We start from the raw sequence: 57,145 nt of genomic DNA on the forward strand, positions 1-57,145 counted from the left end.
TTCTCGACCTTCGATCCCTCCTATTTTGTGGATATGACGTACAAAGACAAAACCGCGCTGCACCTTCCGCCGGATCTGGAAAAACGCTGCACGCTGGCGTTGTTTACCCCGAAACCAGACGCCTCGCTACAAAGCTATGCGTTGTCGCTTGATAAGGCCGATGCGCCGCCGGAAGACATGGATCTAGGTCAGCAATTTGCCCAGAAGGTCACACTCGAATGTCATTAATTTCAACGCCATCGAAAACCTTTTCCTGGCGGGATTTATGGCCGCTGGCGGTATTTCTGATCCTGCTGGCGGGCGGGGCGTTTGCGCTGTTCCACTTCTGGCCGCGAATTCTGCTCAGCAGCATTATCTGGCAGCGGGATTTGCATCAGGAACTGGCCGGGCTTTTGCGGCAGGTGAAAGGAAATCCGTTACAGGCAGGCATGACGCTGGCGGGTTTCAGTCTGATTTATGGTGTGGTTCACGCCATCGGGCCGGGGCACGGGAAAATCGTTATCACGACCTATCTGGCGACGCATCCGTCACGCCTGAAAAACAGCCTGAAACTGACGTTTGCCTCCGCCATTGTGCAGGGGCTGGTGGCGATTTTGCTGGTCAGCGTTGTGCTTGGCGTTTTACAGCTTTCTTCACGCCAGCTGCATCAGAGCAGTTTCTGGATGGAGCGGGGCAGTTTCATTCTGGTGATTATGCTTGGATTATTACTGTGCTGGCGGGCGCTCAAACGGGTCTGGCAGACGATCAAAAGTTTGCAGCCAGCACCGGCCATGCGCATCCAAAGCCTTTCTCCGCTGGGCGCTCAGCCGCACGTTCATGACGAACACTGTGGCTGCGGGCATCAGCATGTCCCGAGCGATCAGCAGCTTCAGGCGGGTGGTGATTTACGTACGCAAATCGCGATTGTGCTGGCGATGGGCCTGCGCCCGTGCTCCGGCGCGATCATGGTTCTGCTGTTCTCCAAAGTGATCGGCGTTTACAGCTGGGGCGTGATTTCTGCCATCACGATGGCCATCGGCACGTCGCTGACCGTGTCGCTCATCGGCGTACTGGTATTTTACAGCCGTTCGCTGGCAGTTAAACTGAGCGCAAGCCGGACGCCTGCCGCGTGGCAGCGCATCGCCTGGTCTTTGCTGGCACTCACCGGCGGGATTGTATTGCTGGTGGTGGGCATTTTGCTCTACAGCACTGGCGGCGGTGATGTTTCTCCGATCACCGGCGGGCCTTTCGGGCGTTAATCTTCTCGCTGACAATCCTGAACCGCAGACATAAAAAAACGGACGCCCAATCAATGGACGTCCGTTTTTTCTGGGTCTCAGACCCGAAACCGGCGAAATTAACGCTTCAGCGCTTCGCTCAGTTCATCACGCATGGTCATCAGAATACCTTTAACGACGCGTGGGTTACCGGCAACGATGTTACCGGAAGAGAAATGGTTATGGCCGCCAACGAAGTCAGTCACAACGCCACCTGATTCACGAACCAGCAGCTCGCCACCGGCGAAATCCCAGGGCTTCAGGGCGATTTCGAAGAAGCCGTCAACGCGACCAGCAGCTACGTAAGCCAGATCCAGCGCAGCAGAACCGGTGCGACGGAAATCGGCACATTCGGTGAATAGTTTGCCCACGACGTTCATGTAGCTTTTTGCGTGTTGTTTGGCTTTGAACGGGAAACCGGTCGCCAGAATGGTGCCGTCGAGATCTTTCGCGTTAGTGCCGCGCAGACGGTAACCGTTCAGCTGTGCGCCCTGGCCACGAGTCGCGGTGAACAGTTCGTTGCGCATTGGATCGTAAACTACCGCGACTTCTGTGCGGCCTTTGATGCGCACAGCGATAGAAACAGCGAAATGTGGGAAGCGTTTAACGAAGTTGGTGGTGCCATCCAGCGGGTCGATAATCCATTGTACGTCTTTGTCTTCGCCTTCCAGCTCGCCACACTCTTCACTGATGATGGTGTGTTTTGGGTAGGATTTGCGAATCACATCGATAATCATGTGTTCTGCATCACGATCTACGTTGGTAACAAAATCGTTGGTACCTTTTTGAGTAGATTCTACAGAGTCTGGCGTTTCGTAATGTTTGGCAATCAGGTTACCGGCCTTGCGCGCAGCGCGCACGGCGATGGTGAGCATCGGATGCATGGATATCTTCCAACTAGGATGTTAAAGAACGGGAATACGGGAAACGGCGCGCATTATAGCAGGGGTTCTGAAAATTAACTACCGTTGTGTTAGGCTGTTGTGATTTTCCGTCTGCCCAGAGTCTGTATGCTGCCTAATATCCGCATTGTTTTAGTTGAAACGTCCCACACCGGTAACATGGGGTCTACTGCCCGTGCCATGAAAACCATGGGGTTATCAAGCCTTTATCTGGTGAATCCGCTGGTAAAACCTGATTCTCAGGCCATCTCTTTATCCGCCGGTGCCAGCGATGTGATCGGCAACGCCACCATCGTTGATACGCTGGATGAAGCCCTTTCCGGTTGTAGTCTGGTGATCGGCACCAGTGCGCGTTCCCGCACGCTGCCGTGGCCGATGCTTGAGCCGCGTGAATGCGGTGAGTACAGCGCCAAAGCGGCACAAACCGCGCCGGTTGCGCTGGTCTTCGGGCGTGAACGCGTCGGGCTGACCAATGAAGAGCTGCAAAAATGTAATTACCACGTCTGCATTCCGGCGAATCCGGAATACAGCTCACTGAATCTGGCGATGGCCGTGCAGATTATTGCGTATGAAGTTCGTGTCGCGCATCTGGCTTTACTCGAAGCCGCAAAACCGAAGGTGGAATACGAAGAATCGCCGTATCCGCTGGTCGACGATCTGGAGCGTTTTTATCAGCATCTGGAACAGACGCTGCTGGAAACCGGCTTCATTCGTCAGGCTCATCCGGGTCAGGTCATGAGCAAATTACGCCGTTTATTCACCCGTGCGCGACCTGAATCTCAGGAATTAAACATCCTGCGCGGCATTCTGACGTCGATTGAAAAGACTCATAACAACAAAGAATAAGCCTGTTTTTTGGGTTATTAATGCGCTTTTTTGTTATGTGAATCATTGTGTTGTGGTGCCATCAGTCGTGGAGGAAAAAACGCCTGTTTTTCCTCAGTGTAATACTTGAGTAAATTACTCGGTTAAATAGTTGACTGATTTACTCGGGAATGTCAGACTCATTTGCATCAACCGCATCCGTGCGTTTTTAAAAGACATTTAAAACAGGTAACCATGCTATGAGACTGACATCCAAAGGCCGTTATGCCGTGACCGCTATGCTCGACGTTGCACTGCATTCACAGGAAGGACCAGTACCACTGGCTGATATTTCTGAGCGTCAGGGTATTTCTCTTTCTTATCTGGAGCAGTTGTTCTCGCGTTTACGTAAAAATGGTTTGGTTGCCAGTGTTCGTGGTCCGGGCGGTGGTTATCTGCTGGGTAAAGATTCCGGTGATATCGCAGTTGGCGCGGTGATTACTGCCGTTGACGAATCCGTCGATGCGACCCGTTGCCAGGGCAAAGAAGGCTGCCAGAACGGCGAACGTTGCCTGACGCACACCTTGTGGCGTGATCTGAGCGAACGCATCAGTGGTTTCCTCAACAACATTACACTGGCAGAACTGGTCAACAATCAGGAAATCCTGGAAGTTGCCGACCGCCAGAACGGCGAAATCCGTCGTCAGCCGAATGGCCGCCAGATAGAAACGATCAACGTAAACCTGCGAGCTTAATTCCCGCCACACTTCGCGCCGCCTTGAGGCGACACGAATTATTTAAGGAACGCGGCGATTTATGTTTTAAGAAGCCCGTGGAAATTCACATTTCCGCGGGTTTTTGCATTTTCAGACGTCAATACTTACCGTTTAGTGCCCGCAAAACGTCATTTCCCATTTAAGAATCCGCGAAGCCGTTTTAAACTGGGTGTCGTTTTTTTAATTCTTTCGTTCGCAACAGAACGCGCAGTCCGGAGCTTGCCTGCCATGAAATTACCTATTTACCTCGATTACTCTGCCACTACGCCGGTTGATCCGCGCGTCGCCGAGAAAATGATGCAGTGTCTGACACTGGACGGTACTTTCGGCAATCCGGCTTCCCGTTCTCACCGTTTTGGCTGGCAGGCCGAAGAGGCGGTGGATGTGGCGCGTAACCAGATTGCCGAGCTGATTAATGCCGATCCGCGTGAAATCGTATTCACTTCCGGCGCGACAGAATCCGATAATTTGGCGATCAAAGGTGCCGCGCACGCGCAGCGCGAGAAAGGCAAACACATCATCACCAGCCAGACTGAACATAAAGCGGTGCTCGATACCTGCCATCAGCTGGAAACCGAAGGTTTTGACGTCACGTATCTCGCGCCACAGACTGACGGTTTTATTACGCCAGCAGCCATTGAAGCCGCGATGCGCCCGGATACGATCCTGGTATCCATCATGCAGGTGAATAATGAAATCGGCGTGGTGCAGGATATCGCGACGATTGGCGAACTCTGCCGCAGCCGTGGCGTGTTGTTCCACGTGGATGCGACCCAGAGCGTGGGGAAAATTGATATTGATCTCAGCGAGTTGCCGGTCGATTTGATGTCGTTTTCCGCGCACAAGATTTATGGCCCGAAAGGCATCGGCGCGCTGTATGTGCGTCGCAAACCGAAAGTCCGCATTGAAGCGCAAATGCACGGCGGCGGGCATGAACGCGGCATGCGTTCCGGGACGCTGCCGGTGCATCAGATTGTCGGGATGGGTGAAGCTTATCGCATCGCCGGAGAAGAAAGGGTGACGGAAGTTGAACGTCTGACTATGCTTCGTGACCGTCTGTGGAAAGGTATTCAGGCGCTGGACGGCGTATTTATGAACGGTTCCGCCAAACATGTTGCGCCGAATATTCTGAACGTCAGTTTCGCCGGCATTGAAGGGGAATCCCTGATTATGGCGCTGAAGGATCTGGCGGTTTCTTCCGGATCTGCCTGTACTTCCGCCAGCCTTGAGCCTTCTTACGTTCTGCGTGCTTTGGGGATTAACGAAGAACTGGCACATGCCTCTTTACGTTTCTCTCTTGGACGCTGGACAACGGAAGAAGAAATTGATTATGCGATTGCGCTGGTGGTGAAATCTGTTCGCCGCCTGCGTGAATTGCCACCGGTTTATACGGCGAAAGCCTGATATTCACCGTGAAGTGCCACCCTATTGAAAGGGCGATTTACCTGTCATTGAAGAAAAGACGTTCATTGAAGATAAAATTTGTCTTTGAAAATAATAAATCAGGAGTGCAGTTATGAGTTCCGACGTAAACACCAATGAAGCCATGTCCGTGTTCCTTTCCTCTCAGCCTGCAGACGCCCGTTGGGGTGAAAAAGCCACGCTGAGCACTGGTGCTGAAGGCATGACCATCCATCTGAAAGAGGGCGAGGCGCTGACTGCGGTTGCCCGTGCGGCACGCCGTATTGATGGTCAGGGCGTGAAAAACGTCAAACTGGCAGGCGAAGGTTGGGATCTCGAAAACAGCTGGGCATTCTGGCAAGGGTTCCGTGGCCCGAAAGGCACGCGCAATGTGGAATGGGCTGATTTATGTGAAGAAGACACCACCACGCTGAAACAACGTCTGAAAATCATCGACTGGGTGCGCAACACTATCAATACTCCGGCGGAAGATTTGTCACCGGAACAACTGGCGACCCGCGCTGTCGATCTGATGTGTGAATTTGGCAACGAAAAAGTCAGCTACCGCATCACTAAAGGTGAAGATTTGCGTCAGCAAAGCTACATGGGTATCCACACCGTGGGCCGTGGTTCTGACCGTCCGCCGGTTCTGCTGGCGCTTGATTACAACCCGTCCGGCGACGCTGAAGCGCCGGTTTACGCCTGTCTGGTCGGCAAAGGGATTACTTTTGACACCGGCGGCTACAGCCTGAAACCGAGCGCTTCCATGGATTCCATGAAAGCTGACATGGGCGGCGCGGCTACCCTGACCGGCGCACTGGCGCTGGCGGCGGCAAACGGCCTGAACAAACGTGTGAAACTGTATCTGTGCTGCGCGGACAACATGGTCAGCGGCAATGCGCTGAAACTGGGCGATATCATCCGCTACCGTAACGGCAAAACGGTTGAAGTGATGAACACCGACGCCGAAGGCCGTCTGGTCCTGGCTGATGGCCTGATCGATGCTTCTGCGCAAAACCCGGAACTGATCATTGATGCGGCAACGCTGACCGGTGCGGCGAAAACTGCATTGGGCAACGATTACCATGCGCTGTTCAGCTTTGATGATGCGCTGGTAGCCGAGCTGCTGGAAAGTGCGAAAGAAGAACACGAACCGTTCTGGCGTCTGCCGCTGGAAGAGTTCCACCGTTCGCATCTGCCTTCCAATTTTGCGGAACTGAACAACATCGCCGGTCCTGCACACACAGCGGGCGCAAGCACGGCTGCGGCTTTCCTGTCTCATTTCGTCACTGAATATAAGAAAGGCTGGCTGCATATCGACTGTTCGGCAACCTACCGTAAAAGCGCGGCTGACCAGTGGTCTGCCGGTGCGACCGGTCTGGGTGTGCGTACCGTAGCGAACTTATTGTTAGCTAAGTCTAAATAATATAATCATTTGATTAAGTAAGAATAACGGGGCGCTGATCAGCGCCCCGTTTTATACCATTACCGGAGTCAGTATTATGAGTGTCCCACACGATCATCTCCCTGCGGGTGCCGCAGCGGTAAACGGGGAAAATGAGCTGGAGCGTCTGCTTCGCCTGTCCGTTACCGCACCAGCCTGGCGTCCGGCGTTTTACCAGACTTTGCTGGATTCCACCGTTTTTGTACTGGGTGATGCAGGTCAGGATGACGCGGAAAAGCAGGGCAGTGTGGCGATTACCGCCGGTAGCGAGCTTAATATCCTGCACTGGGAAAAACAGGACGGCAGCTCAGTCATTCCTTTCTTCTCTTCAGTTGATGTGCTGGAAAAAGCCAGCGCGGGCGAAAGCCCCGACGAACAGGCGTTTGTTGCGCTGCCTGCCCGCGTGTTGTTTGAAATGACGCAGGGCGATGAGCTGTTTCTAAATCCCAAGTCTGAATACGGAAAGGAATTCACGCCAAACGAAGTCACGCTGCTGCTGAGCAACGGCGGATTGCATGCGCCGTCAGAGCTGGTGCTGGACAAAGAAAGTCAGTTGCTGATTGGTCAGCCGGAAGAATACCCTTCAGCCATGATTGATGCGCTAACGACGCTTTTTACCCAGAAAAAGCCGGTGCGCCGTGCTTTTATGGCGCTGATCCACGATAAAGCGGTGGATGACCAGCCAAACCTGTTGATTGGCGTTGAAGCCGACGGCGATGAGCAGGAGATCGACGCGCTGATCCGCGAAGCCGGGAATGTGGCGAGTGAAACGTCGCCGGACGATCGCCCGGTAGATTTCTGTATCGTTTCCGAAAAAGAGCGGGGTATCAGCCATTATCTGATCAGCCATACCCAGCCTTTCTATCAGCGCAAGTGGGGCAGCTGGCTGCGCAACATTATTCCTTCATCCGGTCAGGCGTAATGGCCGCGCGGAAGAGGCTGAAGAATGCTGTTCTCTTCCGCTTTGTTTGCGAAAAATGGGCGGTTTGGGTGTGATAGTGAATCAATGACACATTTTTTTAATTAAATGTTGTGATTCAGGTAGGCAATCGTAACTTCGCTCCCTATAATCACCGCCATTTTACGGCAGGTATAACATTAAATTAACCGGCCCTACCTATAAAAGTCAGACAGAGGTTTTTCATGACTATCCAACGTACTTTCTCCATCATCAAGCCAAACTCCGTAGCTAACAACGACATCGGCGCTATCTACGCACGTTTCGAACGCGCTGGTTTCACCATCATCGCGTCTAAAATGCTGAAACTGACTAAAGAGCAGGCTGAAGGCTTCTACGCTGAACATAAAGGCCGTCCTTTCTTTGATGGTCTGGTTGAGTTCATGACGTCTGGCCCGATCATGGTTCAGGTTCTTGAAGGCGAAAACGCTGTTCAGCGTAACCGCGATATCATGGGCGCAACTAACCCTGAGAACGCGCTGGCCGGCACTCTGCGTGCAGACTTCGCTGACAGCTTCACCGCTAACGCTGTTCACGGTTCTGACGCTGTAGAATCTGCACAACGCGAAATCGCTTACTTCTTCACCGAAAGCGAAATCTGCCCGCGTTAAGATTTTTGGCGCTGGTTGCTGGAAGACAGGCCGCAAATTCGTAAGAATTTTGTAACAGGTGCCTTCCAAACATGGCAACACTGCCCTAAAATTTGTACAATGTTGCGCCCCGAATGAGCCAGCCTCGTCGGGGCGCAATTTATTTGCAGGCCGCCAGTTTCTGAAAAAGTGCCGGCTCTGCACTTCCAATACGCCATAACGTGTAACAACGAGGCCATTTTTCATCATGTTAGAATCAAACACGCCCGAGCATACCTTGTCTGAGAACACTCCCGTTTCCGCAGAAGTCGTGAACACTGTCGTGCCGCCTGCTGCCGCAAAAATTAACCTTCTTGATCTTAACCGCAAACAAATGCGCGAGTTCTTCCTCAACATGGGTGAGAAACCGTTCCGTGCTGATCAGGTCATGAAGTGGATGTACCACTATTGCAGTGATGATTTCGAGCAAATGACCGATATCAATAAGCCGCTGCGTGAAAAACTGGCCCGCGTTGCAGAAATCCGTGCGCCGGAAGTGGCGTCCGAACAACGTTCAACCGATGGCACCATCAAATGGGCGATCCAGGTTGGCGGCCAGCTGGTCGAAACCGTGTATATTCCGGACGGCGACCGTGCGACGCTTTGCGTTTCTTCTCAGGTAGGTTGCGCGCTGGAATGTACCTTCTGCTCAACTGCCCAACAGGGCTTCAACCGTAACCTGCGCGTGTCCGAAATCATCGGTCAGGTGTGGCGTGCGGCAAAAATTATCGGTGCTGCGAAAGTGGCCGGTACGCGTCCTATCACCAACGTGGTGATGATGGGGATGGGCGAGCCTTTGCTGAACCTGAACAACGTGGTTCCGGCAATGGAAATCATGCTGGACGACTTCGGTTTTGGTCTGTCAAAACGTCGCGTCACGCTCTCCACTTCAGGTGTTGTGCCTGCGCTGGATAAACTCGGCGACATGATTGACGTGGCACTGGCCATTTCCCTGCACGCCCCAAATGACACTATCCGCGACGAAATCGTCCCGATTAACCGCAAATACAATATCGATACTTTCCTTGCCGCCGTTGAGCGTTATATCGGTAAATCCAACGCCAATCAGGGCCGCGTGACCATCGAATACGTCATGCTCGACCACATCAACGATGGCACTGAACATGCACATGAACTGGCCGAGCGTTTGAAAAATACGCCGTGCAAAATCAACTTGATCCCATGGAACCCGTTCCCGGCCGCACCGTATGGCCGCAGCTCCAACAGCCGTATTGACCGCTTCTCGAAAGTGCTGATGGATTACGGTTTCACGGTGATTGTGCGTAAAACCCGTGGCGACGACATTGATGCCGCCTGTGGTCAGCTGGCAGGCGATGTGATCGACCGTACCAAACGTACGTTGAAGAAAAAAATGGCCGGCGAGCAGCAGATTTCCGTAAAAGCCGTGTAGTCACCATAAGCCGTAAGGTGTGCGAGGGGTTTATTATGTAGTGCGGGTAAGCCCCCGTTTTGTTGTCGATGGCAAGATAAAGGGAATTAAGCATGACAATGAAGGGCAGTGTGAAGTTACTAATTGCAGCGGGAATTTCCGTTGGACTGCTGGCGGGATGTTCCGGTACGCCGAAAGAAACGCAACAGGCCTCGGGCGCATCGCAAACGCGTCTGGAACTGGGGATGGAATATCTGTCTCAGGGCAATATGAGCGCGGCGAAGCAAAACTTACAGAAAGCCGTGGATGGCGCACCGGATGATTATCGCACCCAGCTCGGAATGGCACTATACGAGCAAAAAAACGGCGATCAGAATGCTGCGCAAAGCCGCTACCAGCAAGCGCTGAAGCTGGCACCGCAAAATGGCACTGTGATGAATAATTACGGTGCGTTTTTGTGTAGTTTAGGGCAGTATGTACCCGCACAACAGCAGTTTAGCGCCGCAGCTAATGCACCTGATTACGGTCAGGTAGCTGACAGTCTGGAAAATGCAGGCTACTGTTTTCTGAAGGCCAATCAGAATGAGGAAGCGCGAGTGTTACTAAGCCGGGCATTAAAAGTTGATCCCGATAAAGGCGCACCCTTGCTGACTGAGGCAACCAAAGAATTTGGGAAAGGGAACCGCGCTCAGGCGAAACTATTACTGGATGTATATCAACATGTTCTGCCAGCTACGGCTGATAGCATCATGTTACAAATTCGATTCGCTGCGTTAGCGGGCAATCCGGATAGCGTTCAACGCTACGGTAAGCAGCTTGCGCGTAGTTATCCACAATCTAAACAGTACCAGCAGTTCTTAGCTAATGAATACTGAAGCCTCCCAAGAAAATAATGCAAAACTGACCACAGGCGAACGTCTGCGTCAGGCTCGTGAACAGTTAGGTCTCAGTCATCAGGCCGTTGCAGAACGCCTGTGTCTGAAAGTCTCAACTATTCGACAGATCGAAGAAGAAACGACGCCGGCCGATCTTGCGCCGACTTTCCTGCGTGGTTATCTGCGCTCTTACGCCAAGCTGGTGCACGTTCCTGAAGAGGAACTGTTAGGTTTGATTGGTAAACAAGCTCCCATTAAAGTGCCGAAAGTCGCTTCAATGCAGGGTTTTTCTCTCGGTAAGTCTCGCAAGAAACGCGATGGTTGGCTGATGGGCTTTACCTGGTTGGTGGTGTTTGTAGTTATCGGTCTGACCGGTGCGTGGTGGTGGCAAAACCATCAGGTGCAGCAGCAGGAAATCGCCACTATGGCTGACCAGTCTTCTGCGCAACTTAATCAGGATAATGGTCAGGGACAAGCGGTTCCACTGGGTGATAATGCGAACTCTGCGCCGACTACTGAAGATACTTCTTCTGCGACGTCGACCGAGCCGCAGCCACAAAACAGTATTCCGCTGAATACCACACCGGCACCTGCCACTACCGCAGGCACTCCACCGGCTGCAACGGGTTCACAGGAACCAGCAGCGGTTTCTACCAGCCAGCCAGCAACAACGGCTGAGAATGGTCTGCCGACGGGTGATGCACAAACTGCCGCGGCAGCAGGTACAGATCCACAAGCGGTTGCTTTAACTTTCAAAGCTGACTGCTGGTTACAAATCGATGACGCATCAGGTAAAACCCTGTTCAGCGGCATCAAAAAAGGCGGCGAGTCTCTCAGCGTTAAGGGCACTGCGCCGTATAAGCTGAAAATCGGTGCTCCGGGTGCGGTGGATATCCAATTCCAGGGCAAACCGGTTGATTTAAGTCGTTTTGTAAAATCAAGCCGTGTTGCACGCCTGACGTTAGCTGCCGAGTAATCGGCAGTTTGTCAGACGCTTGTAACGATGGAGAGTGAAGTAATGCATAACCAAGCACCCATTACCCGTCGCAAATCAACCCGGATTTATGTCGGCAAGGTGCCTGTAGGTGACGGAGCGCCGATTGCTGTGCAATCGATGACCAACACCCGCACCACAGACGTAGCGGCGACAGTCGCACAGATCAAATCACTGGAACGCGTGGGTGTCGATATTGTCCGCGTTTCCGTGCCCACGATGGATGCCGCAGAGGCGTTCAGACTCATCAAGCAGCAGGTTAATGTCCCGCTGGTCGCTGATATCCATTTTGATTACCGCATCGCACTGCAAGTTGCAGAATACGGCGTGGATTGTCTGCGTATTAACCCGGGCAATATCGGTAACGAATCCCGCATCCGCTCCGTAGTGGATTGCGCCCGCGACAAAAACATTCCTATCCGTATCGGTGTGAACGGCGGTTCCCTGGAAAAAGATATCCAGGAAAAGTACGGCGAACCTACGCCGCAAGCGCTGCTGGAATCAGCGATGCGTCACGTCGATATTCTCGACCGCCTCAACTTTGACCAGTTTAAAGTCAGCGTGAAAGCTTCTGACGTTTTCCTGGCCGTTGAGTCTTATCGCCTGCTGGCTAAACAAATCGTACAGCCATTGCACCTCGGGATCACGGAAGCGGGCGGTTTACGCGCCGGTTCAGTCAAATCGGCGATCGGTCTGGGTTTACTGCTGTCAGAAGGTATCGGCGACACGCTGCGTATCTCACTGGCGGCCGATCCTGTCGAAGAAGTGAAAGTCGGTTTTGATATCCTGAAGTCACTGCGTATCCGGTCCCGTGGGATTAACTTCATTGCCTGCCCGACCTGTTCGCGTCAGGAGTTTGATGTCATCGGTACCGTGAACGCACTGGAACAGCGTCTGGAAGATCTTATTACGCCAATGGATGTTTCGATCATCGGTTGTGTAGTGAATGGTCCGGGAGAAGCGCTGGTCTCCACGATTGGTGTGACGGGCGGTCATAATAAAAGTGGTTTCTACGAAGACGGTGTCCGTCAGAGAGAGCGCTTTGATAACACAGATATGATTGACCAGTTGGAAGCAAAAATTCGCGCCAAAGCGGCGATTATGGATGAGAGTAAACGTATCGTTATCAATCATCTTGAAAAGTAACATCGGTTGCGGGTCATCGTTATCCCCTACATAATTCAGGTTGCAGGAAGGCGGCAAGTGAACGAGTCCCGCTGAGCTTATTCAGGTAAGTGATTCGGGTGAGTGAGCGCCGTTAACGCATCGGCAATCTGAAGAATGACGGGTATAGGCCTGCATTATATTGAACCCGGTAGGGATTGTGTCTGCGCGTTGAACCGCAGGGCACAAAACCCCTATAATCGGGTTCATTTTTTATAAAACGATAGAGAACTGACGTGGCAAAGAATATCCAGGCCATTCGCGGCATGAACGACTATCTGCCTGAAGACACGGCATTATGGCAGCGTATAGAAGGTACGTTGAAACAAGTGCTCGGCGGTTACGGCTACAGTGAAATCCGTATGCCGATTGTAGAGCAGACCCCATTGTTTAAACGCGCTATCGGCGAAGTGACTGATGTCGTGGAAAAAGAAATGTATACCTTTGAAGACCGCAACGGTGAAAGCCTGACGCTGCGTCCGGAAGGTACTGCTGGCTGCGTCCGCGCCGGTATTGAACATGGTCTGCTGTACAATCAGGAACAACGTCTGTGGTACATCGGCCCGATGTTCCGTTACGAGCGTCCGCAAAAAGGGCGATATCGCCAGTTCAACCAACTGGGTGTGGAAGTCTTTGGCCTGCAGGGCCCGGACGTTGACGCCGAACTGATCCTCCTGAGCGCCCGCTGGTGGCGTGCGCTGGGTATCGCTGAACACGTTACGCTTGAGCTGAACTCTATCGGCTCTCTGGAAGCCCGCGCCAATTATCGTGATGCGCTGGTGGCCTTCCTGGAACAGCATAAAGATAAGTTGGATGAAGACTGCAAACGCCGTATGTACAGCAATCCGCTGCGCGTGCTGGACTCCAAAAATCCGGATGTTCAGGCATTATTAAACGATGCACCGGCGCTGGGAGACTATCTTGATGAAGAATCAAGAGAACACTTTGCAGGTCTGTGTGAACTTTTAGAGCAGTCTGGTATCCCATATACGGTTAATCAGCGACTTGTGCGCGGTTTGGATTATTACAACCGCACCGTATTCGAATGGGTAACCAGCAGCCTGGGGGCGCAGGGTACTGTTTGTGCTGGTGGCCGTTATGACGGGCTGGTAGAACAATTGGGTGGTCGTGCAACACCTGCAGTCGGTTTTGCGATGGGACTGGAGCGACTGGTCTTACTGGTTCAGGCTGTAAATCCAGATTTCAAAGCGCCTGCGACGGTAGATGCTTATGTGATTTCTTCTGGTGCAGGTACGCAAAGTGCGGCGATGCAACTGGCTGAAACGCTGCGTGATGTACTGCCTGAGCTGAAAGTGATGACTAACTACGGTGGCGGTAACTTCAAGAAGCAATTCGCCCGTGCTGATAAATGGGGCGCTCGCGTTGCCCTGGTATTGGGTGAAGATGAAGTCGCTAACCTGCAGGTTGTGGTAAAAGATCTGCAAAGTGGAACGCAAGAAACGCTGGCGCAAAGCGAACTGGCTTCGCGTCTGGCTTCGATGTTGGGTTAAGGAGAAGGACACTGTGGAAGTCTATACCACTGAGAATGAACAGGTTGATGCTGTACGTCGCTTCTTTGCCGAAAACGGTAAAGCGCTGGCCATTGGCGTAGTTCTGGGTATTGCAGCCCTGAGCGGCTGGCGTTTCTGGCAGAGCCATCAGGACTCAGCCTTGACGGAAGCTTCTGCGTCTTTCCAGAAAGCAAACCAGTCACTGACCGCAAATAGCGCTCAGGGCGTTGCTGACCTCGAAAAATTTGCGCAGAGCAATGAAAACAGTTACGGCGTGCTTGCTGCACTCCAGCTGGCCGATCATTTCGTTGAAACCAAAGATTTCGCCAATGCTGAAAAGCAACTGGCGCAGGCACAAGGCCATGCAAAAGAAGATAATTTACGTTCGCTGGTGAATTTACGTCTGGCTCGTGTCCAGATGCAGCAAGGCAAATTTGATGATGCACTCAAAACGTTAGACGGCGTGAAGGGTGAGGGCTGGGCGGCAATGCAGCAAGGCATCCGTGGTGATGTTCTGCTTGCAAAAGGCGATGCAAAAGGCGCTCGCGAAGCGTACAGCAAAGGAATTGATTCTAAACCCTCTCAAACGCTGCAAACCATGCTGCGAATGAAATTGAACAACTTAGCCAGCTAAGGGGAACCCCGATGCAATTGCGTAAAACACTCTTGGTAGGATGGGTTTCTGTTGCCCTGCTGAGTGGCTGTTCATTGTTTAACAGCGAAGAAGACGTTGTGAAAATGTCCCCGCTGCCAAAAGTTGAAAACCAGTTCACTCCGACGAAAGTCTGGAGCAAATCTGTTGGCAATGGCGTGGGCGAATTCTACTCCAACCTGCATCCTGCATGGCAGGATAGCACTGTTTATGCCGCTGACCGCTTTGGTGTGGTGAAAGCGTTAGATGCAGACAGCGGGAAGGAAAAATGGAGCGTTAACCTGTCGGAAAAAACTGGCTTCCTCTCCAGCAACATCTCTGCTCAGCTTTCTGGCGGCCTGACGGTTTCCGGTGATCATGTTTACGTCGGCAGCGAAAAAGCGGTGGTTTATGCATTGAACACGGCTGATGGTAAAATTGCATGGCAGACCAAAGTAGCGGGTGAAGCGTTATCCCGTCCGGTTGTCAGCGATGGGCTGGTTCTGGTGCATACCGGTAACGGTATGTTGCAGGGTCTGAGCGAGTCCGATGGTACAATCCAGTGGACTGCTAACCTTGATATGCCAACGCTCTCCCTGCGTGGCGAATCTGCGCCAGCGGTGGCGTTTGGTGCGGCTATTGTCGGCGGTGATAACGGTCGCGTAAGCGCCGTGCTGATGAAAGAAGGTCAGTTGATCTGGCAGCAACGTATTTCTCAGACCACCGGTACGACTGAGATTGACCGTCTGAGCGATGTTGATACCACCCCGGTTATCGTTGATGGTGTAGTCTATGCGCTGGCTTATAACGGCAATCTGGTAGCGATGGATCTGCGTTCTGGTCAGATTGCCTGGAAACGCGATGTGGGTTCCGTGAATGACATCATTGTTGATGGCGGCCGGATTTACCTGGTCGATCAGGATGACCGTGTCATGGCACTTGATACGCAAGGTGGCGTGAGCCTGTGGCGTCAAAGTGAATTGCTGCACCGTAACCTGACGGCACCTGTGTTGTATAATGGTTACCTTGTGGTCGGTGATTCAGAAGGTTATCTGCACTGGATCAACACGTCAGATGGCCGTTTTGTTGCTCAACAGAAAGTTGACAGCGATGGCTTCCTGAGCGCGCCAATTGTGGCGAGCGACAAGCTGGTTGTGCAGGCGAAAGGCGGCGAAGTTTACTCCTTTACACGCTAATATCGCGACCCGCGTCTGGCTTTGAGATCGTTTGATCCCGGCCATTAAAACGGCTCCTGAATTGCTCAGGGGCCGTTTCGTATTCTGAAAACAGCGTAATTTATTTTTGTGAATTATGACGTAAGAAATTGAATTATAGCACTTTGTCTGATTTTACGGGCAAGCTGGCTATTTGCGTTTAGCTCTATCTATAAAAACTGAGGCTTCAAAATGATACCTGTCGTTGCGCTTGTAGGGCGCCCGAATGTGGGTAAATCCACTTTATTTAACCGTTTAACCAAAACGCGTGATGCGCTGGTTGCGGATTTCCCGGGGCTTACGCGTGACCGCAAGTATGGTCGTGCAGAAATTGAGGGTAATGAATTCATCATCGTTGATACCGGCGGTATCGACGGTACGGAAGATGGCGTAGAAACCCGCATGGCCGGGCAGTCACTGCTGGCAATTGAAGAAGCCGACATCGTATTGTTCATGGTTGATGCGCGCGCGGGCCTGATGCCTGCCGATCAGGGCATTGCCCAGCATCTTCGCAGCCGTGAAAAATCCACATTCCTGGTGGCGAACAAAACTGACGGTTTAGATCCTGACAGCGCGGTTGGCGATTTCTATTCTCTCGGTCTGGGCGAAGTCTACGCAATCGCGGCTTCTCATGGCCGCGGCGTCGCACAGTTGATCGAACACGTTCTGGTGCCGTTTGTTGGCGAAAAACCAGAAGAAGTTGAGCTGACTGAAGAAGAAGCCAACGCCGCCTACTGGGCAGAACAGGAAGCGACCGGTGATGAAATCCCGGAAGACGAAGAAGATGATTTTGACCCGACAACGTTGCCGATCAAACTGGCTATCGTCGGGCGTCCGAACGTGGGTAAGTCTACACTGACTAACCGTATTCTGGGCGAAGAGCGCGTCGTGGTTTACGACATGCCGGGTACCACCCGTGACAGTATTTATATTCCGATGGTGCGTGATGAGCGTGAATACGTTCTGATCGACACCGCCGGTGTCCGTAAGCGCGGAAAAGTGACTGAAACGGTTGAGAAATTCTCCGTTATTAAAACGCTGAAAGCGATTGAAGATGCTAACGTCGTGATGCTGGTCATCGATGCCCGCGATGGTATCTCCGATCAGGACCTTTCACTGCTGGGCTTCATCCTCAACAGTGGGCGCTCACTGCTGATTGTGGTGAACAAATGGGACGGAATGAGTGAAGAAGCCCGTGCTCAGGTAAAAGATCAGCTGGATCTGCGTCTCGGCTTCGTTGACTTCGCGCGTATCCACTTCATTTCTGCTCTGCACGGCAGCGGCGTGGGCAACCTGTTTGAATCCGTGATTGAAGCGTATACCTGCGCGACCACTCGCGTGAGCACCTCCATGCTGACCCGCATTATGCAGATGGCCGCAGATGACCATCAGCCACCGCTGGTGAACGGTCGCCGTGTTAAGCTGAAATATGCGCATGCCGGGGGCTACAACCCGCCAATCGTCGTGATCCACGGCAACCAGGTTAAAGATCTGGCTGACTCCTACAAACGCTATCTGATGAACTACTTCCGTCGTTCACTGAAAGTAATGGGTACACCGATCCGCATTCAGTTCAAAGAGGGTGAGAACCCGTATGAGGGTAAGAAAAACTCGTTGTCGCCGCACCAGCAGCGTAAGCGCCGACGCCTCATGCAGCACCTAAAAAACAAATCCTAAACGAATGGGGTGCATGAAAATGTACCCCATTTTTTTGTCTCACTTTCCTTGCAAGGAGCTGGCTGGATGTTCTGGCAGACCTGGAGTTTCGCATTTGGCGTTACTGTTCCAAATTTACTGATCTTACTGCTCGGCGTGATGTTGCGACGCACTGGCCTGATGGACGACAATTTCAATGAGAAAGCCAGCAGGTTAGTGTTTAACATTGCGCTGCCTTGCCTGCTCTTTTTCAGCGTCGCGCAGGGACATAATTCCTCTGGCTCTAATCTGCCGCTGGCGCTTTACGGTGGGATCGCCACCGTTATTTCCTTTTTACTGCTTGAACTGGTCGCCCTTAAACTGGTGAAAGATCCTCGCGAACGCGGCATCTTTGTGCAGGGAGGATTCCGTGCCAATACCGGTATTGCCGGTCTGGCGTACGCCTCGCTGGCGTTTGGTAATGAAGGCATTGTACTGGGTTCGATGTATCTGGCGGTGACGGTGATCCTCTTCAATGTGCTGTCAGTGATAACGCTGACCCGCAGCCTGAAAGGCGGGCAGGGGAAACGGATTGGGCTGAAGCCCATTTTGCACGGGATTGTGACTAACCCGCTGATTATTGGTCTGGTGCTCGGTCTGGCATTTCAGCACAGCCATTTGCCTATGCCTGCTACGATCGCCAGTACCGGAGATTTTATTTCAGGCATGGCGCTGCCGCTCGCGATGCTCTGCGCTGGCGCAAGTCTGGACTGGCGCGCGATGTTCCGCAGTTCTAACGTTGCAGCCTGGTCTTCGGCGTCACGTGTGATTTTTGTCCCTGCGCTGATGACGTTCGGCGCTTGGCTATTTGGTTTTCGTGGTGCCGCGCTGGGTGTGATTTTTCTCTTTTCCTGCACGCCGACGGCAGCCGGTAGCTATGTCATGACGCGCGCGATGGGCGGCAACGCCACGCTGGCGGCGAATATTATCGCGGTGACCACGTTAGGATCATTTTTCACTACCGCTCTGGGGCTGTATTTATTACGCACGCTGGGCGTTATTTAAAGGAGATATTTGATGGATGCATTTTGTCCGGTTTGCCATCAGCCCATGAACTGGGTGAGTGGTCACTTTCACTGTGAACCCTGTAAGGTGAGTTACATTCAAACAGCGTTTTGCCCGGATTGCCATCAGCCGTTGCAGGAACTGAAAGCCTGCGGCGCGGTTGATTATTTATGCCAAAACGGGCATGGGATGATTTCCAAAAAACGGGTGCAGTTTACCTATACACCTTATTCGCAAGAGTGACTTTCATCAGGCGGTGCCTGTTTCCATAAATCGACCAGTTCTTCCGGTGCCTGAGTTTCAGGAATGATCACCACCAGACTGGCGGTGGTTTCCGCCGAAGCGTAGTAAATCTCCAGCCGGAAATAACGCTGATCCCCGCGGCCTACGTTTTCTTTTTCCTGCGCATAGGGCAGCGTTTTGTTGATGAGCTGGCAGATTTCCTGCCGTTTATCGTCGCTCATTCCGGAAAGGTCAACCCGCCTTGGCCCGCTGAGTTTGGGGATAAAGGCTATGCCGCCTTCGCGATAAATCTCGATCACCGCATTGCTTTCCAGCGAATCTAAGGGTTTCATTTACATCACTCCGACCTGCTCCCAGGCCTCACGAACCGCCTGTGCAACGGTATCGTCGAACCGTTTACCGGCATGTTGCACCGTGAGCTGAGCGAAAGTCACAAAGTCAGCATTTTTCGGCAGGGATTTATCGCACACCGTGTCGTACCAGACATACCCCGCGCGCTCCCAGGCACTGCCTCCCAGTGTAGTGGCTGCCAGATAAAATGCGCGGTTAGGGATCCCTGAATTGATGTGAACACCGCCGTTATCGTCGCGGGTGTTCACATACCCTTTCATGTCGGCCGGTTGTGGATCTTTACCAAGCAGCGGGTCATCGTAGGCCGTTCCAGGATGCGACATTGAACGCAGACCGGTGCCGTGAATGCCTTTTGCCAGCAGGCCTTCGCCGATAATCCAGTCGGCTTTATCTGCCGTTTGCTTCAGGTGGAACTGTTTCACCAGGGAGCCGAAAACGTCAGAAAGTGACTCGTTCAGCGCACCGGATTGCCCGTTATAATCCAGGCCCGCTTCGCTTTCTGTCACACCGTGGGAAAGTTCGTGGCCCACCACGTCAATCGCAATCGTGAACCGGTTGAAAATCTCACCGTCGCCATCACCAAATACCATCTGCTGTCCGTTCCAGAAAGCGTTCTGATAGCCTTTGTCGTAGTGAACGGTGCCCAGCAACGCCAGCCCTTTATTGTCCAGGGAATTACGCTGATAGGCTTGCCAGAAGAAATCATAGGTAACACCGAGATAATCGTAAGCTTCATCCACGGCGACATCTTTGTTGCTGGCCTGGCCCTCTTTGCGGACTGATTCGCCGGGAAGTTTCGTGGAGTTTTTCGCGTCATAAATATCACGCTCGACCTGACCGGCTTTGGCCGTGGTGACTTTTTGCGGTTTGGTGTAAGGCTGCGCCATCAGTGTATTAACATGCACCAGCGTTTGTCTGGCGCAATTGCGCTGAGGTTCGCTGCCGTGCTCGATAATACGGTTGAGAATATAGGGCGGGATAACGCTGTAGTAACGCTTCGCTGAACTGTGATTCATCGTGAATCTCCTTATCAAGTGTCACCCGTGGGTGAAATAAAGGTGTTCTGACTGCCGGAAACTGAAAGGAGGCTAATGATTAGCCGTCTCCTGTCAGTATAGGACTGCGTTGCGTGATGTCCGTGAAAGATGAGATTTATCTGTCCGGCAAAGGATCATACAAAAGGTGCGGGCGCGGAGTCACGGCGCGCCCGGTGGCTTTGCGCACAGAATTGCGTACCACCAGTTTTCCCTGCAAAAGCTGGGTGGTGTGAGGTGCATCAGGACGCAACATTCTGCGTTGCAGCAGGGCGATGGCTTCCGCGCCCAGCTCGTCACGCGGAACGTGAACGGCGGTCAGTGGGACGTCGTGAATTTCCGCCAGATTAAAGCCGTCGGTGCTGATGACGCTGATATCACCCGGCACCGATAACCCTCTTTTCGCCAGCGCGGCGACAACGCCCGAGGCCATAAAGTCGCCACCGGCCAAAATGGCCGTCGGCAACGGTTGTTCCGGTGACAGGGAATCGAGGTATTCGAGCATCGCCAGCTCACTCTCCTGCGCGCCAAATCCCGATGTATTCAGCAAATGCAGGCTGTCGCTGAACGTCTGATGATGGCGGGCAAACGCCTGTTTAATGCCTGTCAGGCGCAGTTCCATGGTATGACGGCGCAGACATTGCACCGTCACGATATGGGTATGACCCTGCGCGAACAGATAGTCGCAGGCGAAATCGCCCATCGTCTGATGATCGGGGCTGACGCTGTCGTGACGCATATGGCGGTCATGGCAATTGACCAGCACGCAGGGTTTTGCCATTTCAGCTGCCAGCTGATGAATATGCGGATCGTCGATCCCAACCAGCAAAACGGCTTCGGTCAGCGGATCGGTCATTTTGGCGATGAACAGCGCGGCGTCGGCATTTTCTTCTTCCATCGCACAATACCGTACACGCACTTCATGGCAGGCGGTGGACGCGAGAATGCCCTGGATCACTTTGTAGTAAAAAATATCGCTGCGCACATCAAAGGCGCGGGCCGGGGCGAAAATGATGAGATTGTTCAACATCAGCCGGCCGGTGGACAATTCGTTAAAAACGCCCTGTGATTTCGCACATTCAAGAACCCGATCACGGGCTTTGCTGCTGGTGTTATTTTTTCCGGCCAGAACCCGTGAAACCGTGCTAATGGACAGCCCCGTCTGGTCAGATATTTGCTGGATATTTAACTTTCCTTTCAAACTGTGATCTCCTTCAAAATCGCTCCTGCAAAATTTTTCACCCACGAAGATGCCTGCTCTATAAGCTTTTGCCAGCTCCCGTTTCGACCCGAAGTTATAGCGTGAAAGCTTTTGCAAAAAATCACGTTTCGCTCACAAATCCGTCTGCCTACTCTGCGGAAGTACCTCAAATAACACATCATCTGCGGCAACGGCTGACGGGTGGGAGAACAGGCATGACAATTCAAATCAACACCGAAACGGCGGCTGTGACAGGGCGTCGCAAAATAAAAGCATTACGCTGGTGGATGCTGGCGCTGTTCCTCCTCGGCGTGACGGTTAACTACGTCACCCGAAATTCTCTGGGTTTACTGGCTGCTGAACTTAAAACCAGCCTGAACATGACGACCGAACAATATTCCTACATCGTGGCGGCGTTTCAGGCCGCTTATACGATATTCCAACCGTTATGCGGATGGCTGATTGACGTCATCGGGCTGAAACTTGGCTTTCTGATTTGTGCGTCAATTTGGGCCGTGGTCTGTATGTTGCATGCGGGCGCGGGCAGCTGGATCCAGCTGGCTGTTTTACGTTTCTTCATGGGGAGTGCCGAAGCGGCGGCCACACCGGCCAATGCGAAAGCGATTTCCGACTGGTTCCCGCGTAAAGAGCGTCCGGTTGCAGCGGGCTGGGCGGGCGTCGGTTTCTCCATCGGCGCGATGCTGGCACCGCCGATCATTCTGGTGGCGCATATATCATTTGGCTGGCGTGGCGCGTTCCTGTTTTGCGGCGTGCTGTCAATGCTGTGGGTTCTGCTGTGGTGGAAATTTTACCATTCACCGGAAACGCATCCGAATTTAAGCAAGGAAGAACTGGCGCTAATCCGTCAGGACAATGAACCCCAGCAGGAACGTCTTCCTTTCATTAAATCCCTGAAAATTGTATGCAAGAACAAGAAATTCTACGGCATCGCCATCCCGGCATTCCTGGCTGAACCGGCGTGGGCCGTTTTCAGTTTCTGGGTTCCGCTGTATCTCGCCAACGAACGCGGCATGGATTTAAAACACATCGTAATGTTTGCCTGGCTTCCGTTCCTGGCCGCCGATCTGGGCAGTATTGCCAGCGGTTATCTCACCACGCTCTACCGTAAAATTTTCGGCTGCACCCGCATTAATTCCATCGTGGCCAGCTCCGTCACCGGCGCATTCATGATGCTGTCACTGGCGCTGGTTGCCGTGACCCAAAGCCCGTATGCCGCCATTGCACTGATTTCCATCGGCGGATTCGGCCATCAGGTCATTTCCTGCATGCTCAGCGCGGTTGTTGTTGAAACATTTGATAAAAGTCAGGTCGCGACCGTCAACGGAATGCGCGGTTCTTCCGCGTGGATCGCCAGCTTCCTGTTCTCACTGCTGATCGGTGCAGTCGCCGATTCGATTGGTTTTAACCCGTTGTTTATCGCAATGGGATTCTTTGATTTGGTTGGGGCCGTATTCCTGATTGCCCTGATCGCAGAACGCCGCAATCCGGCAAAAAGGGAGAGTGTATGAAAACGTTAAAACACTGGGAGCTTGCCGGGCAAAACAACGCAGGTGTGGATCTGCGTGTCGAAGGTAAGCATCTGTTTTGTCTGCGGGTGCTTGAAGAAGGGCTGATTCGCGTCTTTATTCAGCGCAACGGCGAACTGGCGCTGGACAGGACCTGGAGCATCGCGCCACAAAACGATGTGCCATGGGAAGGGCGTGACCGCCTGAGCAACGAAGGTTTTTCGCAGCCGGGCTTCCAGCTGTCGCAAGATGAAGACTCGCTGACTTTAACGACTGAGGCGCTGCGCGTCACGGTTCATCAGCCGCTGTGGCTGGAGTGGGAACATAAAAATGCGGCGGGTGAATGGCTGCCGCTGGTCAGTGACCGTAAAACCGGCGCGTATATGCTGGCGGTCAAAGGCGATGCCTCAGCACATTATCAGCTGCGCGAAAAGCAGGACAGCGTTTACGGACTGGGTGAAAAGGCCGGTGATCTCAACCGCAGCGGTCGCCGTTTCGAAATGCGCAATCTCGATGCGATGGGTTATAACGCGGCCAGCACCGACCCGTTGTACAAACATATTCCGTTTACGATGACCCGCCGGAATGACGTCAGTTTTGGCCTGTTCTACGACAATCTCAGCAATGTCTGGCTGGATCTGGGCAATGAACTGGATAACTACCATCTGCCATACCGACGTTTCAGCGCTGAAGCGGGCGATCTGGATTACTACCTGTTTATCGGCCCGACGTCGCTGAAAGTCACCAAAAAACTGGTGAAGCTGACGGGTAAAACTACCTTTGGCCCGAAATGGAGCCTCGGTTACAGCGGTTCGACGATGTATTACACCGACGCGCCGGATGCCCAGCAACAGCTGATGAAATTCATCACGCTGTGCCAGCAGCATGAAATTCCCTGCGATTCCTTCCAGCTATCATCGGGTTACACATCAATTGGCAACAAGCGTTACGTGTTCAACTGGAACTACGACAAAGTGCCTGAACCGGAAGTGATGTCGAAAGCGTTTCTCGACGCCGGTATTCGTCTGGCCGCTAACATCAAACCTTGCTTGTTGCAGGATCATCCGCAGTACGCGCAGGTGGCGGAGCAGGGCCTGTTCATTCGCGACAGCGAAAGCAACGTGCCTGAGCGCTCAGTTTTCTGGGATGACGAGGGTTCGCATCTCGATTTCACGCATCCGTCCGCCGTGCGCTGGTGGCAAAAAGGTGTGACGCAGCAGTTGCTGGAAAAAGGCATCGGCTCGACCTGGAACGACAACAACGAATACGAAGTCTGGGACAGCGACGCGCGTTGCCACGGTTTCGGCAAATCGATCGCCATCAAACACATCCGCCCGGTTATGCCGTTGCTGATGATGCGCGCGTCGTTTGAAGCGCAGCAAAACTTTGCGCCGGAAACCCGTCCGTACCTGATTTCGCGTTCCGGCTGTGCGGGCATGCAGCGTTATGTGCAGACATGGAGCGGCGACAACCGCACAAACTGGCAGACGCTGCGTTACAACACGCGCATGGGTATCGGGATGAGTTTGTCCGGTTTGTACAACGTCGGGCATGACGTCGGCGGTTTCTCTGGCGATAAACCGGATGCTGAATTATTTGTCCGCTGGGTACAAAACGGCGTGATGCATCCGCGTTTCACCATTCACTCATGGAATGACGATAACACCGTGAATGAGCCGTGGATGTATCCGCAGGTGACGCCGCTGATCCGTGATGCAATCCGTCTGCGTTACCGTCTGTTGCCGTATTTCTACACGCTGCTGTGGCAGGCACATGCCGAAGATGAACCGATGCTGCGTCCGACGTTCCTCGATCATGAGCATGATAAAAATACGTTCGCTGAAACCGATGATTTCCTGATGGGGCGCGACCTGCTGGTCGCCAGCGTTGTCGAAGAAGGCCAGCGCGAACGCAGTGTTTATTTGCCGGATAACGGTATCGGTTGGTGTGATTTCTATACCGGCGAATGGTTTGCCGGTGGTCAGACAATCACGCGCGATGCGCCGCTGGATCGCCTGCCGCTGCTGGTACGCGCCGGTGCTGCGCTGCCGCAATCTTCCCGTCTGGCGCACGTTGACGCCAGTCGCGATCTGCTGCGTGAACTGCATGTTTATCCAGCAGCGGGCCAGGCGAAATCGAGCGGTTTACTGTTTGAGGATGATGGCGAAAGCCACCGTTGGGAGCAAAACCATGCGCTGTGGGTGAACTGGGAAATTACCAGTAACGCGCAACGTATTGATATCACGCTGACTCAGCGCGGCGATTTCAAACCGGCGTGGAAAACTCTGAACATAGTTCTGCCGAAAGGCGAAGCGCGTGAGCTTTGGGTGAATGGAGTGAAGACCAACAGCTATAATCTGTAATTTTTCCGAATGCCTCTCCTGCGAAGGGGAGGTCAATTCGACGCTTATTTAGCAGCCCGTTTCCGCGTTTTCTTTTCCGCCACTACCGATTTTACTTCACTTTCAATCCAGCCATCGGCAAGCCGTGTTTTTAGCATCTCGCCGGGTGCTGTCTGGGTCGTTTTCTTCAGCAAAGTGCCTTTTGGTGTGGTCGTCACGCTGTAACCCCTCGCCAGTGTCGCCAGCGGGCTGACTGCTTCAAGCTGCGTGCAGGCCGTACCAAACCGCTGACGGCTTTCTGCCAGCTGTGATGACATCGCCTGTTGCAGCCGATATTGCAGCTGCTGAACCCGTTGCTGGGCGCGGTGAATGCGGGGCTGGGGTTGTTGCTGATTCAGACGCTGTTGCAACCTGTCGGTACGGCGCAGCATCTGACGCAGCTGGTTTTGCATCGCTTCATCCAGACGGCGACGCAGTTTGAACAACGCCGTTTGCTGGCGCGCCAGACGTAAATGCGGATGCTGTTGTTGCAGGCGATGATTCAGGCGCGAAAAACGCTGTGCCAGCTGTGCGAGATAATAATCCATCGCCATTTCAAGGCGCTGCTGCTGTGACTGAATCTGGCGTAGCAACTCCAGCTGATTGCGGCTGATCAACTCTGCGGCGGCCGACGGCGTCGGGGCGCGTAAATCTGCGACGAAATCGGCAATGGTCACGTCAGTTTCATGGCCGACCGCGCTGACAATGGGAATGCGGCTGGCGAAAATCGCCCGTGCCACGCGCTCATCGTTAAAACTCCACAAATCTTCCAGTGAACCGCCACCGCGCCCGACAATCAGCACATCAACTTCCGCACGGGTGTTGGCAAGCGCAATAGCGCGGACAATTTGCCCGGGTGCATCCACACCCTGAACGGAGGTCGGATAGATAATGACGGGCAGGGAAGGATCGCGGCGCTTGAGCACGTTCAGCACATCGTGCAGCGCGGCACCGCTGGCAGAAGTAATGACTCCGACGCATTTCGCAGGCGAGGGCAGCGGCTGTTTGAACTGCGCGTCGAACAACCCTTCTGTGGCCAGCTGCTGTTTCAGTAGATCGAATTTCTGCTGCAATAAACCGTCACCGGCTTCCTGCATACTCTCGGCAATCAACTGATAATCGCCGCGCGGTTCATATAGCGTAATAGTCGCACGGATCAAAACCTGCTGACCGTTTTGCGGGCGAAACGTGGTGCGACGATTGGTATTGCGGAACATCGCGCATTTGACCTGCGCGCGGTCATCTTTGAGGGTGAAATACCAGTGGCCGGAAGAAGGCTGGGAGAAGTTTGAGATCTCACCGGAGAGCCAGACCTGACCCATTTCGTTTTCCAGCAACTGTCGGACCGTCTGATTAAGGCGGCTTACGGTAAAAATAGGAGGCGAAGAAGGTAGTGGCATGTGATCCAGATCAAATTCAAAAACAGAGACTTAATCGACTGATACTACATACCCTAAAAAGGTAATCAAGAAGTTTTTTCAAATAGTGCTGGTCGGGATGCACACTCACCTGTATACTCCAGCTGCAATATTTTATCTTTTCCGCATCCACCTTGGTGAGATATTGCCCATGCTACGTATCGCAAAAGAAGCACTAACGTTCGACGACGTTCTCCTTGTTCCAGCCCACTCCACAGTTTTGCCCAATACTGCCGACCTCGGTACTCAACTGACCGCTAAAATCCGTCTGAATATCCCTATGCTGTCCGCAGCAATGGATACGGTGACTGAAGCGAATCTGGCGATTGCTCTGGCGCAGGAAGGCGGCCTTGGCTTCATTCACAAGAACATGTCTATTGAGCGTCAGGCGGAAGAAGTCCGTCGCGTGAAGAAGCATGAAAGCGGCGTTGTTGCTGACCCTAAAACGGTGACTCCGGCGACCACTTTACGCCAGGTTAAAGAACTCACTGAAATTAACGGTTTTGCCGGTTACCCGGTTGTGACCGAAGAAAACGAACTGGTCGGTATTATTACCGGTCGTGACGTGCGCTTCGTGACCGATCTGGAACAGCCTGTGACCGCGGTAATGACGCCGAAAGAACGTCTGGTTACCGTGAAAGAAGGCGAAGCCCGCGAAGTCGTCCTGCAAAAAATGCACGAAAAACGCGTAGAGAAAGCGCTGGTGGTTGACGCGCAATTCCATCTGCTCGGTATGATCACCGTCAAAGACTTCCAGAAAGCCGAACGTAAACCAAACGCATGTAAAGATGAGCAGGGCAGCCTGCGTGTCGGTGCTGCGGTTGGCGCAGGCGCGGGCAACGAAGAGCGTATTGATGCTCTGGTTGCGGCGGGCGTTGACGTTCTGCTGATCGACTCCTCACACGGTCACTCTGAAGGCGTTCTGGAACGTATTCGCGCCACCCGCGCAAAATACCCGGATCTGCAAATCATCGGCGGTAACGTTGCGACTGGCGCAGGTGCTCTGGCATTAGCTAAAGCGGGCGTGAGCGCGGTTAAAGTCGGTATCGGCCCGGGTTCAATCTGTACCACCCGTATCGTCACCGGCGTCGGTGTTCCGCAAATTACTGCGGTTTCTGACGCAGTTGAAGCGCTGGAAGGCACCGGTATTCCGGTGATCGCTGACGGCGGTATCCGTTTCTCCGGTGACATCGCAAAAGCCATCGCTGCCGGCGCAAGCTGCGTGATGGTCGGCGGTATGCTGGCTGGGACGGAAGAATCTCCGGGTGAAATCGAGCTGTATCAGGGCCGTTCATACAAATCTTATCGCGGTATGGGTTCGCTGGGCGCGATGTCCAAAGGCTCCTCTGACCGTTACTTCCAGACCGATAACGCGGCTGACAAACTGGTGCCGGAAGGTATCGAAGGTCGCGTTGCCTATAAAGGCCGTCTGAAAGAAATCATCCACCAGCAAATGGGCGGTCTGCGCTCCTGTATGGGGCTGACCGGTTGTGCTACCATCGACGACCTGCGCACCAAGGCTGAATTTGTTCGTATCAGCGGTGCGGGAATTCAGGAAAGCCACGTGCACGACGTGACGATTACCAAAGAGTCACCTAACTACCGCATGGGTTCTTAATCCCTTAAGACAGCGAGCAATTAGCTCGCTGTCTGCTTTTATTGCACTAAGAAAAATTTAACCTGTTGTTTTAACGCTTTTATTGCTTTCTGGAAAACGCCCCCTCATGAGCGAAAATATTCACAAGCACCGTATCCTGATCCTCGATTTCGGCTCCCAGTACACCCAACTTGTTGCACGCCGCGTGCGTGAACTCGGTGTCTATTGCGAACTCTGGGCCTGGGACGTAACCGAAGCCCAAATCCGCGAATTCAATCCGAACGGGATCATCCTGTCCGGCGGCCCGGAAAGTACCACCGAGCATGACAGCCCACGCGCCCCTGATTACGTCTTCGAGGCCGGTGTACCGGTTCTGGGCGTCTGCTACGGGATGCAAACCATGGCGATGCAGTTAGGCGGCCATGTTGAAGGCTCAAACGAGCGCGAATTTGGTTATGCGCAGGTTGAAGTTCAGACTGAAAGCGCGCTGATCCGCGACATTCAGGATGCCCTGAGCGAAAACAATAAACCGCTGCTCGACGTCTGGATGAGCCACGGCGATAAAGTCACTGCAATCCCTTCTGATTTCGTGACCGTTGCCAGCACCGAGACGTGCCCGTTTGCCATTATGGCCAACGAAGAAAAACGCTTCTACGGTGTGCAGTTCCACCCGGAAGTCACGCACACCCGTCAGGGCCTGCGTCTGCTCGAACGTTTCATCATGGACATCTGCGAGTGTGAAGCTCTGTGGACACCAGCGAAAATCATCGAAGACGCCGTTGAGCGCCTGCGCGTTCAGATTGGCGACGATCATGTGATACTCGGCCTGTCCGGCGGTGTTGACTCTTCCGTGACTGCCATGCTTCTGCACCGCGCCATCGGCGACCGTCTGACCTGCGTGTTCGTGGATAACGGCCTGCTGCGTCTTAACGAAGCGGATCAGGTTCTGGAAATGTTCGGCGACCGTTTCGGTCTGAACATCGTTCACGTTGCTGCGGAAGACCGTTTCCTGTCAGCGCTGGCCGGTGTTGATGAGCCGGAAGCAAAACGTAAAATTATCGGCCGCGTGTTCGTTGAAGTCTTCGACGAAGAAGCCTGTAAGCAGGATGAAGTGAAATGGCTGGCGCAGGGCACTATCTACCCTGACGTGATTGAATCCGCTGCTTCTGCAACCGGTAAAGCACACGTAATCAAATCGCACCATAACGTGGGTGGTCTGCCGAAAGAGATGAAACTGGGTCTGGTTGAGCCGCTGAAAGAGCTGTTCAAAGACGAAGTGCGCAAAATCGGTCTGGAACTCGGCCTGCCGTACGACATGCTTTACCGTCACCCGTTTCCGGGGCCGGGCTTAGGTGTTCGCGTACTGGGCGAAGTGAAGAAAGAGTACTGTGACCTGTTGCGTCGCGCCGATGCTATCTTCATCGAAGAACTGCACAAAGCCGACCTGTACAACAAAGTCAGCCAGGCGTTCACCGTCTTCCTGCCAGTCCGTTCCGTTGGCGTGATGGGCGATGGCCGTAAATACGACTGGGTAGTTTCACTGCGCGCAGTAGAAACCATCGACTTCATGACCGCGCACTGGGCGCATCTGCCGTACGATTTCCTCGGCCGCTGCTCCAACCGCATCATCAACGAAGTTAACGGCATTTCCCGCGTTGTTTATGACATCTCCGGTAAACCACCGGCGACGATTGAGTGGGAATAAATTTTAGAGAAATCTAGAATTTAGCGCTACAAAAACGCCAGCAGGATCGCAAGCTCTGCTGGCGTTTTTTTATGTCTGAAACTCTCAGAATTCTATTTCAGATGCGCCGCAAACCCGGTTTTCTCTGGCGTGATTTCAGCTTTAAGCGTCAGTGAAGGAATGTCATAGTCGCCGCCATTTTGCTGACGGAAGGCGATGGGTGTTATGGTTTCCAATGTATCCAGCCGGGTCGCCAGTTCATCGCAAAGCTGATGAAATCGTGGTTCATCCGTACGGCCAGTGCGGTAGAACACCAGCGGCGGGAGCACGGTAAATCCCGGATAATGCAGGATCCCGTGATGGATGGGGAACAGCAAATCGTCTAGGGATCCGTTGATACCGCGCGGGCTGTAATGCGGTTCTCAGCCTCCGGTCGTTACCATCAGCATGGCGCGTTTTCCTGACATATTCCCTTCACCGTAACGGTCGCCCCAGTGCGAATCCGAATGTTCGCCCACGCCGTATGCAAACCCGTAGGCGTAAACCCGTTCCACCCAGCCTTTCATGATGGCAGGCATGGAAAACCACCACAGTGGAAACTGGAAAATCACGGTATCGGCCCAACGCAGTTTTTCCTGCTCGGCGGTGATGTCCGGGCTTTGCGTTCCGTTTTTGAACGCCCGCTGTGAATCCTGAGAAGGATTGAAAGGCATGTCCGTCGAAGGCGATGTATTGTCAGCGGCGTCCAGCGGAGCTTTCCATTGCATGGCGTAGAGGTCGGAAACCTGTACGCTGTGATCGGCGGCCTCCAGGTGTTTTACGGCGAAATTTTTCAACGAACCGTTCAGGGATTTCGGTTCCGGATGGGCGTAGACGATTAAAATATTCATGGCGGACTCTCCGTTAAGTGATGAAAGCAGAGTAGGCCGCCGTCAGGTATAGTTAAAATGAATTTAAAATATACCAGGTATAGTTATGAATAATTTCGGCCGTCTGGATCTCAATTTATTGCTCACGCTGGATGTCCTGCTCGCGGAGCACAATGTCACGCGGGCGGCGCAGCGGCTGAACTTATCCCAGCCTTCAATCAGCGTTCAGCTGGCTAAATTGCGTGAGTTTTTTGACGATCCGCTACTGCTGCCAGGCCCGCGCGGCATGCGTCCGACAGCGCGGGCTGATGAGTTACGTCAACCTCTGCAACAGGCGCTGGCTGCTCTGGCGTCTGCGGTTTCTGCCGGTGACGTTTTCGATCCGACGAAGGCAGAGAATACCTGGAATCTGGGCGCGGCGGATTATGGCGAATCCACCATTGTATTGCCTGTGCTCCAGGCATTCCGCGCTGTTGCGCCCGGAACAAAACTGGCGATTTTTGAAACATCACCGGTGCGGATTATGCGGAAAATGGAGCGCGGAGAACTGGATTTGGCGTTTCATACGGGGGAAGCGGTGCTGAAGGATTTACACAGCACGTTATTGTTTTCCGAACGTTATGTGCTGGTCGGCAGGAGAGGACATCCGCAGCTGGCGAAGCCGGTCACTATGCCGGTGTTTTGCTCGCTTGAGCATGTGATCGTTTCGCCTGATGGTGGTGGATTTCAGGGCATCACCGACAGCGCGCTGGCAGAAGCCGGGTTATCACGGCGCGTGGTGCTTTCCGTGCCGCATTTCCTGTTTGTCATTCAGGTTCTGCTGACCACCGATTTAGTCGCCATGCTTCCCGAGCGTCTGGTGCGTGGAAACCCCGCGTTGCACCTTACCGAGCCGCCCGTGAAAGTTCCCGGTTTTGAGATGCACATGTACTGGCACGAACGCTCGCACCGCGACCCGGCGCATATCTGGTTACGGGAATTCATGAGCAGTGCGGTGTGAAGAAAGCGGCATAAACAAAATAAAAAAGGCAGCCCTTTGGCTGCCTTTCAAAAATGCTGACTAACGCGTCTGACTTAGTTTGACTGGAACAGTTTAGTGTCGTTTGCCAGACCATCGATCACGACTTTCAGATCGTTAGCGGTGACTTTCTGGGTGTCATTGGAAACCTGTTTGCCGAAGCCTTTACGTACAACTTTGAAGACAGGTTTGCCGGTGCTGGCGTCGATCAGCTCACCTTCGAAATACACTTCCGTATCGCGTGTACGGTGTCCGCTGGCGGTTTCAGCACTTGCGATGACCAGTGCAACCGGAATCACTTCATAGAACTGCAAACCTTCCGCCGAAGTATTCACGCCGGTGATCGCACCACGGAAAATCAGGGTGCGCGGGCCGGCATGGTCAGTCAGCTGCAAACGATCCGCCATCGCGGGTTTCAAACGGCTGTTTGCGTAATCCAGTACACCCTGCAACGTTTCTTTGCTGATTTGTGGCGTTGGCTTAGGTTCCGGATAGAACGTAATAGGCTCGTATTTCAGGTAAGAATAATTGGCTTTTTTGAATGAAGGATCAATCCAGCGCAGTACAGGATTACCTGATACGGTTTTTACTTCAGTCAGATTGGAATAGTCACCGAGGAAGCCTGAGAATTTTTCCTTTTGTGTGACATGGTTAGTACAACCCGCCAAAAACAGAGCACCCGTAATCAGTGCTGCCTGCATCAGTTTTGTTTTTTTCATTCTTACCCTCGAAAATGTTTACGGAAGACAAAGTATGTATAGCACTGCTGTGGAATTTAACCTTTTAACTACAAAGAAAAATTGATGTTCATCAGGAATGAAGAAAATTACACTTGCTTGCTAATAATTTATCTATTAATCATTTGCCAGGTGAATGAAATAAATAATATTCGCCCTTCGGACTGTCGCCGGTCGAAATAATTTTCCAGCCCTTTGATAAATAAAATTCGACAGAGTTTTTACTCTTAACTAAGCATTTCAGTGACCCCGTTCGGGTGAACGTTTTTTCACTGGCGTGCAACAACGCGCTGCCTGCGCCGGTGCCCTGATATTGCGGGTCAATGAACAGATTGTGCAGGAAGTTTTCCTGCGTAAAAATTGAGGCGAATCCGAGCAGATGCCCGTCACGTTCGGCGACCAGTATTGTTTCGCCAATCACGGCGCGGTCAAAATCTTCGAGCTGAAAAACGTCTTCCATCCACGTCCAGGTATGTTTGCGCGATGCCAGATACAGCGTACGCAAAAAAGGACGATCGGCTTCTTCGTATGGGCGGATGTTGAGTGCTGGTGGCAAAGAGTGAAATCCTTTGAAAATATGAGGGCAGAGTACGTTCACTTCACTGAGCCATACTGCCAGCGAGTTTACGGGAGTTCAATTTGGTTTGTTGTGCGGGGGTAAATAAATCAACAGCAAAATGATATTTCAACATTCGGTTGATATTGTGTTCGATTCAAATGCAATGCCGGATTACATCACTCATGCCCAAAATTCCACCAGAAGCCGCAGCCGAAGGAGCACTCGTTCTGAAAACGCTCTTCGCCTCCGTGGATACCCTCGCTGCGGCCCTCGGCAACAATACTGAAATCGTGGTTTATGACCCGACGAATCCGTCATCTTCCGTGCTGAAAATCACCAATGGTCACGTTTCCGGCCGCGTGGTGGAGGATTCCATGTTCAGCGGCCCGGACGGTGATTTAGGGTTCGCCGGTCTTCTCAACGCCCGGAATCCGGCTTTTCCATCCTCCGAACCGCTGGTTATTGCGGATTACACGACAGTGACCGCGAAGGGACAAAACTGAAAAGTGCCACGACGGTTTATCGCGACGAGGCGGGCATCGCATTTGCCAGCCTGTGTATCAACGTTGATCTCAGCGAAGCTGAAATTGCACATGCGGTGCTCGGGCGCCTGTTCAGACAGTATTCTTCAGAGAATATGCCACAAAATACCCAAACCGGTCTCGAGTCCATGATGGAAGAAATCATTGATTCTTCCCCGTCTCAGTCGGGGTGTGCGGGTAAACCGATGAATAAAAAAACTGGAAGCCGTAAGGGTTATGCAGGATCGCGGGATGTTTATCGTCAAAAGCGGCGATCTTTATTTTGTTTCCGGCGAAGTGCCGATTACAGCGGAAGGCAAAACGCGCGCCGGAATTGAAGCGCAGACTCATCTGGTGTTTTCGAAAATAGCCGGGTCGCTTAAAGAATATAACCTGACGAATCGATGATGCTGTTTCCGTCAATGTTTACCTGACCGATAAGAAAGATTTCAAAGCTTTTAACGAGGCGTATGTAAAACATTTCAACGCGCCATATCCTGCACGCACAACAGTTTGCGTGGAACTTCTGGTCGATGTTTTACTGGAAATTAACCTTATTGCGTCGGCGGCGAAATAACGCGCTGTACGAAAAATCCTGATTGACCTTCTCAGGCTCGCCACCAATAATGCTTCCTTGACTCGGGGTGCCGCTCTTGCAAAAGAACGGCTGAGATTTTACCCGTATTACCTGATCTGGATTATGCCAGCGTAGGGAAGTCAGGTATCTCTCCCGATACCGCCTTCTTTAGCGCCGGTGGGGAGAACTATGAACACCCGACCTTCCGTTTTTTCTGGTGCAACAGCCGCCGCTTCTTTACAACAACTTCGTGCCTCCGCGCCGCTGGTTCACTGTCTGACCAACGATGTGGTGCAGTCCTTTACGGCCAATGTTCTGCTAGCACTCGGCGCTTCACCGGCGATGGTGATTGACCCAGCCGAAGCCGCGCAGTTCAGTGCAGTAGCTGATGCCTTGCTGATTAACGTCGGCACGCTGACCCGTCCTCATGCCGATGCGATGCTGGCGGCGATTCAGGCAGCGAATCAGGCCGGAAAACCCTGGGTGCTGGACCCGGTTGCTGTTGGAGGCCTGAACTGGCGCACTGAGTTTTGCCTCGAACTCATCAAACTCACGCCCGCGGCTATTCGCGGAAACGCCTCCGAAATCCGTGCGCTCACCGGACTGAGTGCATCCGGACGTGGCGTAGACAGCGGCGATGATTCCTTTTCTGCATTGCCCGCCGCACAAAAGCTGGCGCGGGAAACCGGCTCTGTGGTGGCTGTCACCGGTGAAACCGATTACGTCACCGACGGTGAACGCAGCTGGTCGGTTCCCGGCGGACATCCGCTGATGACCCGCATCGTCGGCACCGGCTGCTCCTTATCTGCGGTTGTTACGGCATTTGCCGCATTGCCCGGCAAACGTCTGGATAACGTTGCTGCGGCATGTCGAGTAATGTCGTGTGCCGGTGAGCGCGCCTGCGCCGTGGTGAAAGGGCCGGGCAGCTTTACGCCGGAGTTTCTTGATAACCTGTATTTAATGCGCGAAGAGTGGCTGAACGGGGAAAACATCGGATGAAAAGAATCAATGCCCTGACCATAGCAGGTACTGACCCGAGCGGCGGTGCGGGGATCCAGGCAGATCTGAAAACCTTCTCGGCGCTTGGCGCGTATGGCACGAGCGTAATCACTGCGCTGGTGGCGCAAAACACCCGTGGCGTGCAGTCTGTTTACAACATTGAGCCGGATTTCGTGGCCGCACAGCTGGATTCCGTACTCAGCGACGTGCGGATTGACAGCACTAAAATCGGCATGCTGGCGAACAGCCAGATTGTTGAAGCGGTCGCCGAAAGGCTTAAGTATTATCAGCCGCCTTTTGTGGTGCTTGATACCGTTATGCTGGCAAAAAGTGGCGATCCGCTGCTGTTACCGGAGGCCGTTGATGCCGTGCGCCGTCTGCTTATTCCGCAGGTTTCAATTATTACCCCCAATCTGCCGGAAGCCGCTGCGTTACTGGAATGCCCGGTAGCGGTGAATGAGTCAGAAATGCGTGAACAGGGCGAAGCGTTACTGGCGATGGGATGTGAAGCTGTGCTGATCAAAGGCGGTCATCTGAGTGATGAAGAAAGCCCGGACTGGCTGTTTTTGGCAGATTCACGTGAGCGTTTTACCGCGCCGCGGGTGAATACCCGACATACGCACGGCACCGGCTGTACGTTGTCGGCAGCGCTGGCGGCATTGCGTCCGCGTCACAATAATTGGGCAGATACCGTGCGGGGAGCCAAAGACTATCTGCAACAGGCGCTGATGCAGGCCGACTCACTGGAAGTCGGCCACGGCATCGGGCCGGTGCATCATTTTCACCGCTGGTGGTAAAACTTATCAGGCGCGGCGCTGAGTTTCGCTCAGCGCCTCTTCTGCCTGGTAATACATCGTCAGCGCCTGTTGCAGATGCACGGCGTCAAACGGGTTCAGCGGGTAGAACTTATCTTCTTTGCGCGGACGAAACATCACACGGATTTTATTCGATGAAACCTGTTCAAAAAGGTAACTGGCAATATCCTGATTTTCCTCATCCTTCCACGAAAGCAAAAGCGCCGCGTGCTCACCGGTACGACGCCCGATAAAATGCTCGTGCAGCCACAATCCTTCGCATTCACCGTCTTTTTGCAGCTTCTTGCCGCTGAACCACGTGGATCCCGCCAGCATCAGCAGCGACTGTGGCGTGATTTCTTCACGCAGCTTGCGCCACAGCGGCTGATTATTCTCCATCTGCCAGCAGGCCATGCCGAGATAATCATTCAGCTCACGCCAGTCGCTTTCCAGCTGCTCTTTCAGCTCAGGTTCCTGAATATGCATAAACTGTTGCAGACCGGTGGCCTGTTCACCCAGCTTGTTGTAAGCAATTACGGTCATGGTACGGGGCTTGCGGCGGAACGTAATCCACAACAGAAATTTGGGAATGCGGAAGGTAATGGCCTGAATGGTCAGTTTGTAACGATTGCCGCGTGACATGACAATTCCGTTAGACGTCCCGCGTTTGTCCTGATAATTCCTCACCAGTACCACACTGTTCTGGCCCATCCAGCCTGTGACGTAATGCTCTTTTTCGCTTTCAGCCACGTCCAGATCGCGCACGACCTGGCTGATTTTCTCGACATCGAGCTGAGACAGGGACAGCGACTGATCTGCGCTGTAATAGCTTTTTTTCAGGGGGGCTGTAGCAGGCATAAAAGTATCCACGATATTGATGTGGTTTACAGCTTACACCAAGTTGTCATACAAATTTTGGGGCTACCCCGCAAAACGGGCATTTTTTTCGGGTTACGTTAGCCCTGATAACGAAATTTCCCGAGGCGTCTCGTAAAAACGTGCATGCTGCATTGTGATTCATTTTGCCGGGATTATTCTGTCGCTCATTGAAATCAGGGAACGATAAACAGAATGAAATATTTAACGTTACATGAAACGGTAATTAACGAGACGGTTCTCATCATGAATGCGGTCTTTGATAAATTAAAAACCCCGCTTATTATCAGACGTATTTGTCGCAGTGATATTATCTGGCAGCAGCGCAAGGCCCGACGTAATTTACTGCAACCGAAAAAGAATCCGCTTAACTGGAAATGGTTATTCAATGAATACCGTTAAAACAAACCTGCTGAGTCTGGGGTTGAGCAAACCGCTTACGTGTTTTGTCTTAAAAATCCGCCACAGGAGCGGGCGGCTTTCTTATTGAAATCCTGCCGGTTTGCAGAGAATGATCTTGAAATCAATGCGCTGGAGAATTTTTACCGTAAAACGCCTGAGCATCCATTAAAAAGAAAAATGTTGTTTTTTAGCCTGTGTATTACGGTCACCTATGCCAACTCTCTTGATGGAAATAAATTACTGGTGAAAGAAAATACACGATTTATTATTAAAGATGTTGTCAATAAAGTCGTAATGCGCTTTTATATGTCAGAAGCACCTTTAACCAAAGTGGCAGGTAAGATGGAATGTGAGTCAAATTACTTTCTGTTAGACGAGTATATGAAGTCAAAATTAAATAATAGAACGCTTTAATTTAATTCCAATAAATATCAATTTTCACAGTCTGAATATAAGGAAAAGTGTTTGGGTAAATCCGTTCAGTTAACCCCACGCCAGATTGAGCTGGTCGATATGCTCGTTGGGTATTTGAGATATTGCGAAGAAAAGTATTCTGACTTCGATGAAGAGGGGCTCGGCGCATTTGGTCCGCCGGAAGCCTTCTACCATCCGCCTAAAGGCTGGACTAAACTTCCCTGAAACGCGTTGGGCCCCGCGCGCTGGCATTGCGCTAAAACGCGGGGAAAACTTTTTTTGCCCTATCTATTCCGCATCAAACCAGTCGCTGTTTTGCTCAGCAATCGGCGTAATGGTGGAAATCATTTCCTGCAAATGAATGCGGATGGCTTTTTCGGCGGCGTCCGGATCGTGCGCTTTCAGTCCGTCAAAAATGGCGTAATGCTGCGCGATGAGATTTTCCGGCGGCGATACCTTGCTGAGCGTCAGAAACCGCACGCGATCCATCGTGGCTTTGATGTGCTCGACGGTTTCCCACGCCAGCCGGCAGTCAATAATCTGCGCGATGGTGCGATGAAATTCATCGTCGAGTAACAGGAATTCCTGCGTTTGCTGGCTTTTTGCCGCCAGCGTCTGCCGTTCAAGATTGTGCTCAAGCAGCGCGAGATCTTTATCCGTCGCGACCATGGCAGCGCGGCGGACGACGGCGGTTTCAACGGCTTCACGAATAAAACGGCCGTCGGCCACCCGTTTGGAAGAAATTTTCATCACGTAAGTGCCGCGCTGTGGCAGAACCTGTACCAGCCCGGCTTCGGCGAGTTTGATAAAGGCTTCGCGAACCGGCTGGCGGGAAACATTAAAACGCGTGGAAATTTCTTTCTCCGACAGGAACGCCCCCGGTGCGATGGCACAGGTGACAATGTCCTGACGCAAAGTGCGATAAATCTGCTGATTTACCGGCACATTACTGAGAAATTCAAAGGAGTCTGTCATGGGCTCAATTTGTCTTCAGAATCGTGAGAAGATAATACTAACATGAGTTTTCTCAGGATTTTGAGATTGTTAGCGCAAGGTTTTATCAAATTATTGGGAATTAATATGCTCGCGGCAATAGAGTTTTTTGTAGGCCGCCGGTGTGATACCCAGCAATTTGCGGAAAATCCGGCGAAAATAGGCCACGTCGTTAAAACCGGTCTTTCGCGCAACATCCGCAACATTGCCGGTATTGCTCAGCAGTAGTTTTTCCGCCACCGCCACCCGTTGTTTATGCAACGCATCCGTCAGCGTCATCTGAAACGTCATGCGGAAAACCCGGCCGAGATAATCAGCATTGCAGTGCAATCTGTTTGCCAGCTCAGAGGCACTGAGTGGCAGATGGTATTGCGTGGTAATCAGTTCACGCGCCTTATAGGCCAGCGCGACACCCGGCCCGCCGGGCTCCACATTTTCAGGCCAGACGCGGGAGACCTCTTGCAATAATAAAACCAGAAACAATGACAGAGAATTTCCACCGCGTTCCTGCTCATATAAAAATAATCTGAACAGGGTTAACACGGTTTCCGTATCCCTGATTTTGCAGTGTTGTGGAATATTCAGCTGTAAAGAGGGATTATTTTGCTGTGATTGAATTAATGTCGTTTTTTCCACAATGTCAAAATGCAGCCAATAGAATTTTAACTCAGGATCAAACGTCGTCACGCCTTTATGTTCCCGGCCGGGAAATAACAGTAAACTTTCCCCTTCGCGTAAGTCAAAACGGGTATTTTCTTCATGTAAGGAAAGCGTACCGCGCACAACATAAATGAGTTCATGTGAACTGAGCTTTCGGGTCGGATGTGTACCCACTCCACGGGAAATAAATAAGCCACCGTTTTGCACGTTAACCGGGTAATTTACGGAAAATGAAAGCATTTCAGGCACTCATCTGGCAGTTGAAGCCTAACATTAGCACAGCGGTCGTGGTCTGCCAGCGGGCAGGAATGAGCTTTTGATCTGCTTCACAGATTCCATTCATCAGTCGGAATTGTCCCGTTTAACTACTTTATCCTCCTCTTGTTGGCGTAAGAGCCCTGTGCCAGATTTACGGCGTACCTTATTTATCGCCGGGCTGATATTACAACTCAGTCTTATTTAATACGTTTCTGAAGCTTATAAATAACGATATAAAAGCGAGGAAAATAAAATGCCAACCGATTCTATAAATACCGGTTCATCGCCGGTAAGGGGCACTGACGTCATTGTGTCTGCAAACGCCAAACTTTCGGTCAGTGAGAAAATTGGTTACGGATTAGGAGATGCCGGAGGGACGATAATTACGTGCCTGATCACCAGTTTTTTAACCTTTTTTTATACCGACGTTTTCGGTTTGACGCCTGCGATTGTCGGCACGTTGTTTATTTCACTGCGTGTTATTGATGCAATTTCCGATCCGCTGATGGGCATTCTGGCCGACCGGACACAAAGTCGCTGGGGCCGTTTTCGCCCGTGGCAGTTGTGGATTGCGCTGCCTATCGGCGTAGTCGGTTTTCTCACGTTCACCGTGCCAGGGTGGAGCGGTGACGCCAAAATTGCCTACGCATTTTTCACTTATTTCCTGCTGTCCATTTCTTACACCGCGATCAACGTGCCGTATTGCGCGCTGATTAACACCATGACCACGGATCATCGCGAGGTGATGTCCTGTCAGTCCTGGCGCTTTGTCTTGTGCGGCGTCGCCGGTTTTCTGGTGTCGGTCGGATTGCCGTGGCTGGTACAGGTACTGGGAAAAGGTAACGCTGCGGCGGGTTATCAGCAGGGCGTCGGTTTGCTTTGCGTGATCGCAGTCGGGATGTTCCTGTGGTGCTTTTTTGCCGTGCGGGAGCGCCTGCCGCTGGCACTGCTCGGGCAGTTCAGCGTCCGTGAGCACATTCGCGGAATGCTGAGAAATGATCAGCTTTTGCTGGTATTGCTGATGTCTTTCCTGCTGATCAACGTGTTTAACCTGCGCGGCGGCGGTTATATGTATTTCATCACGTACGTGCTGAGAGGCGGTGCGGGTTACGCCTCGATGTTCTTCGGCATGGTGACGCTGGCGTCGATTCTCGGGGCGGTGATCGTCAATCAGCTGACAAAATTTATCGACAGCGTGCGTCTCTACATGCTGACTAATCTGGTGCTGGCGGTGTTTTCGCTGCTGTTATGGTTCGTACCGGTGGGCGAACAGTGGCAGACGCTCTGGCTGGGCATTATTTTTGTCCATTGCGTCATTCTGGGCTTTACGCTGCCGCTGCACTTTTCACTGATGGCGTTCGCCGATGACTACGGCCACTGGAAAAACGGCATCCGTTCTTCCGGCATGAACTTCGCCTTTAACCTTTTCTTCATCAAACTCGCGTGGGCATCCAGCGCCGGGATTATCAGCCTGGTCTTCGTGCTGGTTTCTTATCAGGCCGGAGCAGATCACCAGACCGCAGCCTCGCTCCGCGGGATCACACTTCTCGAAAGCCTGCTGCCTGCGGCGATGCATCTGCTGCTGGCGGGCACCCTGATTTTCTGCAAGCTCAACAACACATTACTGACGCGCATGTCGCGTGAGCTGGCGGCCAAAATTTAACTGACGATAACGATTCAGGAGGTTGTATGTCTTTTTCTCCGGTTGATTCTTTAGAAGTGCCTTTGCACAAGGTGAATATTTCCGATGCATTCTGGCTGGAATACCAGCGTCTGGTGAAAGATGTGGTTGTGCCGTATCAGTGGAAAGCGCTGAACGATGAAGTGGCGGATGCGGAGCCGAGCCACGCCATTGAGAACTTCCGTATCGCGGCCGGACAGAGCGACGGCGAATTTTACGGGATGGTTTTTCAGGACAGCGATGTCGCCAAATGGCTGGAAGCGGTGGGGTATTTGCTGGCGAAAACGCCGGATCCGGAGCTGGAAGAAACTGCTGACCGCGTCATCGAACTGGTTGGTGCCGTCCAGCATCCGGATGGTTATCTGAATACCTATTTCACGGTCAAAGAGCCGCAGCAGCGATGGACAAATCTGGCGGAATGCCATGAGCTATATTGCGCCGGACATCTGATCGAGGCGGGTGTCGCTTACGCGCAGGCCACCGGAAAAACGCGTTTGCTGGAAATTGTCTGTAAGCTCGCCGACCATATTGGTGACGTTTTCGGGCCGGGTGATAAGCAATTACACGGTTATCCCGGTCATCCGGAAATTGAGCTGGCGCTGATGCGTTTATATGAAGAAACCGGCGAAACGCGCTATCTCGAACTCACGCGTTATTTCGTCGAACAGCGCGGTACGCAGCCGCATTTCTACGATATTGAGTATGAAAAACGCGGTAAAACGTCTCACTGGAATACCTACGGTCCGGCCTGGATGGTGAAGGATAAAGCCTACAGTCAGGCACATTTGCCGGTCGCGTTGCAGACTACGGCTATCGGGCACGCGGTGCGGTTTGTGTATTTATACGCTGGTGTCGCGCATCTGGCGCGGCTGAGTCAGGATCAGGAAAAACGCGAAGTATGCCAGCGGTTATGGGAAAACATGACGCAGCGGCAGATGTATATCACCGGTTCTATCGGTTCGCAAAGCAGTGGCGAGGCTTTTTCGTCGGATTATGATTTGCCCAACGATACGGCCTATACCGAAACCTGCGCGTCGATTGGCCTGATGATGTTTGCCAACCGCATGTTGCAGCTCGAGGCCGACAGCCGTTACGGCGATGTCATGGAACGCGCTCTGTACAATACGGTGCTTGCCGGCATGGCGCTCGACGGCAAACATTTTTTCTACGTCAATCCGCTGGAAGTCCATCCGAAAAGCATTTCCTTCAACCATATTTATGACCATGTAAAACCGGTCCGTCAGCGCTGGTTTGGCTGCGCCTGTTGCCCGCCTAACATCGCGCGGCTTCTGGCGTCTCTCGGTCACTATATTTATACCCAGCGGCCGGACGGTGTGGACATTAATCTCTATATCGGCAGCGATGTCGAAGCCACGATTGGCGGTAAGCCGCTGCGCCTCAGGCAATCCGGCGGTTATCCCTGGGCTGAAAATGTGCTGATTGAAGTAGACACCGGAGAGCCTCTCAAAGCCACGCTGGCGCTGCGTTTACCCGACTGGTGTGCCAGCCCACAGGTGACGCTTAACGGCAAACCGCTGGACGTCGCCGCCCGGACATCGCGCGGATATCTGCGTCTGACGCAGGAATGGCAAAAAGGGGATCGCATTGAGATGACGTTACCGATGCCGGTAACGCGCGTGAAAGGCAATGCGCTGCTGCGGCATGTCGCCGGGAAAGTCGCGATACAGCGTGGGCCGCTGGTTTACTGCCTCGAACAGGCCGACAACGGCAGCGAACTGCATAACATCCGTTTGCCGCAAAATGCGCCATTTCGCCTGATTGCGGGTAATGGGTTGTTCGCCGGGAAAACGCTTTTACAAACGCAGGGCGAGCGGTGCACGTCAAACCATGCTGAGCAGCAACCGCTTTATCGCTTCAATCCATCCGTTGAAGAGGCCGTGCCGCAGACCATGACGTTTGTGCCGTACTTTACCTGGGCAAACCGTGGGGAAGGTGAAATGCGTGTGTGGGTTGATGAGGTATAACCCGTCACCCTTCGGGCTGCCGTGACGGGCAGCCCGAAGGGGCCGTGCGGGATTACTGTTTCCAGCTGTGGTATTCGCTCTTTCTTCTGCCCGGCGCGGTTTCCGGCAGCAGGGCAAGGCCGATCACTGAGACCACGCCGAGAACAATCATGTATATCGCCAGCCCGTGATAATCGCCGCCGGTCATTTGCAGGATTTTTACCGCCACCAGCCCGAGAATCCCGCTGCCGATGAGTGAACCGATTTGCCAGATTAACGCAATGCCACTGCAACGGATCCGCGTCGGGAACAGCTCAGGAAAATACGAGGCCTGCGGCGCATAACACATGCTGTGGCCGAAAGTCAGCGCGAGGATCATCGCAATTTGCGTGATCCAGAACGTGTCCATTTTCAGTGCCAGAAAGAAGGGAATAATTCCTAGCGCCAGCAACACCGCACCGGCCATATACACCGGCTTGCGGCCAATTTGGTCGGAGAGTTTACCCATCATCGGGATGGCGAATATCTCCAGAATGACGGCCACAATCATGGTTTGCAGCAGAATGCTTTCGCTCAGGTGATTGGCCTTACCGAATGCCAGCACAATCACCGTGAACATGGCGAATGCGCAGGCTTCGATCAGTTTGGCACACACGCCTTTGGCGATGATCCCCGGATACAATCTGATGACTTCCACGACCGGTCGCGATTCCACCGCTTTGGTTTTACGGATTTCAGCAAACACCGGTGATTCATCAATCCGCAGACGGATGAACAGCCCGACGATCACCAGCAGCAGGCTGAGCAGGAAGGGAATACGCCAGCCCCAGTCGAGCATTTGTACGGCAGATAACTGCGATGTCAGCAGCGCAAATAAAGCCGACGGCAGAAGAAAGCCCAGCGGCGCGCCGATTTGTACCCAGCTGGCAAAAAAGCCCCGGCGTTCCGGCGGCGAATATTCGGCGGTCATCAGTACGGCGCCTGCCTGTTCTCCGCCCACGCCAAACCCCTGCAATACGCGGATTAAAATCAGCAGAACCGGCGCCCAGAACCCGATTTTTTCGTAAGTCGGCAGCAGGCCGATGCAGAAGGTTCCCAAACCGACAATCAGAATGGTGATCACCAGCGCTTTTTTGCGTCCGACTTTGTCACCGATATGGCCGAAAACAATACCGCCCAACGGACGGGCAAGAAACCCGACGGCGTACGTGGCGAAAGCGGCCAACGTGCTGATCAGCGGGTCGTGGCTGGGGAAAAACAGCTGACCGAAAAACAGAACGGCCGCCGTGCCGTAGGCAAAAAAGTCGTAATATTCGGCAGCGGTGCCGATAGCGGAAGCGCCTGCGACGCGTCTTAATAATCCACGCTGTTCTTTTTCGGCGGCTTCAGAGAGAGGCTGCGATGAAATCTGTGTCATGGTGAAATGCTCCGGATATACAGCAACTGTGTTGGCAAAATGCCGCGCCTTTTAGCCGGGCGCGGCATTTTCATTCAGAACTTCAGCCGTGGGATAATTTAGTGGCCGGTGAATGCTTTGGGGCTTTAATCACAAAGAACACCAGAATCGCGCCGAGGGCTGCAACGCCGCCTGCGAGAATAAAGGCGCTGTCGAAATGACCGGTGTTTTGCACAATAAAGCCTGTTACGACCGGCCCGACGATGCCAGATACGCTACCGACCAGATGGATAAAGCCGCTGGTGCCGCCAACGCGGGATTTATGCACGACGTCCTGAATAATCGCCCAGTAAATTGCGCCGGTGGTATACAGGAAGAAAATAGAAACAGACATCAGTACCACGGCCGGAACTACACTGGTGACGATACCGGCCAGTGCGACGCAAATAGCGGCGGCAGACAGGCTGAAGACAAGAATAATTTTGCGCGACAGCAGTAAGCGGCCGGTAATATTGAAAATTTTATCGGAGATATAACCGCCCAGCGCCAGACCGACGAATCCGACAATCCACGGAATAACAGTAGTCAGGCTCATTTCTTTAATATTCAGCCCGTGTGCCTGAACCAGATAAGACGGGAACCAGCTGAGGAAGAAGAACAAAATATAGTTGTAGCAGAAGAAGGCGAACGCCGTGACCAGAATAATAGGCTGACGTAAATAATATCCCAGACCATGCGCGGCGTGCGCCAGGTCGTCTTCTTCACTGATATTCTCATTCTTCATCTCATCAACTAAACGTAATTCTTCCGGCGAGACGCGTTTACTTTTCAGCGGATTATCCGCCACGGTAAAGAACCAGATTGCCATCCACACAATCCCGATAGCGGCAATCACCATAAAGGCCGGACGCCAGCCAAAAGACAGCGCCAGATAGCCGACGATCGGCCCGGCAACGGCGCCGCCCAGAGGCGAACCGGCGCTGAGAAGCCCCATTGCGGTGGCGGCCTTTTTCTTCGGGAACCAACCGTTAATCATCTTATTGGCGGAAGCGCATATCGGGCCTTCGGCCATGCCGAATAATACCCGCAATATCAGCATGGAATAAAAGCCGGTGGCGATGGCAGTCATTCCGCAAAATACAGACCACAGCCCGACGGCTAATCCCATCACGACCGTTGGCCCGAATTTATCGACGGCCAGGCCGCCGATGAAATTGAATATGGCGTAACCAAAGAAAAAACTGCCGAATATTATCCCGAACTGCTCAGGATTAATGGTCAGTTCTTTTTCTATCATCGGTACCGTAATAGACAGCGCTACACGGTCGAGATAGTTGATCATGTAAACCATGAACAGCAGGAATACGATGATCCAGCGTAGGTTCTTAAACATAGGTAAGGTGCTCCACTTGGTGTCGTTTTAATAGTGTTGCGTTCTTTGTAGGTAGAATATGAGGTACGGTTTGCGGGAAGATTTAAAAATCCTCCCGCGGTTTCAAACAATTAAAATAAAAACGGTCTTCAGAACGTCAGCAGAACTTTGCAGCAGGAGCGCTGATCTTTTTCAAACAGCGTCAGTGCGGCTTCCACATCTCCGGCGGGCATCCAGTGCGTCACCAGTTTTTCAGGCGTGATTTTTCCCTGTTCCATCCATTCAATCACCTGCGGGAAACGGTGACTGTTCAGGCGCGAAGAGAACAGCGAAATTTCTTTGCTGGTAATACTTTGCTGCGTGATGGTGCTCGGCTCGCCAGAGAAGCCCATCATGCCGATACGCGCGGCCGGTGAAGCCAGCAATATGGCTTCCTGCAAGATCGCCGGATGGCAGGCAGAATCAACGATTATCGTCGGGCGCACGCCCTCAGCGGACAACACATCAGCCACGCTGCGTGCGCTGTTATTGATGGTCCAGTCGGCGCCGCTGTCGAGTGCCATATGCAGACGTTCTTCAATGCGATCGGTGACGATCACGTTCTGAACACCGTACACGCCTTTCAGCACCTGGACCACTGTCAGCCCCATCGGGCCTGCGCCATACACCAGCGCGGTATCCTGCGGTGTCGGTTTCAAAAAGGCTGTGATGTTCGCCGCAATCGTGAAAGGTTCGACCATGCTGGCGAGTTTGTCGGAAATGGACGCAGGGACTTTATAGGCGTTTTTAGCCGGAGCGCAGGCGTAATCGCTGAAACCGCCGTCGCGGTGAACGCCGATCACCTGTAACTCGTTACAGACATTAGGCCGTCCGACGGAGCACGGATAGCAATGCCCGCAGCTCACCACCGGGTCAATGACCACACGTTCGCCGATGCGTGCCGTATCAACGCCTTCACCGACGCTGTCGATGTGGCCGAAGAACTCATGGCCGATAACGCGCGGGTATTTCGCGAACGGATTGTGGCCGTGATAGATATGGACATCGGAGCCGCAGATGCCTGCGTAACTCACCCGAACTCGTACCTCGCCGGCGGCAGGTACCGGCAAAGCACGTTGCTCGATGACTAATTTTCCCGGTTCTTGTATAACGACACTGTTCATTTTTCGTTCCCTCACCAGTTCCACAAAGTGCCGTCTTCAAGACGGGCCACCGGCAGATAGGCCGGTTCGTACGGATATTTCGCGGCGAGTTTTTCGTCAAACTCAATGCCCAGCCCGGGTTTTTCGCCAGGATGCATGTAGCCGTTATCGAAGGTCCAGTTATGCGGGAACACTTCCAGCATCTGTTCGGAATAGCCCATGTATTCCTGCACGCCAAAATTCGGCACCCACAGATCAAAGTGCAGGGCAGCCGCCATGCAGACTGGAGAGAGATCTGACGGGCCGTGCGAACCGGTGCGCACCTGATAAAGCGACGCGAAATCGGCGATGCGGCGCATCCCCGTGATACCGCCCGCGTGGGTCAGCGTGGTACGGATATAGTCGATCAACTGTTCTTCAATAAGCTGTTTGCAATCCCAGATACTGTTGAAGACTTCGCCGACGGCAATGGGTGTGACCGTGTGCTGGCGGATCAAACGGAAACATTCCTGATTCTCGGCAGGCGTCGGATCTTCCATCCAAAACAGGCGATATTCTTCAATGCTCTTGCCAAAACGCGCGGCTTCGATGGGTGTCAGGCGGTGATGCATGTCGTGCAGCAGATGTTCGTCAAAACCGAATTTGTTGCGCACGGCTTCAAAGAGTTTTGGTGTGAAATCGAGGTATTTTTCCGTGGACCACAGCTGTTCTTCGGGCCAGTTGCCTTTGGTTGCGGGCTCGTACGCCAGACCTTTGCCTTTCGCCATGCCGTAAGTGGTTTTCATGCCTGGCACGCCGCACTGGGCGCGAATCGCCTTAAAGCCCAGCTCTTTATGCTTGGCATAGTCATCGAGCACTTCGTCGATGGAGTGGCCGGTGGTGTGGCAGTAAACCATCACGCCGGTGCGGGATGCGCCGCCGAGCAACTGATACAACGGCATATTGGCTGCTTTAGCTTTGATATCCCACAGCGCCATATCGACCGCAGAAATGGCCGACATCGTCACCGGACCGCGACGCCAGTACGCGCCTTTGTAGAAGAACTGCCAGATGTCTTCAATCTGATGCGCGTCTCGCCCGATAAGCTGCGGGCAGACGTGATCTTTCAGATAAGACGCGACCGGCAGTTCACGGCCGTTCAGGGTGGCATCGCCGATACCGGTCAGACCGCTGTCGGTAGTGATTTTTAACGTCACAAAGTTGCGACCCGGGCAAGTGACAAAGACTTCAGCATTCACGATTTTCATCGGTTACGACCTTTTGCAGTAAAAGTTAGATGCATTTTCTTTGGTTATAAATACGTCAAAAGCCAACTACCATACAAGTATGTAAATCGGTTTTTGCCGGAGGCGATCACATTTTTAGCGGGGATTTGAGCGAAAAAAGTCAGCAGAGCAGAAATGAAAACGCCTGCAACGGGCAGGCGTTTCAGGGCAGGAGAGCAGGGAAATCTTATTCCGCCAGCCTCATGACTTCATCCCAGACGGCATTGTCGACGGGAATGCCAAGGCGGCGGTTTTGTTCGCGGTTTAATGCCGCCGTCTGGCCGGGATAGCGCACATCACGGTTGTTTTCGGCCGGCTCTGACTGATTCACGTAATCCACCACGCTGTCGGCCATGTGTTCGGTGAATTGCGTGCCGCCCAGCTGCGCCGGGTCGAAGACCATGAAAATCTGGCTGGCGCCGGTGCAACTGCCTTCGCCAATTTTATCGATTTCATTGGTCGGCGAACCGGCGGAGAGCAGTGCGGCCATTGCGTCCAGCACAATCGCCAGGCCGGAACCTTTCCAGTAACCGGCGGGCAAAATGCGCATGGAAGCCTCAATCGGGCCGGGATCGTCAGTGAGATTTCCCTGAACGTCATAACCGCCGGGATAGGGCAGTTTTTCATTTTTGAGCCGCGTGACCTGCAATTTTCCGTAGGAATATTGCGACATCGCCATATCCAGCACGATCGGGCCTTTGGTTCTCGGCACCGCCATCACAAACGGGTTATTGCCGATGCGGGTATTTTTTCCGCCCCAGGCGGGCATGCACGATTCTGTGTTCGTCCAGCAAATGGCGGCCAACCCGCGTGTGGCGGCGTGCCAGCCATAACTTCCGCCGCGCATCCAGTGGCTGCTGTTTTTCATCGCCACAATCCCGACGCCGTATTCTCTTGCCATTTCGGCGGCTTTTTCGACGGCAAACAGCGCATTGGTGATGCCGATACCCCGGTTGCCGTTATAGATGGCGATGGCGCCGAGCGATTTTTCCTGCACGGGTTTGGCGCGAATATTGATCCAGCCTTTCTGAACGTAATCGACAAAGCGTGCCACCCGGTTCAGGCCGTGCGAAGGGATGCCGTCGCAGCTAGATTCGGTGTGGATCCGTGCACACGTTCTCGCGCTTTCTTCATCCAGCCCCGCTTTGAGCAAGGCGCGCTGGATGGTTTGTTGCATCAGGCTGAATTCAATTCTTTGCATTGTCGGCTCCGGTGGAAAGTTCAGGTGAGGTCAGCGGGGAATAGTCTTCTGTCTGGCTTAGAATATTATTATCACCCCAACATTTTTCGTAAGGCCAGCCGGTCAGTTGTTCGGCGATTAAACGGGTTTCTGGCGTCACATCATATTTACTGCCACCGGCTTTCAGGCGTTCAATTTCATTGACCAGCAGCGAATGGTTATGGCGGGTAAGGCGAAACTTCATGGAGCTGTAAAGGCCAATTAGCAGGAAGACCACCGAACCTGTACCAAATACCAGCGTAATTCCGTAGACCGCTTCCGCGGGTTGCGTTGTGCTTTTCGGCGTAAATCCATAATGTTGCAATAACAGGCCTACGGTAAATAACGCCACGGCCTGAACGGCCTTACGCACAAAAGTCATCACGCCGGCGAAAATACCTTCTCGGCGTTTCCCTGTCAGCATTTCATCGACATCCGGAATAAAACTGTAGATATTCCAGCAGACATAACTGGTCCCGGAACGTCCGACGCCCATTAAAATAACGGAGAGATAAATCAGCGCCATATTAAAAGGCAGTTGCAGCAGATGAATAGATAAAAATAACCCGACGCTCGCCAGCATGAAGAGTTGTGCAATCCGGTACGCTGAGCCGTTACCTAATTTCATACACAGGAAAATAAATAAGGCTACGCACACAAATTGAATGAGCGTCATGAGTGTCATCGCATTCGACGCCGTTACGGCATTTTGCCCGAGGACAAAAATAATGTAGTAAGCGAGAACGGCACCGAGGACATCGAGTGCGACATAACCACCCAGATACATCCCGACGTGCTGGCGAAAAGTCCGCACTTTCATGGTCGAAACCAGGGATTTAAACAGGTGTTTCATGTCACGGCGGAAAGACAATTTCGGCGTAGCTACGTCAACGGGGATGGGGCGTTCCCAGGTGTAGAAATAGAGCAGCAGGATCACCACGGCGAACAGCACGCCAAATATCACGCCCATAATCAGGAATGATGAAGACGAATCTTCTCCGAGATATGCAATAATTCGTCCCGGAAGCCAGGCGGCTAATATTGCAGCGCCGGTTGAAAAGAACATTCTGACACCGGTGAGTTTAGTGCGCATTTTAAAACTGGAGGTCATTTCAGCCGCCAGCGTTTCATAAGGCACAATCGCCAGCGTGTAAGCTGCGTAAAATAAAATATACGTCAGCAGGTAATACCAGAATCCCATGCCGCTGACCCACATAATAATGTAGGTCACCATAATCAGCGGAGCGCCAAATAAGAAGAAGAACCCGCGACGGCCATACTTTTTACCCAGAGGGTTACGGTAAAAATTATCGGTTACATATCCCATCAGCGGATCGAAAAAGGCATCCAGTAACCGGGCAGAAGCAATAACGGCACCGGCCTCCGCCGGGCTTAATCCTGCGTAGGTGGTATAGAAAAACATAATCCATAAACCTAATACCGCAAAACAACCGCCGCCGAAGAAATCTCCTCCGCCATAGGCCAGCATATTTTTTAGTGATATCGGTCTTTCTTTATGATGATTAATCATAATACCCCTGTGTTCCGTATTATTTTGGCGATATCGGATAAGTCAGAGTCGTGAAAAACAAACTTATTGGTTGCCGCAAACGTTCAGGAATAAAAACTCCGTCGGCATCAGCAGAATAAAACTAGGCAACCGTCATCTACCATACAAGTATGTGAATCAGGATTTATCGGAAAGGATCACAAAAATAAACGCAAATTTCCTCTGTACTGTAAGGCAGATCACAGTACAGAGAATGAGCAGGACGGGTAGGGGACGTTCGGGGAATTAGCCGAGTAACTCACAGTTTGGGGGCAGACGGCACTGAATTGCGTTGGGGAGAACTTCGATGCGGAACTGTTTTCCGGTCAGCGGCTCGCCGTCGAGATTGAACGTCATGTCGTGCGGCGCGTTGATTTCCAGCCACGGCAGACTGGCGGAAATGATGTTCTTATTCTCTTCGTTGTTGATCAGGCTGCGCAGGAAAGAGGGCAACAGCTCTTCGGAGGTCAGCAAACGCAGCTGCAACAGCCCGTCGTTAATCAGCGCGTCCGGGCAAATTTGCTGCCCGCCACCGGCCTGACGGCCATTGCCGATACCGATAACCAGCGCGTCGCCCTGCCAGCTGAAATCTGGCCCTTTGATTTCGCAGCTGTCTGCTTTCAGCGTATCAATGCGTAAAAGGCCGTGGATAAAATAGGAAACGCCGCCGAGTGCGGCTTTCAGTTTTTCCGGCGTTTCGGTGGTGATCCGCGTGCCAAATCCGCCGGTCGCCATGTTAATGAAGAAGTGCTGATCGTTTACTTTAGCCAAATCGATGTCCACGACGCGGCCTTTCACCGCCAGCTGAAGCGCCTGTTCCGGTGAGAGCGGAATATTACAGCTGGTGGCAAAATCATTGGCCGTGCCCAGCGGGATAATACCGAGTGCGGGAGCCTCTGCGCCAAGCTTGGCCAGCGCACCCGCCACTTCGTTGATCGTGCCATCGCCGCCACCGGCAATCACCGTCTCGCAGCCCAGCTCTACGGCTTCTGCTACATAGCGCGCGGCGTCTCCGTGCTCCCAGGTGACACGCACGCTGAGTTTCACGCCTTCTTCACGCAGCGCACCGACGGCTTCCCGCAGTTCTTCATTTCCTGCCCCTTTTCCGTTTAAGATCAGCAGTGCAGCGCCCGTGTCCTTCATATCATCTCCTTATCATTCATAGACTTTAACAATAGATGATAACGACCGTATTTGGCTATCGGATTAATCACTTAATAATTTAATCGTCTGTTAAATAATTGCGGTTAAATTAATTCAAAAAATGGCGTATTTATCGTGCGGGAGTTAATTAAATTGAAGGGAAAGTAAAACGTTATTCTTCTCAATAACAGGAAAAAAGAAAGAGACTGAATACAAAAAGAAAAGCCAGCTCAAGGGAGATTGAGCTGGCCAAGGAGGTGGTTCCTAGTGTAGTCCGGTGCATTATTTTGCATTCGAAGTAAATTGCGAATGCATATTAGCCAACTTAAATTAAAAGAGTTGTGACCGGATTCTTATTTTCACTAAAAGCCTTATTTCACGTGCGGATTGCGTGTATCTGTTTCTTCCAGATTGCGCAGCAAAATGGCGAATTCCAGGCTGATATCCTCCGGCAGGGCGACATACACAATATGCCCGTTACCCGGCGCGACTTCCGTCGACTGGCCTTTCTTGTTGCGCAGCGCTTCAAGCTTGAACTGAATATTGCCTTGTGGCGTCATCATTTCCACGCTGTCGCCAACGCTGAATTTATTTTTCACATCGATTTCAGCCCAGCCGTCAACCCGGTTGCCGGTGAATTCGCCGACAAATTGCTGACGGTCGCTGACGGAAAAACCGTATTCATAGTTTTGCTGCGCGTCATGGGTATGGCGGCGCAGGAAACCCTCGGTATAGCCGCGATGCGCCAGCCCTTCGAGGGTGGAAAGCAGCGTCGGGTCGAAAGGTTTTCCGGCAACGGCGTCGTCGATGGCGCGGCGGTAAACCTGTGCGGTACGCGCGCAGTAATAGAATGACTTGGTGCGGCCTTCAATTTTCAGGGAATGCACACCCATTTTGGTCAGTGCTTCAACATGCTGAATAGCGCGCAGGTCCTTGGAATTCATGATGTAGGTGCCGTGTTCGTCTTCGAACGCACTCATGTATTCGCCGGGGCGCAGGGCTTCTTCGAGCATAAACACTTTATCCGTCGGCTGACCGATGCCGAGCGTCGGTTCCGGCGCGTCGACCTGCTGAACCGGGATCGGCTCGTACTGATGCACGATATTGCCGATGGCGTCTTCTTTGCCTTCCTGCACTTTATATTCCCAGCGGCAGGCGTTGGTGCAGGTTCCCTGATTCGGGTCGCGTTTGTTGATGTAACCGGAGAGCAGGCAGCGGCCGGAATACGCCATACACAGCGCGCCGTGGACGAAAATCTCGATTTCCATGTCTGGCACCTGCGTGCGGATTTCGGCAATCTCTTCCAGCGACAACTCGCGGGATAATATCACGCGCGTCAGCCCCATTTGTTTCCAGAACTTCACCGTTGCCCAGTTCACCGCGTTTGCCTGCACCGACAGATGGATATCCATCTGTGGGAAAGCTTCGCGAACCATCATGATCAGGCCCGGATCGGACATGATCAGTGCGTCCGGACCCATGTCGATGACGGGCTGCAAATCGCGGATGAAGGTTTTCAGTTTGGCGTTGTGTGGTGCGATATTCACGACAACATAGAATTTTTTACCGAGAGCATGGGCTTCGTTAATGCCGATTTCCAGATTCTGGTGGTTAAATTCGTTGTTGCGCACACGCAGGCTGTAGCGCGGCTGACCGGCGTAAACGGCATCCGCACCATAAGCGAACGCATAACGCATATTTTTCAGGGAGCCGGCAGGGGAAAGCAGTTCCGGAACAAAAGAATTGGGGGTAAACATAGTCAATCTCAGTCTGATCACAGGTCAGGGCCGTCCCGGATTCGGGGCGACGAAAGGTCAGAATTGTAACGTCTGAGTTGATCAAAAGCAGCCGGTTAGTGTGGGTATTTCAGCTTTTACGGGGTCAGATCAATTTTTGAATCGGGAGGTTGCGGCGATGAATGCCGCAACCTCAGAAAAGGAGGAATCAGGCCGTTTGCTGGGTGTGATCGCGGATATCGGCCGTTGGCCCGTTTTTCACGACCGACAGGATGCCTTTTTTCGCGGCACTTTCCGTGGTGTACATCTCACTCACGCCAATAACCTGATGGTTTTTCGCCTTCAGCACAAAATAAAATTGCCCGTCTTTCGACGGTTTCACCTCGTATTGCGCCTCATGCGGCGCGTTAGTCTGTACCGACGAAATGCCATTGTCTGCCGACGCTTTGCTGGCATACATCTCGCTGGTGAGAATAATCTCTCCGTTCCCGGCCTTCAGGTTAAAGTGAAACTGTCCATTCTTCGCTTTTTTCAGATCATAGTGACCGTTAGCCATAAAGGTAATCTCCAGTAGAGGGGGTTTTTCCAGAGATAAGTGTAGTTAAGGGAAACTTTTTCGCGGGGAAAGGGAGTATTTAAGACATTAAATGTGAACTGACCGACAGACTTTCAGTAACTTTACAAATCTGCGCTGCCGGCCTTTCAGGTGTGTAACCCTGTGCATTACGCCAGATGGCAGGGTTCGGCTTCCCAGCGATAACCCACGCCGTAGACGGCGCGGATAAACGCCTTCTCGCCGTCCAGCGATTCAAGTTTCCGCCGCAGGTTTTTGATGTGGCTGTCGATGGTGCGGTCCGTTACCACGCGGTAATCGTCGTACAGATTATTGAGCAGGATTTCGCGGGTGAAAACATAGCCGGGCTTGACCGACAGTGTTTTCAGCAGACGAAATTCCGCCGGTGTCAGCTCAAGCTCATGCCCCTGGAACGTCGCCTGAAAACGGGCTTCATCAATATGCAGGCCAATCTCTTTTGCCACATGTTCGTCAGGGCGCACGCAGCGGCGCAGGATCACTTTCACGCGTGCAACCACTTCACGCGGGCTGTAAGGTTTGCAGATGTAATCATCGGCACCAATTTCCAGCCCGAGCAGGCGGTCGATTTCTTCAGTTTTTGCCGTGACCATCATGATCGGCACATCGGAAAACTGACGGATATCGCGGCAGATGGATAAACCGCTGCTTCCCGGCAGCATCAAATCCAGCAGGATCAGCGCCGGAGGATTACTCTTCACCTGCGCGATCACGTCGTGTCCATCGGGCAGCCATTGTGTCACGTAACCCGCCGCTTCGAGATAGTCGATCAGCAGCTGGGCAAGTTTCGGTTCATCTTCCACGATCAGAATTTTTAACGGCGAAGGGCCGGACAATACAGAGTCGTTCATTCAATTTCTCGGGCCATGTGGAATAGAAAGCGGCAGGACAATCGTTATGCGAACGCCACCCGCCGGAGAGTGGCTGGCACTTATCTGCCCACCGTGCGCTTCGACAATATTCTGGCAAATTGCCAGACCTAAACCAGAACCACCGCTGGCGCGATTACGCGAGCCCTCGGTGCGATAAAATCGTTCGAAAATTCGTACCAGCTGTTCATCACTGATGCCCGGTGCGCTGTCCTGGAAATTCAGATGCAGCGATTTATCGCGGATTTCCCCGAGGATTTCCAGGCCGCCGTTGGGGTCAGTATAGCGCAGGCTGTTTTCCAGCAAATTATTGAAAAGCTGCGACAGACGCTGCGGGTCGCCAAAGACGTCAGCGTTTTCAGGCAGACGGCTGGTCAGGGTCAGCTGTTTACTGTGGAATCGGTCGCGGGAACCGGCTTCCGCCAGCTGAATCAGATGCACCACGTCCGTTTCGACTTTGCGGTACGCCAGCGCACCGGCATCAGACAGCGAAAGCTGGTGCAAGTCATCTACCAGTTTTGTGAGGATCGAGACTTCAGATTGCAGGGATTCCAGCGAACCCATCGTCATTTTGCGCACACCGTCCTGCATCGCTTCCAGCTCGCCGCGCAACACCGCCAGAGGGGTGCGCAGTTCGTGGGAAATATCAGCCATAAAGGCGCGGCGCATCTGCTCGTTTTTTTCCAGCGTTATCGCCAGTTGGTTAAAGTCCTGCGCCAGTTTGCCCAGTTCGTCTTCGCTGTCGACTTCAACGCGCGTGCTGAAATCCCCGGCGGCGAGCTGATGCGTGCCGTTGACCAGACGCTTAACCGGCGCGAGCATTCCCCGCGATAGCACCCAGGTGACGGCGGCGGCCAGCAGGGCGGTGAACGCCGTAATAATCCAGCTGGTGCGGCTTTGCTGGTGTTCGAAATTGATGTCTGCATCGCGGGTCAGGCGCTCGGCAGGCGTGGAAATCACCGAGCCTATTATCACTCCGTCAACGGTCATTACGCGGCGCGGCCCCTGAAGATCAGCAGGAACCGGCTGTTCGTAACCGCCGATGCGGCGGTCATGACTGTCGAGGATCCAGAACTTTGTCCGCCATCCCTGCGGTGGCATTTTCTGGCTGCTGTTCTGGTCAAATGAGCGCATCAGCTGATAAATCAGGCGGTCATTTTTTTCCAGAAAATCCCAGTTACCGTGCAGTTTGTACTGCTCCTGCAAGGTGTCGGCCAGCAGCTCAACGCGTGATTCATTACTCTGGCGGATATAATCGATAAAGCCCCGTTCGAAGCTCATCCGTACACCCCAGTTCATGGTGATTAACACCAGTGCGCAGGTGCAGAAGATGGCCATAAACAGTTTGGCGGTAATACCTGGTTTCATGATTTTCTCATCGGGTCGGGGGATCCGGCCGCGGCACGGCGGCGATCGATAACGGCATTTTTCTGTATGTCCGGCGGCACTTTCGAAA

General features: G+C 52.8%; 55 protein-coding genes, 1 pseudogene and 1 riboswitch (2 of these 57 cut by a window edge). Of the genes and pseudogenes, 33 read left to right on the forward strand and 23 right to left on the reverse strand.

From position 1 onward, the window contains the following. A protein-coding gene (locus tag ACLBVC_RS19600) for a DUF1007 family protein (protein WP_410151064.1) crosses the window boundary here: on the forward strand, positions 1–228 show its 3' portion. 372 nt of this gene lie to the left of the window's left edge; 228 of the gene's 600 nt are visible here — the last part of the coding sequence; its start codon lies beyond the left edge, outside the window; its stop codon occupies positions 226–228. Further along, positions 219–1,238, forward strand: a complete 1,020-nt coding sequence (locus tag ACLBVC_RS19605) for a nickel/cobalt transporter (RefSeq protein ID WP_410151015.1) — start codon at positions 219–221, stop codon at positions 1,236–1,238. The genes ACLBVC_RS19600 and ACLBVC_RS19605 overlap by 10 nt, the downstream gene beginning before the upstream one ends. Before the next feature lie 98 nt (positions 1,239–1,336). Here ACLBVC_RS19605 and suhB read toward each other — a convergent pair whose 3' ends face one another. After that, positions 1,337–2,140: an inositol-1-monophosphatase gene (gene suhB / locus ACLBVC_RS19610; RefSeq protein ID WP_104921062.1), complete on the reverse strand. Its 804-nt coding sequence runs from the start codon at positions 2,138–2,140 to the stop codon at positions 1,337–1,339. 126 nt (positions 2,141–2,266) lie between these two features. Here suhB and trmJ point away from each other — a divergent pair, with 126 nt between their 5' ends. The 16 genes from trmJ to ACLBVC_RS19690 all read left to right on the forward strand — a co-directional run bounded on the left by trmJ (position 2,267) and on the right by ACLBVC_RS19690 (position 18,892). Further along, positions 2,267–3,004: a tRNA (cytosine(32)/uridine(32)-2'-O)-methyltransferase TrmJ gene (trmJ, locus tag ACLBVC_RS19615; RefSeq protein ID WP_410151016.1), complete on the forward strand. Its 738-nt coding sequence runs from the start codon at positions 2,267–2,269 to the stop codon at positions 3,002–3,004. 218 nt (positions 3,005–3,222) lie between these two features. Further along, positions 3,223–3,717: a Fe-S cluster assembly transcriptional regulator IscR gene (gene iscR / locus ACLBVC_RS19620; protein WP_113875975.1), complete on the forward strand. Its 495-nt coding sequence runs from the start codon at positions 3,223–3,225 to the stop codon at positions 3,715–3,717. A 249-nt stretch (positions 3,718–3,966) separates the two neighbouring features. After that, entirely contained in the window at positions 3,967–5,142 is a 1,176-nt protein-coding gene (locus ACLBVC_RS19625) for an IscS subfamily cysteine desulfurase (protein ID WP_410151017.1), read from the forward strand. A gap of 112 nt (positions 5,143–5,254) precedes the next feature. Further along, positions 5,255–6,565, forward strand: a complete 1,311-nt coding sequence (gene pepB, locus ACLBVC_RS19630; protein WP_410151018.1) for an aminopeptidase PepB — start codon at positions 5,255–5,257, stop codon at positions 6,563–6,565. A gap of 76 nt (positions 6,566–6,641) precedes the next feature. Further along, positions 6,642–7,505, forward strand: coding sequence for an enhanced serine sensitivity protein SseB (gene sseB / locus ACLBVC_RS19635; RefSeq protein ID WP_410151019.1), 864 nt, complete (start codon positions 6,642–6,644; stop codon positions 7,503–7,505). 221 nt (positions 7,506–7,726) lie between these two features. After that, positions 7,727–8,152, forward strand: a complete 426-nt coding sequence (gene ndk, locus ACLBVC_RS19640) for a nucleoside-diphosphate kinase (RefSeq protein WP_101076359.1) — start codon at positions 7,727–7,729, stop codon at positions 8,150–8,152. A 226-nt stretch (positions 8,153–8,378) separates the two neighbouring features. Next, positions 8,379–9,581, forward strand: a complete 1,203-nt coding sequence (locus ACLBVC_RS19645; RefSeq protein WP_410151020.1) for a bifunctional tRNA (adenosine(37)-C2)-methyltransferase TrmG/ribosomal RNA large subunit methyltransferase RlmN — start codon at positions 8,379–8,381, stop codon at positions 9,579–9,581. A gap of 92 nt (positions 9,582–9,673) precedes the next feature. Next, the gene (gene pilW / locus ACLBVC_RS19650) at positions 9,674–10,435 is read left to right on the forward strand and encodes a type IV pilus biogenesis/stability protein PilW (protein WP_410151021.1); all 762 of its coding nucleotides are present in this window, start codon (positions 9,674–9,676) and stop codon (positions 10,433–10,435) included. Beyond that, the gene (rodZ, locus tag ACLBVC_RS19655; RefSeq protein WP_410151022.1) at positions 10,425–11,411 is read left to right on the forward strand and encodes a cytoskeleton protein RodZ; all 987 of its coding nucleotides are present in this window, start codon (positions 10,425–10,427) and stop codon (positions 11,409–11,411) included. The genes pilW and rodZ overlap by 11 nt, the downstream gene beginning before the upstream one ends. 42 nt (positions 11,412–11,453) lie before the next feature. Next, the gene (gene ispG, locus ACLBVC_RS19660) at positions 11,454–12,575 is read left to right on the forward strand and encodes a flavodoxin-dependent (E)-4-hydroxy-3-methylbut-2-enyl-diphosphate synthase (RefSeq protein WP_410151023.1); all 1,122 of its coding nucleotides are present in this window, start codon (positions 11,454–11,456) and stop codon (positions 12,573–12,575) included. Positions 12,576–12,829: 254 nt separating this feature from the next. After that, entirely contained in the window at positions 12,830–14,104 is a 1,275-nt protein-coding gene (gene hisS / locus ACLBVC_RS19665; RefSeq protein ID WP_410151024.1) for a histidine--tRNA ligase, read from the forward strand. A 13-nt stretch (positions 14,105–14,117) separates the two neighbouring features. Further along, positions 14,118–14,738 carry a YfgM family protein gene (locus ACLBVC_RS19670; RefSeq protein WP_410151025.1) on the forward strand — a complete coding sequence of 207 codons (621 nt, stop codon included), beginning with the start codon at positions 14,118–14,120 and terminating at the stop codon, positions 14,736–14,738. An 11-nt stretch (positions 14,739–14,749) separates the two neighbouring features. After that, the gene (gene bamB / locus ACLBVC_RS19675) at positions 14,750–15,931 is read left to right on the forward strand and encodes an outer membrane protein assembly factor BamB (RefSeq protein WP_410151026.1); all 1,182 of its coding nucleotides are present in this window, start codon (positions 14,750–14,752) and stop codon (positions 15,929–15,931) included. Between the two features lie 210 nt (positions 15,932–16,141). After that, the gene (gene der, locus ACLBVC_RS19680) at positions 16,142–17,626 is read left to right on the forward strand and encodes a ribosome biogenesis GTPase Der (RefSeq protein ID WP_410151027.1); all 1,485 of its coding nucleotides are present in this window, start codon (positions 16,142–16,144) and stop codon (positions 17,624–17,626) included. Positions 17,627–17,692: 66 nt separating this feature from the next. Next, entirely contained in the window at positions 17,693–18,649 is a 957-nt protein-coding gene (locus ACLBVC_RS19685) for an AEC family transporter (RefSeq protein WP_410151028.1), read from the forward strand. A gap of 12 nt (positions 18,650–18,661) precedes the next feature. Then, positions 18,662–18,892: a zinc ribbon domain-containing protein gene (locus ACLBVC_RS19690; protein WP_410151029.1), complete on the forward strand. Its 231-nt coding sequence runs from the start codon at positions 18,662–18,664 to the stop codon at positions 18,890–18,892. Here ACLBVC_RS19690 and ACLBVC_RS19695 read toward each other — a convergent pair. The 3 genes from ACLBVC_RS19695 to ACLBVC_RS19705 form a co-directional block, all read right to left on the reverse strand. Further along, positions 18,877–19,224, reverse strand: coding sequence for a protealysin inhibitor emfourin (locus ACLBVC_RS19695; RefSeq protein WP_410151030.1), 348 nt, complete (start codon positions 19,222–19,224; stop codon positions 18,877–18,879). The two genes, ACLBVC_RS19690 and ACLBVC_RS19695, sit on opposite strands and share 16 nt — an antisense overlap. After that, positions 19,225–20,259 (reverse strand): M4 family metallopeptidase, encoded by a 1,035-nt coding sequence (locus ACLBVC_RS19700; protein ID WP_410151031.1) that lies wholly within the window; start codon positions 20,257–20,259, stop codon positions 19,225–19,227. 136 nt (positions 20,260–20,395) lie between these two features. Continuing rightward, entirely contained in the window at positions 20,396–21,478 is a 1,083-nt protein-coding gene (locus ACLBVC_RS19705; protein WP_410151032.1) for a LacI family DNA-binding transcriptional regulator, read from the reverse strand. 215 nt (positions 21,479–21,693) lie between these two features. Between ACLBVC_RS19705 and ACLBVC_RS19710 the strand changes: the two genes are divergently transcribed. Both ACLBVC_RS19710 and ACLBVC_RS19715 read left to right on the forward strand, forming a co-directional pair. Then, the gene (locus ACLBVC_RS19710; RefSeq protein ID WP_410151033.1) at positions 21,694–23,007 is read left to right on the forward strand and encodes an MFS transporter; all 1,314 of its coding nucleotides are present in this window, start codon (positions 21,694–21,696) and stop codon (positions 23,005–23,007) included. Continuing rightward, a complete protein-coding gene (locus tag ACLBVC_RS19715; protein WP_410151034.1) occupies positions 23,004–25,367 on the forward strand; it encodes a glycoside hydrolase family 31 protein in 2,364 nt (787 codons plus the stop codon). The genes ACLBVC_RS19710 and ACLBVC_RS19715 overlap by 4 nt, the downstream gene beginning before the upstream one ends. Positions 25,368–25,411: 44 nt before the next feature. On the opposite strand, the gene xseA is transcribed toward ACLBVC_RS19715, so the two are convergent. Then, positions 25,412–26,785, reverse strand: coding sequence for an exodeoxyribonuclease VII large subunit (gene xseA / locus ACLBVC_RS19720; RefSeq protein WP_410151035.1), 1,374 nt, complete (start codon positions 26,783–26,785; stop codon positions 25,412–25,414). A 169-nt stretch (positions 26,786–26,954) separates the two neighbouring features. On the opposite strand from xseA, the gene guaB reads away from it, so the two are divergent. Together guaB and guaA are read left to right on the forward strand one after the other, a co-directional pair. Then, positions 26,955–28,421, forward strand: a complete 1,467-nt coding sequence (guaB, locus tag ACLBVC_RS19725) for an IMP dehydrogenase (protein WP_152324560.1) — start codon at positions 26,955–26,957, stop codon at positions 28,419–28,421. Between the two features lie 106 nt (positions 28,422–28,527). Beyond that, positions 28,528–30,105, forward strand: a complete 1,578-nt coding sequence (gene guaA, locus ACLBVC_RS19730; protein WP_101076328.1) for a glutamine-hydrolyzing GMP synthase — start codon at positions 28,528–28,530, stop codon at positions 30,103–30,105. A 92-nt stretch (positions 30,106–30,197) separates the two neighbouring features. Here guaA and ACLBVC_RS19735 read toward each other — a convergent pair. Beyond that, positions 30,198–30,974: pseudogene (locus ACLBVC_RS19735) on the reverse strand (NAD(P)H-dependent oxidoreductase). 85 nt (positions 30,975–31,059) lie between these two features. On the opposite strand from ACLBVC_RS19735, the gene ACLBVC_RS19740 reads away from it, so the two are divergent. Continuing rightward, on the forward strand, positions 31,060–31,953 hold the full coding sequence (locus ACLBVC_RS19740; protein WP_410151036.1) for a LysR family transcriptional regulator: 894 nt from the start codon (positions 31,060–31,062) through the stop codon (positions 31,951–31,953). Positions 31,954–32,027: 74 nt separating this feature from the next. On the opposite strand, the gene ACLBVC_RS19745 is transcribed toward ACLBVC_RS19740, so the two are convergent. Next, complete coding sequence (locus ACLBVC_RS19745; protein WP_410151037.1) at positions 32,028–32,690, reverse strand: DUF3313 domain-containing protein; 663 nt, start codon at positions 32,688–32,690, stop codon at positions 32,028–32,030. 139 nt (positions 32,691–32,829) lie between these two features. After that, positions 32,830–33,264 (reverse strand): GNAT family N-acetyltransferase, encoded by a 435-nt coding sequence (locus ACLBVC_RS19750; RefSeq protein ID WP_410151038.1) that lies wholly within the window; start codon positions 33,262–33,264, stop codon positions 32,830–32,832. Between the two features lie 185 nt (positions 33,265–33,449). Between ACLBVC_RS19750 and ACLBVC_RS19755 the strand changes: the two genes are divergently transcribed. The 5 genes from ACLBVC_RS19755 to thiD all read left to right on the forward strand — a co-directional run bounded on the left by ACLBVC_RS19755 (position 33,450) and on the right by thiD (position 36,161). Beyond that, entirely contained in the window at positions 33,450–33,770 is a 321-nt protein-coding gene (locus tag ACLBVC_RS19755) for a PAS domain-containing protein (RefSeq protein WP_410151039.1), read from the forward strand. Between the two features lie 270 nt (positions 33,771–34,040). Further along, complete coding sequence (locus tag ACLBVC_RS19760; protein WP_410151040.1) at positions 34,041–34,196, forward strand: hypothetical protein; 156 nt, start codon at positions 34,041–34,043, stop codon at positions 34,194–34,196. A gap of 22 nt (positions 34,197–34,218) precedes the next feature. After that, complete coding sequence (locus ACLBVC_RS19765; RefSeq protein ID WP_410151065.1) at positions 34,219–34,365, forward strand: RidA family protein; 147 nt, start codon at positions 34,219–34,221, stop codon at positions 34,363–34,365. Between the two features lie 53 nt (positions 34,366–34,418). Beyond that, positions 34,419–34,520: riboswitch (TPP riboswitch) on the forward strand. Positions 34,521–34,554: 34 nt separating this feature from the next. Beyond that, positions 34,555–35,364 carry a hydroxyethylthiazole kinase gene (thiM, locus tag ACLBVC_RS19770; RefSeq protein WP_410151041.1) on the forward strand — a complete coding sequence of 270 codons (810 nt, stop codon included), beginning with the start codon at positions 34,555–34,557 and terminating at the stop codon, positions 35,362–35,364. Then, positions 35,361–36,161, forward strand: a complete 801-nt coding sequence (gene thiD / locus ACLBVC_RS19775; RefSeq protein ID WP_410151042.1) for a bifunctional hydroxymethylpyrimidine kinase/phosphomethylpyrimidine kinase — start codon at positions 35,361–35,363, stop codon at positions 36,159–36,161. The genes thiM and thiD overlap by 4 nt, the downstream gene beginning before the upstream one ends. Positions 36,162–36,167: 6 nt before the next feature. Here the strand turns inward: thiD and ACLBVC_RS19780 are convergent, their stop codons facing one another. Then, positions 36,168–37,016, reverse strand: coding sequence for a hypothetical protein (locus tag ACLBVC_RS19780; RefSeq protein ID WP_410151043.1), 849 nt, complete (start codon positions 37,014–37,016; stop codon positions 36,168–36,170). Positions 37,017–37,229: 213 nt separating this feature from the next. Between ACLBVC_RS19780 and ACLBVC_RS19785 the strand changes: the two genes are divergently transcribed. Genes ACLBVC_RS19785 through ACLBVC_RS19795 form a run of 3 tightly spaced genes read left to right on the forward strand, consistent with a single transcriptional unit; the run spans position 37,230 to position 38,075 of the window. Then, the gene (locus ACLBVC_RS19785) at positions 37,230–37,436 is read left to right on the forward strand and encodes a hypothetical protein (protein WP_410151044.1); all 207 of its coding nucleotides are present in this window, start codon (positions 37,230–37,232) and stop codon (positions 37,434–37,436) included. A gap of 39 nt (positions 37,437–37,475) precedes the next feature. Then, positions 37,476–37,850 carry a hypothetical protein gene (locus tag ACLBVC_RS19790; protein WP_410151045.1) on the forward strand — a complete coding sequence of 125 codons (375 nt, stop codon included), beginning with the start codon at positions 37,476–37,478 and terminating at the stop codon, positions 37,848–37,850. A 51-nt stretch (positions 37,851–37,901) separates the two neighbouring features. Further along, on the forward strand, positions 37,902–38,075 hold the full coding sequence (locus ACLBVC_RS19795; RefSeq protein ID WP_410151046.1) for a hypothetical protein: 174 nt from the start codon (positions 37,902–37,904) through the stop codon (positions 38,073–38,075). A gap of 63 nt (positions 38,076–38,138) precedes the next feature. Here ACLBVC_RS19795 and ACLBVC_RS19800 read toward each other — a convergent pair whose 3' ends face one another. After that, positions 38,139–38,825, reverse strand: coding sequence for a GntR family transcriptional regulator (locus ACLBVC_RS19800; protein ID WP_013574394.1), 687 nt, complete (start codon positions 38,823–38,825; stop codon positions 38,139–38,141). 90 nt (positions 38,826–38,915) lie between these two features. Beyond that, positions 38,916–39,743 (reverse strand): helix-turn-helix domain-containing protein, encoded by an 828-nt coding sequence (locus ACLBVC_RS19805; protein ID WP_410151047.1) that lies wholly within the window; start codon positions 39,741–39,743, stop codon positions 38,916–38,918. Between the two features lie 271 nt (positions 39,744–40,014). Between ACLBVC_RS19805 and ACLBVC_RS19810 the strand changes: the two genes are divergently transcribed. Both ACLBVC_RS19810 and ACLBVC_RS19815 read left to right on the forward strand, forming a co-directional pair. After that, a complete protein-coding gene (locus ACLBVC_RS19810; protein WP_410151048.1) occupies positions 40,015–41,424 on the forward strand; it encodes an MFS transporter in 1,410 nt (469 codons plus the stop codon). A gap of 26 nt (positions 41,425–41,450) precedes the next feature. Continuing rightward, positions 41,451–43,427, forward strand: a complete 1,977-nt coding sequence (locus ACLBVC_RS19815; protein ID WP_410151049.1) for a glycoside hydrolase family 127 protein — start codon at positions 41,451–41,453, stop codon at positions 43,425–43,427. A gap of 52 nt (positions 43,428–43,479) precedes the next feature. Here the strand turns inward: ACLBVC_RS19815 and ACLBVC_RS19820 are convergent, their stop codons facing one another. The 12 genes from ACLBVC_RS19820 to mdtD all read right to left on the reverse strand — a co-directional run. After that, entirely contained in the window at positions 43,480–44,823 is a 1,344-nt protein-coding gene (locus ACLBVC_RS19820) for an MFS transporter (protein WP_410151050.1), read from the reverse strand. An 82-nt stretch (positions 44,824–44,905) separates the two neighbouring features. Beyond that, on the reverse strand, positions 44,906–46,195 hold the full coding sequence (locus ACLBVC_RS19825; protein WP_410151051.1) for an MFS transporter: 1,290 nt from the start codon (positions 46,193–46,195) through the stop codon (positions 44,906–44,908). 128 nt (positions 46,196–46,323) lie between these two features. Then, entirely contained in the window at positions 46,324–47,337 is a 1,014-nt protein-coding gene (locus tag ACLBVC_RS19830; RefSeq protein WP_410151052.1) for a Zn-dependent oxidoreductase, read from the reverse strand. Positions 47,338–47,348: 11 nt separating this feature from the next. After that, positions 47,349–48,563 carry a starvation-sensing protein RspA gene (gene rspA / locus ACLBVC_RS19835; protein WP_152324540.1) on the reverse strand — a complete coding sequence of 405 codons (1,215 nt, stop codon included), beginning with the start codon at positions 48,561–48,563 and terminating at the stop codon, positions 47,349–47,351. 205 nt (positions 48,564–48,768) lie between these two features. Continuing rightward, positions 48,769–49,782 carry a 3-dehydro-L-gulonate 2-dehydrogenase gene (gene yiaK / locus ACLBVC_RS19840; protein WP_410151053.1) on the reverse strand — a complete coding sequence of 338 codons (1,014 nt, stop codon included), beginning with the start codon at positions 49,780–49,782 and terminating at the stop codon, positions 48,769–48,771. Next, positions 49,769–51,331 carry an MFS transporter gene (locus tag ACLBVC_RS19845; protein WP_195816191.1) on the reverse strand — a complete coding sequence of 521 codons (1,563 nt, stop codon included), beginning with the start codon at positions 51,329–51,331 and terminating at the stop codon, positions 49,769–49,771. The genes yiaK and ACLBVC_RS19845 overlap by 14 nt, the downstream gene beginning before the upstream one ends. Positions 51,332–51,595: 264 nt before the next feature. Then, positions 51,596–52,492 carry a lipid kinase YegS gene (gene yegS, locus ACLBVC_RS19850; protein ID WP_410151054.1) on the reverse strand — a complete coding sequence of 299 codons (897 nt, stop codon included), beginning with the start codon at positions 52,490–52,492 and terminating at the stop codon, positions 51,596–51,598. A gap of 371 nt (positions 52,493–52,863) precedes the next feature. Beyond that, positions 52,864–54,249 (reverse strand): prephenate-dependent tRNA uridine(34) hydroxylase TrhP, encoded by a 1,386-nt coding sequence (trhP, locus tag ACLBVC_RS19855; RefSeq protein ID WP_410151055.1) that lies wholly within the window; start codon positions 54,247–54,249, stop codon positions 52,864–52,866. Positions 54,250–54,436: 187 nt separating this feature from the next. Next, entirely contained in the window at positions 54,437–54,784 is a 348-nt protein-coding gene (locus tag ACLBVC_RS19860; protein WP_410151056.1) for a YegP family protein, read from the reverse strand. 167 nt (positions 54,785–54,951) lie between these two features. Then, positions 54,952–55,671, reverse strand: coding sequence for an envelope stress response regulator BaeR (baeR, locus tag ACLBVC_RS19865; protein ID WP_410151057.1), 720 nt, complete (start codon positions 55,669–55,671; stop codon positions 54,952–54,954). Next, positions 55,672–57,057 (reverse strand): envelope stress sensor histidine kinase BaeS, encoded by a 1,386-nt coding sequence (gene baeS / locus ACLBVC_RS19870; RefSeq protein ID WP_410151058.1) that lies wholly within the window; start codon positions 57,055–57,057, stop codon positions 55,672–55,674. After that, positions 57,054–57,145: the final stretch of a multidrug transporter subunit MdtD gene (mdtD, locus tag ACLBVC_RS19875; protein WP_410151059.1), read on the reverse strand. It continues 1,384 nt past the right edge of the window; 92 of the gene's 1,476 nt are visible here — the last part of the coding sequence; the start codon falls outside the window, past its right edge; it ends in the stop codon at positions 57,054–57,056. Before mdtD ends, baeS begins: the two co-directional genes overlap by 4 nt.

The sequence above is a fragment of the Rahnella selenatireducens genome, assembly GCF_046449555.1.
GTDB classification, from domain to species: domain Bacteria; phylum Pseudomonadota; class Gammaproteobacteria; order Enterobacterales; family Enterobacteriaceae; genus Rahnella; species Rahnella selenatireducens.

Excerpts from the sequence above, each read along its gene's own strand:
- ACLBVC_RS19605 (WP_410151015.1), top strand. The coding sequence starts at position 219 with ATGTCATTAATTTCAACGCCATCGAAAACCTTTTCCTGGCGGGATTTA.
- suhB (WP_104921062.1), bottom strand. The coding sequence starts at position 2,140 with ATGCATCCGATGCTCACCATCGCCGTGCGCGCTGCGCGCAAGGCCGGT.
- trmJ (WP_410151016.1), top strand. The coding sequence starts at position 2,267 with ATGCTGCCTAATATCCGCATTGTTTTAGTTGAAACGTCCCACACCGGT.
- iscR (WP_113875975.1), top strand. The coding sequence starts at position 3,223 with ATGAGACTGACATCCAAAGGCCGTTATGCCGTGACCGCTATGCTCGAC.
- ACLBVC_RS19625 (WP_410151017.1), top strand. The coding sequence starts at position 3,967 with ATGAAATTACCTATTTACCTCGATTACTCTGCCACTACGCCGGTTGAT.
- pepB (WP_410151018.1), top strand. The coding sequence starts at position 5,255 with ATGAGTTCCGACGTAAACACCAATGAAGCCATGTCCGTGTTCCTTTCC.
- sseB (WP_410151019.1), top strand. The coding sequence starts at position 6,642 with ATGAGTGTCCCACACGATCATCTCCCTGCGGGTGCCGCAGCGGTAAAC.
- ndk (WP_101076359.1), top strand. The coding sequence starts at position 7,727 with ATGACTATCCAACGTACTTTCTCCATCATCAAGCCAAACTCCGTAGCT.
- ACLBVC_RS19645 (WP_410151020.1), top strand. The coding sequence starts at position 8,379 with ATGTTAGAATCAAACACGCCCGAGCATACCTTGTCTGAGAACACTCCC.
- pilW (WP_410151021.1), top strand. The coding sequence starts at position 9,674 with ATGACAATGAAGGGCAGTGTGAAGTTACTAATTGCAGCGGGAATTTCC.
- rodZ (WP_410151022.1), top strand. The coding sequence starts at position 10,425 with ATGAATACTGAAGCCTCCCAAGAAAATAATGCAAAACTGACCACAGGC.
- ispG (WP_410151023.1), top strand. The coding sequence starts at position 11,454 with ATGCATAACCAAGCACCCATTACCCGTCGCAAATCAACCCGGATTTAT.
- bamB (WP_410151026.1), top strand. The coding sequence starts at position 14,750 with ATGCAATTGCGTAAAACACTCTTGGTAGGATGGGTTTCTGTTGCCCTG.
- der (WP_410151027.1), top strand. The coding sequence starts at position 16,142 with ATGATACCTGTCGTTGCGCTTGTAGGGCGCCCGAATGTGGGTAAATCC.
- ACLBVC_RS19685 (WP_410151028.1), top strand. The coding sequence starts at position 17,693 with ATGTTCTGGCAGACCTGGAGTTTCGCATTTGGCGTTACTGTTCCAAAT.
- ACLBVC_RS19690 (WP_410151029.1), top strand. The coding sequence starts at position 18,662 with ATGGATGCATTTTGTCCGGTTTGCCATCAGCCCATGAACTGGGTGAGT.
- ACLBVC_RS19695 (WP_410151030.1), bottom strand. The coding sequence starts at position 19,224 with ATGAAACCCTTAGATTCGCTGGAAAGCAATGCGGTGATCGAGATTTAT.
- ACLBVC_RS19700 (WP_410151031.1), bottom strand. The coding sequence starts at position 20,259 with ATGAATCACAGTTCAGCGAAGCGTTACTACAGCGTTATCCCGCCCTAT.
- ACLBVC_RS19710 (WP_410151033.1), top strand. The coding sequence starts at position 21,694 with ATGACAATTCAAATCAACACCGAAACGGCGGCTGTGACAGGGCGTCGC.
- ACLBVC_RS19715 (WP_410151034.1), top strand. The coding sequence starts at position 23,004 with ATGAAAACGTTAAAACACTGGGAGCTTGCCGGGCAAAACAACGCAGGT.
- xseA (WP_410151035.1), bottom strand. The coding sequence starts at position 26,785 with ATGCCACTACCTTCTTCGCCTCCTATTTTTACCGTAAGCCGCCTTAAT.
- guaB (WP_152324560.1), top strand. The coding sequence starts at position 26,955 with ATGCTACGTATCGCAAAAGAAGCACTAACGTTCGACGACGTTCTCCTT.
- guaA (WP_101076328.1), top strand. The coding sequence starts at position 28,528 with ATGAGCGAAAATATTCACAAGCACCGTATCCTGATCCTCGATTTCGGC.
- ACLBVC_RS19740 (WP_410151036.1), top strand. The coding sequence starts at position 31,060 with ATGAATAATTTCGGCCGTCTGGATCTCAATTTATTGCTCACGCTGGAT.
- ACLBVC_RS19745 (WP_410151037.1), bottom strand. The coding sequence starts at position 32,690 with ATGAAAAAAACAAAACTGATGCAGGCAGCACTGATTACGGGTGCTCTG.
- ACLBVC_RS19755 (WP_410151039.1), top strand. The coding sequence starts at position 33,450 with ATGCCCAAAATTCCACCAGAAGCCGCAGCCGAAGGAGCACTCGTTCTG.
- ACLBVC_RS19760 (WP_410151040.1), top strand. The coding sequence starts at position 34,041 with ATGTTTATCGTCAAAAGCGGCGATCTTTATTTTGTTTCCGGCGAAGTG.
- thiM (WP_410151041.1), top strand. The coding sequence starts at position 34,555 with ATGAACACCCGACCTTCCGTTTTTTCTGGTGCAACAGCCGCCGCTTCT.
- thiD (WP_410151042.1), top strand. The coding sequence starts at position 35,361 with ATGAAAAGAATCAATGCCCTGACCATAGCAGGTACTGACCCGAGCGGC.
- ACLBVC_RS19780 (WP_410151043.1), bottom strand. The coding sequence starts at position 37,016 with ATGCCTGCTACAGCCCCCCTGAAAAAAAGCTATTACAGCGCAGATCAG.
- ACLBVC_RS19785 (WP_410151044.1), top strand. The coding sequence starts at position 37,230 with ATGAAATATTTAACGTTACATGAAACGGTAATTAACGAGACGGTTCTC.
- ACLBVC_RS19800 (WP_013574394.1), bottom strand. The coding sequence starts at position 38,825 with ATGACAGACTCCTTTGAATTTCTCAGTAATGTGCCGGTAAATCAGCAG.
- ACLBVC_RS19805 (WP_410151047.1), bottom strand. The coding sequence starts at position 39,743 with ATGCTTTCATTTTCCGTAAATTACCCGGTTAACGTGCAAAACGGTGGC.
- ACLBVC_RS19810 (WP_410151048.1), top strand. The coding sequence starts at position 40,015 with ATGCCAACCGATTCTATAAATACCGGTTCATCGCCGGTAAGGGGCACT.
- ACLBVC_RS19815 (WP_410151049.1), top strand. The coding sequence starts at position 41,451 with ATGTCTTTTTCTCCGGTTGATTCTTTAGAAGTGCCTTTGCACAAGGTG.
- ACLBVC_RS19820 (WP_410151050.1), bottom strand. The coding sequence starts at position 44,823 with ATGACACAGATTTCATCGCAGCCTCTCTCTGAAGCCGCCGAAAAAGAA.
- ACLBVC_RS19825 (WP_410151051.1), bottom strand. The coding sequence starts at position 46,195 with ATGTTTAAGAACCTACGCTGGATCATCGTATTCCTGCTGTTCATGGTT.
- ACLBVC_RS19830 (WP_410151052.1), bottom strand. The coding sequence starts at position 47,337 with ATGAACAGTGTCGTTATACAAGAACCGGGAAAATTAGTCATCGAGCAA.
- rspA (WP_152324540.1), bottom strand. The coding sequence starts at position 48,563 with ATGAAAATCGTGAATGCTGAAGTCTTTGTCACTTGCCCGGGTCGCAAC.
- yiaK (WP_410151053.1), bottom strand. The coding sequence starts at position 49,782 with ATGCAAAGAATTGAATTCAGCCTGATGCAACAAACCATCCAGCGCGCC.
- ACLBVC_RS19845 (WP_195816191.1), bottom strand. The coding sequence starts at position 51,331 with ATGATTAATCATCATAAAGAAAGACCGATATCACTAAAAAATATGCTG.
- yegS (WP_410151054.1), bottom strand. The coding sequence starts at position 52,492 with ATGAAGGACACGGGCGCTGCACTGCTGATCTTAAACGGAAAAGGGGCA.
- trhP (WP_410151055.1), bottom strand. The coding sequence starts at position 54,249 with ATGTTTACCCCCAATTCTTTTGTTCCGGAACTGCTTTCCCCTGCCGGC.
- ACLBVC_RS19860 (WP_410151056.1), bottom strand. The coding sequence starts at position 54,784 with ATGGCTAACGGTCACTATGATCTGAAAAAAGCGAAGAATGGACAGTTT.
- baeR (WP_410151057.1), bottom strand. The coding sequence starts at position 55,671 with ATGAACGACTCTGTATTGTCCGGCCCTTCGCCGTTAAAAATTCTGATC.
- baeS (WP_410151058.1), bottom strand. The coding sequence starts at position 57,057 with ATGAAACCAGGTATTACCGCCAAACTGTTTATGGCCATCTTCTGCACC.